31 protein-coding genes are annotated in these 44,925 nt (G+C 59.1%); 12 read left to right on the top strand and 19 right to left on the bottom strand.

Annotated elements, in window-relative coordinates; translation table 11 throughout:
• Nucleotides 1–557 precede the first annotated feature (557 nt).
• From BV034_RS26200 to BV034_RS26215, 4 genes are all read right to left on the bottom strand, one after another.
• On the bottom strand, nt 558–1,013 hold the full coding sequence (locus BV034_RS26200; protein ID WP_050029915.1) for an SMI1/KNR4 family protein: 456 nt from the start codon (nt 1,011–1,013) through the stop codon (nt 558–560).
• Between the two features lies 1 nt (nt 1,014).
• A complete protein-coding gene (locus tag BV034_RS26205; RefSeq protein ID WP_265593491.1) occupies nt 1,015–8,046 on the bottom strand; it encodes an RHS repeat-associated core domain-containing protein in 7,032 nt (2,343 codons plus the stop codon).
• 113 nt (nt 8,047–8,159) lie between these two features.
• Nucleotides 8,160–10,373 carry a hypothetical protein gene (locus tag BV034_RS26210; RefSeq protein WP_265593492.1) on the bottom strand — a complete coding sequence of 738 codons (2,214 nt, stop codon included), beginning with the start codon at nt 10,371–10,373 and terminating at the stop codon, nt 8,160–8,162.
• Nucleotides 10,374–10,899: 526 nt separating this feature from the next.
• The gene (locus BV034_RS26215) at nt 10,900–11,427 is read right to left on the bottom strand and encodes a hypothetical protein (RefSeq protein ID WP_265593493.1); all 528 of its coding nucleotides are present in this window, start codon (nt 11,425–11,427) and stop codon (nt 10,900–10,902) included.
• Between the two features lie 232 nt (nt 11,428–11,659).
• Here BV034_RS26215 and BV034_RS26220 point away from each other — a divergent pair, with 232 nt between their 5' ends.
• Nucleotides 11,660–12,532, top strand: a complete 873-nt coding sequence (locus tag BV034_RS26220; RefSeq protein ID WP_050029919.1) for a PEP-CTERM sorting domain-containing protein — start codon at nt 11,660–11,662, stop codon at nt 12,530–12,532.
• Between the two features lie 387 nt (nt 12,533–12,919).
• Here the strand turns inward: BV034_RS26220 and BV034_RS26225 are convergent, their stop codons facing one another.
• The 4 genes from BV034_RS26225 to BV034_RS26240 form a co-directional block, all read right to left on the bottom strand.
• Nucleotides 12,920–13,744 carry a helix-turn-helix domain-containing protein gene (locus BV034_RS26225; RefSeq protein WP_050029920.1) on the bottom strand — a complete coding sequence of 275 codons (825 nt, stop codon included), beginning with the start codon at nt 13,742–13,744 and terminating at the stop codon, nt 12,920–12,922.
• 33 nt (nt 13,745–13,777) lie between these two features.
• Complete coding sequence (locus BV034_RS26230) at nt 13,778–15,169, bottom strand: Gfo/Idh/MocA family oxidoreductase (RefSeq protein WP_050029921.1); 1,392 nt, start codon at nt 15,167–15,169, stop codon at nt 13,778–13,780.
• A 176-nt stretch (nt 15,170–15,345) separates the two neighbouring features.
• Nucleotides 15,346–16,623 (bottom strand): MFS transporter, encoded by a 1,278-nt coding sequence (locus BV034_RS26235; RefSeq protein ID WP_050029922.1) that lies wholly within the window; start codon nt 16,621–16,623, stop codon nt 15,346–15,348.
• Between the two features lie 88 nt (nt 16,624–16,711).
• Nucleotides 16,712–17,215 carry a hypothetical protein gene (locus BV034_RS26240; protein WP_050029923.1) on the bottom strand — a complete coding sequence of 168 codons (504 nt, stop codon included), beginning with the start codon at nt 17,213–17,215 and terminating at the stop codon, nt 16,712–16,714.
• 505 nt (nt 17,216–17,720) lie between these two features.
• Here BV034_RS26240 and BV034_RS26245 point away from each other — a divergent pair.
• Entirely contained in the window at nt 17,721–18,644 is a 924-nt protein-coding gene (locus tag BV034_RS26245) for a LuxR C-terminal-related transcriptional regulator (RefSeq protein ID WP_050029924.1), read from the top strand.
• Here BV034_RS26245 and BV034_RS26250 read toward each other — a convergent pair.
• Complete coding sequence (locus BV034_RS26250; protein ID WP_265593494.1) at nt 18,634–19,350, bottom strand: hypothetical protein; 717 nt, start codon at nt 19,348–19,350, stop codon at nt 18,634–18,636. The genes BV034_RS26245 and BV034_RS26250 overlap by 11 nt on opposite strands.
• On the opposite strand from BV034_RS26250, the gene BV034_RS26255 reads away from it, so the two are divergent.
• Nucleotides 19,349–19,501, top strand: a complete 153-nt coding sequence (locus BV034_RS26255) for a hypothetical protein (protein WP_265593495.1) — start codon at nt 19,349–19,351, stop codon at nt 19,499–19,501. The two genes, BV034_RS26250 and BV034_RS26255, sit on opposite strands and share 2 nt — an antisense overlap.
• On the top strand, nt 19,491–20,111 hold the full coding sequence (locus BV034_RS26260) for a methyltransferase domain-containing protein (protein ID WP_050029927.1): 621 nt from the start codon (nt 19,491–19,493) through the stop codon (nt 20,109–20,111). Before BV034_RS26255 ends, BV034_RS26260 begins: the two co-directional genes overlap by 11 nt.
• Before the next feature lie 371 nt (nt 20,112–20,482).
• On the opposite strand, the gene dgt is transcribed toward BV034_RS26260, so the two are convergent.
• Both dgt and BV034_RS26270 read right to left on the bottom strand, forming a co-directional pair.
• Nucleotides 20,483–21,760, bottom strand: coding sequence for a dGTP triphosphohydrolase (gene dgt / locus BV034_RS26265; RefSeq protein WP_265593496.1), 1,278 nt, complete (start codon nt 21,758–21,760; stop codon nt 20,483–20,485).
• 35 nt (nt 21,761–21,795) lie between these two features.
• Nucleotides 21,796–23,994: a hypothetical protein gene (locus tag BV034_RS26270; RefSeq protein ID WP_050029929.1), complete on the bottom strand. Its 2,199-nt coding sequence runs from the start codon at nt 23,992–23,994 to the stop codon at nt 21,796–21,798.
• Between the two features lie 206 nt (nt 23,995–24,200).
• Here BV034_RS26270 and BV034_RS26275 point away from each other — a divergent pair, with 206 nt between their 5' ends.
• On the top strand, nt 24,201–24,848 hold the full coding sequence (locus BV034_RS26275) for a cyclic nucleotide-binding domain-containing protein (protein WP_050029930.1): 648 nt from the start codon (nt 24,201–24,203) through the stop codon (nt 24,846–24,848).
• Nucleotides 24,849–24,858: 10 nt separating this feature from the next.
• Here the strand turns inward: BV034_RS26275 and BV034_RS26280 are convergent, their stop codons facing one another.
• Nucleotides 24,859–26,964 carry a LamG-like jellyroll fold domain-containing protein gene (locus BV034_RS26280; protein ID WP_081888125.1) on the bottom strand — a complete coding sequence of 702 codons (2,106 nt, stop codon included), beginning with the start codon at nt 26,962–26,964 and terminating at the stop codon, nt 24,859–24,861.
• Between the two features lie 158 nt (nt 26,965–27,122).
• Between BV034_RS26280 and BV034_RS26285 the strand changes: the two genes are divergently transcribed.
• Nucleotides 27,123–27,938 (top strand): SDR family oxidoreductase, encoded by an 816-nt coding sequence (locus tag BV034_RS26285; protein ID WP_050029932.1) that lies wholly within the window; start codon nt 27,123–27,125, stop codon nt 27,936–27,938.
• A gap of 45 nt (nt 27,939–27,983) precedes the next feature.
• Here the strand turns inward: BV034_RS26285 and BV034_RS26290 are convergent, their stop codons facing one another.
• Nucleotides 27,984–30,122, bottom strand: a complete 2,139-nt coding sequence (locus BV034_RS26290; RefSeq protein WP_050029933.1) for a hypothetical protein — start codon at nt 30,120–30,122, stop codon at nt 27,984–27,986.
• Nucleotides 30,123–30,327: 205 nt separating this feature from the next.
• Between BV034_RS26290 and BV034_RS26295 the strand changes: the two genes are divergently transcribed.
• Nucleotides 30,328–32,667 (top strand): FAD-dependent oxidoreductase, encoded by a 2,340-nt coding sequence (locus BV034_RS26295; protein WP_050029934.1) that lies wholly within the window; start codon nt 30,328–30,330, stop codon nt 32,665–32,667.
• A gap of 374 nt (nt 32,668–33,041) precedes the next feature.
• Here BV034_RS26295 and BV034_RS26300 read toward each other — a convergent pair whose 3' ends face one another.
• Nucleotides 33,042–33,248, bottom strand: a complete 207-nt coding sequence (locus BV034_RS26300; protein ID WP_050029935.1) for a hypothetical protein — start codon at nt 33,246–33,248, stop codon at nt 33,042–33,044.
• 19 nt (nt 33,249–33,267) lie between these two features.
• Entirely contained in the window at nt 33,268–35,136 is a 1,869-nt protein-coding gene (locus BV034_RS26305; RefSeq protein ID WP_081888126.1) for a D-Ala-D-Ala carboxypeptidase family metallohydrolase, read from the bottom strand.
• 198 nt (nt 35,137–35,334) lie between these two features.
• Between BV034_RS26305 and BV034_RS26310 the strand changes: the two genes are divergently transcribed.
• The 5 genes from BV034_RS26310 (at nt 35,335) to BV034_RS26330 (ending at nt 42,266) form a co-directional block, all read left to right on the top strand.
• Nucleotides 35,335–36,573: an MgtC/SapB family protein gene (locus BV034_RS26310; protein ID WP_050029937.1), complete on the top strand. Its 1,239-nt coding sequence runs from the start codon at nt 35,335–35,337 to the stop codon at nt 36,571–36,573.
• Between the two features lie 222 nt (nt 36,574–36,795).
• Nucleotides 36,796–38,406 (top strand): potassium transporter TrkG, encoded by a 1,611-nt coding sequence (locus BV034_RS26315; RefSeq protein WP_050029938.1) that lies wholly within the window; start codon nt 36,796–36,798, stop codon nt 38,404–38,406.
• 20 nt (nt 38,407–38,426) lie between these two features.
• Nucleotides 38,427–39,110, top strand: a complete 684-nt coding sequence (locus BV034_RS26320; protein WP_050029939.1) for a TrkA family potassium uptake protein — start codon at nt 38,427–38,429, stop codon at nt 39,108–39,110.
• Nucleotides 39,111–39,311: 201 nt separating this feature from the next.
• Nucleotides 39,312–40,814, top strand: a complete 1,503-nt coding sequence (locus BV034_RS26325) for a sulfatase (protein ID WP_050029940.1) — start codon at nt 39,312–39,314, stop codon at nt 40,812–40,814.
• 408 nt (nt 40,815–41,222) lie between these two features.
• Nucleotides 41,223–42,266 (top strand): 3-deoxy-7-phosphoheptulonate synthase, encoded by a 1,044-nt coding sequence (locus BV034_RS26330; RefSeq protein ID WP_050029941.1) that lies wholly within the window; start codon nt 41,223–41,225, stop codon nt 42,264–42,266.
• Nucleotides 42,267–42,316: 50 nt separating this feature from the next.
• On the opposite strand, the gene BV034_RS26335 is transcribed toward BV034_RS26330, so the two are convergent.
• The 4 genes from BV034_RS26335 to BV034_RS26350 all read right to left on the bottom strand — a co-directional run bounded on the left by BV034_RS26335 (nt 42,317) and on the right by BV034_RS26350 (nt 44,820).
• Nucleotides 42,317–42,844 (bottom strand): peptidoglycan-binding domain-containing protein, encoded by a 528-nt coding sequence (locus tag BV034_RS26335; RefSeq protein ID WP_050029942.1) that lies wholly within the window; start codon nt 42,842–42,844, stop codon nt 42,317–42,319.
• 218 nt (nt 42,845–43,062) lie between these two features.
• Nucleotides 43,063–43,671: a peptidoglycan-binding protein gene (locus tag BV034_RS26340; protein ID WP_265593497.1), complete on the bottom strand. Its 609-nt coding sequence runs from the start codon at nt 43,669–43,671 to the stop codon at nt 43,063–43,065.
• Nucleotides 43,672–44,014: 343 nt separating this feature from the next.
• A complete protein-coding gene (gene smpB, locus BV034_RS26345) occupies nt 44,015–44,494 on the bottom strand; it encodes an SsrA-binding protein SmpB (RefSeq protein WP_050029944.1) in 480 nt (159 codons plus the stop codon).
• A 116-nt stretch (nt 44,495–44,610) separates the two neighbouring features.
• Entirely contained in the window at nt 44,611–44,820 is a 210-nt protein-coding gene (locus tag BV034_RS26350) for a DNA-directed RNA polymerase subunit omega (RefSeq protein WP_009959829.1), read from the bottom strand.
• Nucleotides 44,821–44,925: the final 105 nt, after the last annotated feature.

Raw genomic sequence — 44,925 nt, forward strand, 5'->3', positions numbered from 1 at the left:
GTAAGCCTCTTGAACCCCCAGAATTGAAAGTGCGAAACTTGACGGACACTACCCGAGCGCCCAAAGCCCCGCGCCGAACTTCCAGGGAGATTGACGCCGTAGCCGTCATTCCTGGCCTGCTCGTCCTGGCTTCAGGTCAGGATGGCCCCGTTCCAAAAGCTGCCAGCCACGTGCTTCTCCTCGGAGAGCTGCAACCGCTGATATTTGAAGTCACGACGGTCGTCAGCACCTTGGACGCCCTTCAATCGCCCACTCGGCTCGACGCATTGTCAGGCGCAGGCAGGTTGACAAAATATCGCATCCTGCCTAGGTGGCGACACATAGCCAGACAAGTCGCGCATCCAACCCGGTTCGTGTGCAAGAGGCAGGTTGAAAAACACCGCTCACCCTCCCCAACGGTTGCCGGGAACGAACACTGGATGGTGGCGGGACCGTGTGTTGATGCGTTCGGACGGTAAGAGAGCACGCCCAAAAAGCCCCTGCTCACGAGACACTTGTTTTGGAGCCCCAATTGTCGAAAGCAGCCTGTTGGCACGGCCTGCTATGGGTTGTCACGTTTATTTATTGCGAATTTTACGCTCCAAGAATTCTGCAAAATTAGCCGCGTACAGCTCGCGGTTTTTACCGAATAATCGATAAACGGGATACTCTCCACTTTCGTCCCTCACTGAGGCATCAAGTATGAAAACCTCGCCAAAATCGGTTTCGCACACGGGAATCTCGCTTGCCGCTATCGTGCCATCTTTTATGTGGGCTAGATACTTGAACACGATGTCACCACCAAAAACTTCTTCAAATTCCATCTGATATATCGAGAACACCTCATCACCAGTGATCTCCCCACCTCCATAGTTCCTCAAAAACCAAAGATAACTTGGAGGGAATGGCATCCCCAATCGCTGCTCTGCTTTGCGGATCCACTGATCACTCGGCGCCCCCTCGGGCTCGCCGAACTCGACCCCATTGCCGCGATGTTGCTCAATCAGAGCTGCTGTCGAATGGAATTCTCTCATACTAAAAGTCAGCTGCGCGTTGAATCCAATACTCCGAACGCCATGTGTCGAATACTGCACGGTCAATTCCGGAAGGCAACTGCCCGGTGTTGATGTGAAGAGTATTATAGTGCATTTGATGGAATCCGCCAGCAACCTCTGCAAGTGGTCCATCGGCAGTTTGGATTGTATGGTGAAGATTAACGGCTTTCCCGTCATATCCCACAGGAGCACGACCCGTTCTCATCCGCTCAAGATTCGTTCCTTGAACGAACTTTCCACGCTCTTTCCACGTCGTCAACTGTGAAGGATTAAACAGGTCATTTCGTTGATATACCCTATGACCGTTGATAGCCTTCGGCGTCCACTTGGTGCTTAGCCACCAAGCCCCCCCATCTTTTGCAACTATCACCTCCGCTTCAAGCCCCCAACTTGGCCAAAGCGCGTTCCTTGCCGGCAGCAACGGGGCAGTTTCCATGCTCACCGAAAGCACGTAGGGCGCAGCCTTCCTGGCACCAAAACGGAGCATGCGAGATGCAACGGCAATGCCTTTTTCGGCCGCAGCGGGGCCAACAATCTGGATCGCGTTGCTGGCAAATGCAGCATCCTCACGTTCATCCTTTGTATAGTTGAGGTAAAGGTAGTTGTTCCAATAGTCTTCACTCAGAGATCCAGCCGATCCAAAAAGCTGGAAAATTTCTGCGGTGCTCACAAGGAGATGCGCACCGATGCCCCTACTCTGATGCAGCATCCCGCCCCCTGTGGGCACCTTTGGACTTAGCCTCATCGCTATTTCATAGGATGTAGGGGCACGCTGCTCTTCAATGCTTGATCTAAGATGCTTCCCGGCAAACTCAAACTGAGTAATATCATGCCCATAGTCCATGGGGCTATCTTCAGCCAAAGGGAGGTCAAACTTTTCGAAGAGTTTTTCTGCGCCTATCCAAGGCCAAGCCATCCCCAGATAATCCCACCGGTTCACCGGATCATTCCCGCAATACCCGTACAGGTTAAACCCGCCACTCTCCCCAAGCGGATCACGGCTGATCCAGCGCCCCAGCTTCGCGCTGTAATACCTGAACCCAAAGTAGCTCAGCCCCGTCTCCGCATCGTGGTACTTGCTCTGATAACGGAACGGGCAGGCGTTGACATCACCCGACTGACCAACCATTTCGCCATAGGGGCCGTAAGAGTATTCTGCGACGGTGCTGCCCGACGCTTTGTCCACCACCTTGGTGATATTGCCGAGACCGTCGTGGATCGGCAGCAAAATACGACCCCCTTGTTCTTCGATGGCGATCAGTCCTCCAATGCCGCCTGCACCATCCAGCGTACCGGTGATATCCAACCCCCAAACGAACCTCCTGCGCGGGAGAACGACCCCGTCCACGACTCGATCCTCAAGCATGGGGAGCCAGCCGTCCCACAACATGGCGCTAGCCTCCACCTTGGCCGGGAGGTTTACGTACGTGCGGGTTCGAATTCTCTGCACCCGTCGCCCATCACCATCATATTGAAAAATCAATGCCTCGCTGATGAGGTCCGCCTCCTTGCTGGTGCCGGGCTTGCGAGCCATGGAGGTAAGATGCCCCATCCCGTTCCACGAATACACCCACTCACTGTCCTGAACCAACCGCCCTGACCCATCATAGACGAAGCTCTCAACCAAGCCTGGCACCACCACCCATACTTGCTTGTCAGCCACCGCATTCGTGCCGCCCGTTCCCGCTCCGGCCAAGGTCCCCCGGACCAGCATCTCCACTCGCGTCACCCCCCCGCCATTCCATTCGGGCGCCACCGGCCAGAATGCAGAATAGGCCCCTGTGTTTTGGTTCACCGTGATTTCCTCACCCTCTACTGGTCCGAGGGGGTGAAACACTCTGACTTTCGCCCCAGCGGCAACTGACCCGCTGACCCCATACCCTCTTTGGCCGAGTTCTCGACCGGTAACTTGATCCAGTCCATTGACAAAGAATGTCACCGGGCCGCCGCCGCTCAATCGATTTCCCCGCGCATCATAGTTGTAGTTCAACGAGGTCCCGTTCCCAAGATTCGCCCCCCGCAGGCATCCATTTCCGTCATAGGTCATGCCCGACCACGACACTCCCGAATTCGAAGTTCGCGACACTCGAAGCCCTCGCGGATTATAGCCGTGACTGGAGCTCACGACTAGAAGGCCGCCACTTGTCCTGGTCCCTACAGAAGTGAGCCAGCCCCGGTTGTTGTAGCCCCATGTGGTGGTGAGATTTCCCCGAGTGCAAGTCTGCACCCGTCCAAACGCGTCGTATGTATAGGTGGCAGAAAGTGTCGATGATCCTGCGGAGGAAATTCGGCCGAAGTTGTCGTAGCCATACGTGCAACTGGACACGATTGCGTCACCCTGGCTGACACTGGCACCGTTGATCCTGCCTTTGTTGTCAGCCCCCCGCTTTACATCCCACCCAGACCAGACGCCACCCGTGTGATGCTCTTCGGAGAGTTGACCATGAAGATAGGAAAACTGTCGGCCGTCGGTCAGGCTTTGGACCTGGCGGCGCGCTCCCAAGCTGGAAAAAGTTTGCGTTACGGTGCCAACCCCAGGAAACGTTTCCGCAATCTGGTAGTTGTCTGAATGAATGGATGTTGCAATATCCAAGCCGACGCCGGAACTCGCCAACGTGCCGTCTGGTCGATAATCAAAATTCTCCACCAATGAACCGGAGGCATAGTTCTTCTTGAGCACGGCTCCGTTTGCTGCGTGGTCCACGACCAATGACCCATTGACAGAAGTGCGTGTTGTGCCGCCAGCCAGATCAACCGTCGAGGCAAGAATTGGCTCGGCGACATCCCCGCTCAACTCAGTAAAATCGCCGACTGAGTTCCTTTTCACAACTTGTGTTGTTCCGGTTACGGAATCACTCGTCGTCACCTGGTAACCCGGCGCACCACCATACTGGAAGCTACGGTCATACCCAAGTCCAAAGCTGCGAACCATCCTGCCACTGCCGTCCCACTCCATACCGTGTGCAACTCCCCCGATGGATCCTCGAACACTACGAAGCTCTCCGTTCGGATAGGCCCATTGATTCAGATCGAACGCCACTCCTCCGCTACTGCCCGAAATCCGCTTAATTCTGCCATTTTCCAGCTCGACTTGGGGTTTATCGTCTGTTGGCCCGAGCGTCTGTGTCACGAAGGTTGACGCACCAGGTGCATCAGCTTTCATCTTGGTCTGGGCAGCAGCGAGCCCCCACGGAGTGAAGGTGGATTCTCCTGTGGTGGGGTCGTAAACCGTCCTGGACACTTCGATCCAGTCTTTCCCGGCATGAGGGTTTGCTGCGTCAAATCGCAACGCGCTGTTGTCAAATATCTCCTGTATCGTGATTACTTTGTTGTCATCCACCTGATTGACTGTGCGACTACGATCGACGCCGCCTTCGCTCACAGTGACCGTAGTCCCATTTGGCTCGTGACTTAGACGCCTGGAAATCGGTTTGAAGGACGGACCTGATCCACCCAGGTAAGTCACGGTGTTTGCAGCATCGTTGTAAGTCCAGGTTTCCGCCAGAACGTCATCCCCGCCAGACGGGGCTGGAATCTGGCGCAGCAGGGGTCTGCCATGCCCATCAAACCAAGTTTTAGTTTCAAAATGGGAGCCATCATTCCCATCTCGAGAGACCGTGGTGGCGCACAATCTCCCCAGCCCGCCCCCATTCTCCATGATTTCCACACTCCAGCTCGTGGCGCTCCCACGTCTGCCTAAACCGCCTTTCGAACCTGTGATCCCCCATCGTCCGTCTCCATCCAAGTCGACAGTTCGACCACCTACCGTAACGCTTCCTCCATTTGCATTCAAGCTCATGCTGAGGCCAGAGCCTCGGGTGTCACTATGCTCTGTCAGATCGCCGAATGCGGAAAGCGTGCTCGACACCTGCTTGTTGCCAGGCGCGGTCATGCTGGGCTGCAGGGGGGAACTGTAGTCAAAGTGGTATGTCCCTGACCAATTGATAACTTTCTCTGGCCTGAGGAGCCAATCTGGGCTCTCCAGCACAAACGTGTTTCCAGAGGCATCCGTCCCACCACGGGGACTCCCATAGATTCTCCGCTCGCCTGAGCTTGATACGCCTTCATTGTAATAGAGGCTGGTTTTCTCCCCCCTCTTGAGGGTATAGCCTTTAGGCGCACCCCACGCAGTAAATTCAGTCGCTTCTGCGTTGCTCAACTCCAGATCACCTGCGGCGGAAATCCGTTTGCTCACCATTCCCCCAAACCTGTTTAAGACAGCCTTGGATTTCACCCCTCCCTGATAAAATTCCCCCCAGCCAGTCAGCTGCTCGAAGGTGCTTTCATCTTGAAGCAGTGTTCGAACAGTTTTTTCCTGATATCCGTTTGAGTACACTATGCGAGCCACTCTCGATGAGGATGCAGGATCAAATTCGACAACGTGACTTGGATGGTCATCTACAGATACACTGTACTTTTGGAGACCTGGTTCATAGGTACCAACCTCAACCCGATATGGAATACCTCCGAGGCTGCTGACTGTCGTGTGCGACAAGCCCGTCCAAGTATGAGCCAACATATGCTGCTTCCCGTCTACTTGCGACACCTCAAAAGCAGGGAACCCGTCAGCGTCATAGGTCAGCACCGTTCCATCCCTCTCCCAGTTTGAGCCTGAATACTTGATTTCACTCGGAGTCCACCCGGTAGAATTCCACCCATTCACGGTCCACTCAGCCTCCATAGTACGCGTTTTCCCGCCAGCAGTAACAACCACCTTTTTGATAATTGGATCCGTACTGGTAAATGGATTGATCCCGCTGAAGCATGTGATGGCGGTTTGACTTGCAACCCCATCGTAGAGACTTGTCATCAGCCACTGATTATCCCCCTCGTACTCAAAGTAGAGCGGCCTCTCGACGTCATTCTTTGAACGACAATCAGAAGGTTCCTCGATACTTGTGACTGGCACCTCGTGGTCGTAGGCACGCACCTTCCAGGTGAGTTTTGGATCTTCAGTCTCCTCGGGATCGTCCTTTACCCGCTCCAGCCAATGACTGATCCCGTTGTCCAACACCACCAGATGATTGATGTCAGTTGCCAGACGAGGCGTCTCTTCGGGATCCGGTCCGGAGGGGTTGCATAGGGTCACTGTCTTGAACGACAAGCTTTCCGTGGGATTGTAGAATCCCCGGGCGTCCTTCTCTCCAGCGTCTTTTGCCCAGTAGAACTTCAACTCCTTGCGATAGCTCGTCTTATACACTATCTCGACAAGCAGATCCCCCCCTTTCACCTGGCAAAGCCTCGGCTGATGCCAAGCCGCCAGATACGCCGCGCGGCTTTCGAAGCCGCTTTGGTTCTTCTGCTGCTCCGTAAACTCCTCACTTGGCGGGAAGTCAAACGAGCCTGGTTCAACGTTGGCTACGGAAAGCGGTTTGTCATGATCCACAATCACCACATTCGGGTCCGTCTCGTAGATGACCTCAAAAGCCTCGTTCGAACCCCTCAATTTTAGCGAGCCGAATCCCGACCAATCGCATTCCAGCCACGCTGTCTGATTACGGTCGGAAACACCTCGTCCGACGTGAACCCTCACGGGAAACTCCTCCGAGAAGACCGGCTCCACCGTGCCAATTGCATAAGGCACCACTCCGTCGTTGGCACTGGAATTTGGATAGTGATCAGTAAAATTCGGGAAACCGACGGTCTCCGTCATCAATTGGAATCCAGCACCCTGGATTGGATAGTGCTGATGTCGAGCTCCGTCAGCATCCGATGAGCCAGTCGATGACCGATAGTAGTTAACCTTTGGCAAAAGAGGCATTTCGTATCCAAACACTTCATCAATCGTAAGGCCTTCCTCCCAGTAAAATGACATTGCCATCTCCAGTCTGCCTACAAGATCGGCATCGTCGATATAGCTCGTCCAACCGCTATTGCCCACATTGATTTCCGGCAGGTCCATCCAGGTCATGGCGGCTTGATATGCAACTGGCCCAGTACCCGTCCCTCCGTTCTCTGCCCCCCACCTTCTCGATTTGTTCTCTACGACAGAGCCGCCATTTACTTTAATCCAATGGCTACCAGGAAGCTTGGTGGGATACAAGCGACGCAGTTTTTCTCCAATGTCGCCAAACTTTCCACGACTGTAGTAGGGCACCTCGTATCTTCTTTTGTAGAGCTCCGTCTGCACTTCCAAATGAGGCGCTTCGACTTCTGGCCATACTGATGGTTCCACCAAAGTCTCCATTCCTTCTTGAATGGTTGCGGATGTTTGAAGGTGGCCAATCTTTGTGACGCTGTCATCTGGAGCAGTCACCTGAAATGCGCCGGATTCAACTATCCAGGAAAATCCTTCTGGATCCCTGCTGAACTCAATATTGGGATCGCAGCTCACGGCGTAGCCCCGATGATCACGCTTTGTTCCAGCATTGGATTGAATGGAAAATGGAGTGGAAAGTGACCCTCCCGTTATCGCATCATACTCAAAGTATGAGCTACCAGTGTTGTCGGGGTGCACCACAGTAACCCACCTCGCATTTTCCCACCGACTGCCGACAAAGCCTCGTTTCTGAATGACGGGCCAATTTTCAATCGCACGCAACTGGTCGACAGCCGACGCAAACCTGGGCAACTGATCGTGGAGATTTTCAGCCGTCGTTCGCCCCAATGGCGTCCACTGTACTTGCCGCGGAATACCAGTTGATTCTGTTTCAACAGTCGAGACGCTAGCTTTGGCAGCGATGTATCCAGTACGCGTCAGCCAATCCAATTCTGACCGTGCCTGCTCCAGGGCCCTCACACCCAATTTGATGGAATCGATAGCACCATCTTCTGGAAACGGATCAAGATCTTCGGGCCAGTCAATCAGTTGTGACTCAGTGATTGGGGTTAGAGTTGGTTCTGGCTCGTTGAAGGTCGCTTCCGGATACTCGTCCGGGGCCACGAACGTGTCCCGACGCCACTCCCAGGCCTTGTGGAGACTGTCTTCCTCAATGCGTTTGCGAATCAACAGCATCCAATGCCGTTCCTGCACTGCTCTGAGCACGGATTCGATTGTCTGAGCTGAAAGCATGGAGCTACACGCGCAAAAGATCAGGCAGAGAAGGAACCTTACATAACGTGGCGATTGACGGGCGAAGCTGAATGAGATTGCGTTGAACATGTTAGGCGATGGTGCGGTTGCCCTTAGGGAGTTGAAAATCCGGCGGCTGAGAGCCATACTGCGGGATGATCCTTCCACGCAGGATTTCTCCCTTGCGCCATTTCTGCCGAGTTCACCAATCCGTCCCGATCGGGATCGTTGGGCGGGGCTGAGTTCTTGTCTCCCACTCCGTCTCCATCAGAATCAGCAAGCGCAGGATTCAGGCCGAGCAGCACCTCGTCACTGTTTGAGAGCGTATCCCCATCTTGGTCCTCATTGGCGTCCGTGACGCCGTCGGCATCTGTGTCCGCCATCAACGGGTGAGTCCCCAAGTTGTGCTCGACAAGATTCACCAGACCATCCTGATCTGGATCCATCTGAGAATCATTGACTCGCAAGTCCAGCCCCTTGGCGGGATACCTCCATTTGCCATAGCGATGCTCCCACAAATCTGACATGCCATCGCCATCAAGGTCACCCGGCGAAACCCTGGTGAAGACTGGGTTGCTGGATGTCAGCGCAGATTCGGCCCAGTCAGGAACTCCATCGCCATCGGAATCTACTGAGGGGGCATCATTCGCTGGATAAAGTCTCTTCTCCATCAACCAGCGGATGTCGGGTGCCCATCCAGGGTGGAGTGCAGACAACGAGTTCGCATTGAATGGGGACAACAACAGCCGCGCTTCCTCATAATTCAGTACACCGTCCCCATCGGGATCTCCAATGGCGTCATCAGCATTATTTGGATCTAGCCCATATGAATTCTCAAAGACATCGGTCATCCCGTCGAGGTCCGAATCATATGCTACGAGATCCACATCAAGCGCTATCCCAGCTTGGTACTGCGCCAAGTTGGTGAGGCCATTTGAATCTAGGTCACCTTGGGCATCAGCGAGATTTAAAGGGTCCAGGCCAAAATGAACTTCGATTCGATCAGGAATTTCGTCACTGTCCTGGTCCGCGGTGTCAACCAGGAAATAGTCTGTGTACAGTGCCCCCCAACCCAAGCGGTTGCTCAAGTCATAAGCAGAGCTTGGGTCCGTGTAGTACACCATTAGCTCCTCGTAGTCACTGAGCCCATCATCATCACAATCGACATCCAGGTCATTGAGCCCGTGCTGCATCTCAAACACGTACCCAAGCCCGTCACCATCGGCATCCGGCCCATAGGGAAGTGTATCCAAATGATTTGGGAGACCGTCAAGATCAGCATCGCCCAACACTTCACCGTACCATTTGATGCCGTTGTACCAGCTTAAATTATCTGAATCGTACGCAAACGGATCCATTTGATCTCCAATGCCATCCCCGTCAGTATCAATTGGCGTATCAGGATAGGGATCCCAGAAGTTCGCCAAACCGTCCCAATCATTGTCGTAGTAGACCCAAGAATCCCAGGACAAACCGTTTATGCTGCTGGTGTTATACAAGTCAAGCGGGGCGGGGTCATAGGAATCGGGAAAGCCGTCGGAATCGGAATCTAAGGGTAACTCTTCTGGCATGTAATCCCACCAATTCGCCACCCCGTCTCCGTCGGCATCTTCGTAGAGGCGATCATACCATTCTCTATTGTTCACGGTGCTGTAGTTGGCCACGTCCTGTGGCGCAGGATCGTCAACGTTTGTCACGCCATCATTGTCATCGTCAAAGATGGTGTACGGGTAATAATCGTTGAAATTGACAATGCCGTCACCATCGTCGTCTCCGAGCGCGTTTCCGTTCCAGTAATATGTCGCCCCATTTGCTCCATACGACGTGTTTGAAGGATCATAAGGAGCTGGGTCGTCTGGATTCTTGTATCCGTCGCCGTCATAGTCGTAGTAAGTGGCACCCGCGTATGACGGGAGAATACCCCCTGGGTACTGGACGTCATAGAACTGATAGTATTCGTCCCAGTCGCTGCAGGAATCTCCATCGCTATCCCAGGTGGTTAGTGAGACGGGCATGACCAACCGCACAATATGCAGTTCGTCTCCATCACCGAAGCCGTCCATGTCCGTATCAAAAACAAACGGGTTGGAGCCTTCTTGAGCCTCCTCCAGGTTGGTCGCACCATCTCCGTCAACATCCAGATTCTGCAGATCCATTGCTGTCAAGGTGGTGGCAATTTGGGAGACCGGGTTGGTCCATGTATCACTCACACCGTCCGCATTGGTGTCGGACCAGCTTGCACCCAGCGGCAGCAGGTGGATATGCCAGAAGAGGACGGCTACAGAGAAAGCGGTCAACGCCCCCCTCCTTCCAGAAAAAGCAATCAAGGAACCTTTCCTATGTTTGCGCGATGCATCTGGGCGGCCGAAACGGACTCGCCATACCTTCCAATGTGACAACAACCCGCAGAGAGTCACAAAGTTGCGTCTTAAAATTGCATCATGCAGCGCAACCAACCTCGCTTGGAAACAATCCTTTGATCTAAGAATGAGACAGGGGCCGGTTTCACCTTGTAAACGCTCCATAAGTGGTTGGGACCACGCACAGCATACAATTGGCCAAACCTAACGGCTTTGTGGTGAGCCGAGCTTCAAAATCGACCTGCAGCCACTCCCGTACTATTTGCCATCATATTTATATTAGCATGACCCCATTGAAATTGAAGCCCAGCCTCATTGACAAGATTACGCAGAGCCAGAGCATTCAGACGTATACCGACACATGAATCACAGCCCCCGATGGCCGCAGCGCCAAATGAAGGGGCCCCTGCATAACAAGTCGAGAAAGACTGTTCCCGAATGCCGCTCCAATCGCCCCTCTTGCTCCCGGCATCAGTAACGAGTGGATTTCGCATCAATCACGGGTCTTTACATCAACCTCTGCCCAGGCCTTTTCTTTGTCGGGCGAGCACCAGTAGCCGTGTTGATGTTTGGACGAGGTGGTGATTTCATCGGTGAGGGTGTCCCCCGTTACCCCCGGGTGACTTTCCCATACGCCGTTGACACGCACCGTTTTCTTTTTGGCGAGATTCTTGCCCTTCCGCACAAACTGAATTTCAGCGAGGCCAGGCCGTTCGTTGATGCTTTCGACCACCTCCACCCGGACGGTGTCAGTCGGCACCGAGGGGACGACCACTGAGACGAAAGTATCGGTGCCGCGTTCCCAAGGAATCACCACCCCATCTTTTCGGAACACTTCTTTGCCCTTGGTGATGAGTACAACATTCAGGACCTTGGATCCGCGGTCGTTGAATCCTCCATTGTGCTGATTCCAGATCGTCACAGTTGTTCGACGCTCATTCAGAGGTATTTTTTCCGTTTCTTGAGCGCAAAGTCCGACTAAACCAAGGAGCAGGACCAAAAATGCGGGGATAAACTTCATGGAGCTTTTTGTTGATGGAGTGTTTTTGACCTAAGCGTGTTGTTACCATGAAGTCACCAAGCTTGCAAGAGCGTGGGCGACCTGAGCTATCGGTCTCAGGCCTCCCCTCAAGCTTGCCGGCATCCGCAAGAAATGTTCTATTCCGATCATCGCGCTACCCGGATACGGCCATTCCCTCCTGCCGACAGTCTCCAGCCTTGGCAGACCCTCTCGAGTCCCTCAGGAATGGGCCATGCGCTTCTCATTCATCTCTCACCTTCCCGCTCTTTTCCCCAAGGCAGGGTGGACGGTCCTCACCGGATTGATGTTGCACGTCATGGCGTCGTCGGCCTCGGCCATCCTGGTAGCCCATGACTCCTTTGACTACACGGTCGGCTCCAGTCTGGCTACGCTGAATGGCGGAGCGGGGTTCTCCTCGCCCTGGAGCATTCAGCAGACGACCAGTGGCGGCAATGGCACGGTGCTGGTGTCCACCAGTGGTATCACCTCCACGCCCAGCCATGCGACTAACAGCACAGCGGGCAATGGCATCTATGGGGCGCGTTCGTTTGACCGGATCAACACCGGCACCGTGTACTTCAGTTTCCTGGTGGACAACGAGAGCGATGGATCCCGGTTCATCGCATTCTCGCTGATGGACGGGAGCTCAGAGAAGGCCTATCTCGGACAGTCCGGAGGGGGCTCCGTGTGGGGTGCGTTTGGCGCGCTGAATCTCAACTCCAGCACCGCATCCCGCCCAGCGGTATCCGGGATGACACAACTGGTGCTGAAGGTGGAGTTTGACCAGAGCGGCATTAATGACCGCGCCACATTGTTCGTGAATCCAGATTTGTCGGGTGCAGAGCCCACCTCGGGTTATTTCACATCAACCGGGGATTACTTCGCCAACGGCCTCAACGGCATCCGCCTGGGTTCAGGGTTCGCCACGGGCAGTCAGACGACCGCCGTGGCCGGCTTTGATGAAGTGCGGATCGCGACAGACTGGGTCAGTCTGGCCCAGACGCCGGAGCCGGGGCGGGCGTTGTTGCTGGTCTGCGGGCTCGCGGGGATGGCGATGAGACGACGACGTAGCACGTATCAGACCGCCACAACTCATTCGGAGTAAAACTCCATCACCTTCCCACCCAACGTAGACTCGCTGGAAGCTCGTCAACGTTGGACTTGTTGCCGAATCCCCTTCGAGGAAGAGCTTCGGTTGGAGTAGTGGAGAGCGTTTTTCTTGAAGGCTCACGAAGCGAGGATGTTGGCCAGCGTTGCCGTGCTGTGAACGTCCCTCGCACAGAGATCGACCTCATCCGTAGTCTTGGCGGAGAGATGCGAAAGAGACAGGAACTTCCTGAGTGGTCAGGAGATTAAGCGTATTGGCCGATCAGTCCTCCGCTCACCAACCGACGGGGACCGTCGGACTACACCGCTGTTGTCGCCTTCGGAACAACTTGGCCATATTCGGCGGCTGAGATAGCGTAGGGTGATATGAGCTAATCATCCCCTCTCACTCATCCCGGTAGCGCTTGGGCGTCATTCCATACTTCTCCCGGAAATCCCGCGCGAAATGGGATCCGTTCTTGTAACCTGTCTTCAGGGCAATCACCGCCACGGCATCGGCGCTGGTTTTCAAGAGTTGGGCGGCCCGCTCCATGCGAACCTGTCTGAGGAATGCGTAGGGGGACACACCGAGCTTCTGTCGAAAGCACCGGGTAAGATGACTGGCACTCACAAAGCTGACGTTCTGCGCGAGCCAGCCGACCTCCACCGTACTCGCATAGTGGGTGCAAAGGAAGGAAGTTGCACGCTCCACTGGATCCATCACGGGTGACGCTTCAGCACGTGCCGCGGCGACACGGAACCAACCCGCCTCCAGGTGTTGATGCGTGGCGGCTTCTGCAACCCAGGGCTCATCCGATGACCAGGCCTGGATGAGAAACTCGTGCTCGCGATAGAGCGTCATCAGGCTGGGCCAGTACACCTCCTGCACATGCTGGATCCAGGCCTCCAGCTTCACGTTCACATGCTCCCAGCAGTGCATGAGCGCGTCTGAGTCGCAGGAGGAGACCAGGCTGCGATGGAGTTCCCCATCCTCCTGCCGGAACTCCAGCAAGCGGCCCTGCCGGGCCCAGGCATGCATCGACTCCAGGCGTCTGGAAAAGTCCTCCAACACCTCCTGGCGCCGGGGATGCTGACAGAGACGCACCGCAGCAAAGCCTTCCAGCGTCGAGCGAAGCCGGCAGAGCTCATGCAGGCCCCCCAGGTCGTCGAACGACGAGTCGGCAGCAGCCATCGCAGGCCTGCCGGGCATCGCCGCCGACTCCATGGGCATAGGGATGAATGATTTCCCAGAACCGTCCGCCTATCAGGCGGGAGCGGCATACTCGCGATCCCGGTTCACACCAGGAAGCGGCACAGGATAACGACCATTTGCGTCCTCGCGGATCGGGGCGGGTGAATCCAGCGTGAGCTTGTCCACATCCGGCGCAAACTCATGCGGGCAGTTCAGCATTTGATCATAGGTGATGATCTGCCCGGTATGCGCCGCCATGCGGCCCATGGAGGTCACCAGACTGGCCTGCACGCCGCGCTCCATCTCATTGTAGGACTCGTTGTTGCGGATGGCATGGAGGAAGTCGTCCCACTCGAGTTGATACGGATTGGGCTCCGGCGATTCGCCCTTCCACACGGTCTCTTCCGCACTGCGGCGCTGGCCTTTGAAGATGGCGCTGCGGGCCGGAAGGTGCCCGGCGCTGGAGACGATGGCACTGCCCTTGGTCCCGTGAATGGTGGTGGAGAACTCATTGCGGCAGCCGGTGATGTTGCGCCCTTCAAAGAAGAACTTGGAGCCGTCCTTCCACGTGTACTCCACCGAGTAGTGGTCGAAGTTCTGGTCCACGTACTCTCCTCGATCCGTGCGGCCACCGCTGGCCTGCGCCTCGACCGGCCAGTCGTTCTTCATCCAGCACGCTTCATCGATGTTGTGGATGAAGAAGTCGCTGTAAGCCCCACCGCTGGCCCAGAGGAAGGAATGGAACCGCTGGATCTGCCAGATGAGTTCTGGCGTCTCCTCCGGACGGCGCTTGGAGAAGCAGGAGGCAACTGGGGCCTGCATGCGGTAGGCACGTGCCAGGACGAGATCACCAATCGCACCGTCCTGCACGCGGTTGTAGAGCTCCTTGCGGATCTTGCAGTGGCGGCACATGAGGCCTACGGCCACCTTCAGTCCCTTTTTCTTTGCCTCTTCATTCAGCTCCAGCATGCGCTTGGCCGTGGGACCATCCACTGCCAGGGGCTTTTCCATGAAGATGTTCACGCCCTTTTCAATCGCGTACTTGAAGTGCACCCAGCGAAACGCGGGGGGCGTGGCGAAGATGGCCACATCTCCAGGCTTGAGCATGTCCACCGCCTGCTTGTAAGCGTCGAATCCGATGAACTTCGCGTCTTCCGACACGGACATCTTGTCTGGGTGCTTTTGCGCCAAAGCGTCGTGAGCAGCATTCAAGCGGTCCTTCTGCACATCGGCCATCGCGACCAGGCGGATGGAGGCATTCCCCACCGACATGGAGTTGCTAGCCGCGCCGGCACCACGACCGCCGCACCCGATCAGGGCGGCCCGGACCGTGTCATCCCCCTGGGCATGCACATACGGGATCGTGATGCCAGAGAGCACGGAAAGTCCGGCCGTGGCCCGGGTGGCGTTCTTGAGGAAGTCGCGCCGCGTATTCGTCTGCTGGAGGGAGGTGAGGGAGTTCATGGAGGGAGCGTGAAGATGGACTCAACGCTCCATCTCGTCCGATTCCATCAGCGGACGGGATGGAGCGAAGAAATGATGAATTGGGAATGAGCTACCCACCCAAGCGCGACAACCCCCCAGGGTTCGCGGGCTGTACCCGGGCCACCATTCCTAAATCCTAATTCCTAATTTTTAGCTCAGTCCGCCGGCAGGTTCACCTGGTCATCCTGGTCCTTCTCATGCGGCAGCAGGAAGGCGACGATCGCCGCGGGAATGAAGAGATAGCCAGCATTCAACAGGGCGATGCGGTAGTCATCCACCTTGCCCGTAGCGGCCAGCCCAAAATAGACCGTGCCCGCAGCGGCCACGATGCGACCGAAGTTGTAGCAGAAACCGGCCCCTGTAGTGCGCAAGAGCGTGGGGAAGAGTGGAGGCAGGCACATGGTGAAAAGACCAAACACCCCCTGGCACAAGCCGATCAAGGCAAACAACCACAGCGTGGCCTGATAGCTCCACGTCGTGTGGAAGCACAACCACATGGAGCCGGCGTACGCCGCCAGCATGAGCACGATCGCGTTGCGATACCCCAGAAGCTTGGCCAGACCACCGGCCACGAAGTTCCCGATCACAGAGCCCACCATCACCCAGAAGAGCGACGTCACGGCCACGCTGTTCTTTTCCGCCGCCGTCACATTGGCGAACTCCGGCAAGGCCCGGACGTGCGCCTGCTGCCAGAACATGAAGGCCCAGTGGGCCGTGAGCGACACGGCGCAAATCAGCAGCACCCGCCAGGTGACTCCTCGCACTTGCGGGCTGAAAAGCTCCATCACCCCCGGGGGCTTCACCTTGTGTTGGGCAGCCTCCCATTCCTCCGTCTCCGGCACCGCCTTGCGGATCCAGAGCGTGATCAGCGCTGGCAGGATGCCCACCAGGAAGATCAGGCGGTTGCTCTCGTCCTCTTTGAGGAGAAATCCTGCCAGACATGCCAGCATGATACCGCAGTTCACCGCACTCTGGAGAACCGCCGCAATCCACGGACGCCACTTCTTCGGCCAGGTCTCCACCAGCAGCGAAGCCCCTACGGCCCACTCCCCGCCGATGCCGAGAGCGGCCAGGAAGCGGCAGATCCCCAGTTGCCACCACGTCTGGGCAAGGGCGGACAAGCCGGTAAAACACGCATAGGTAAGGATCGTCAACACCAGCGCCTTCCGACGCCCCAGGAGATCCCCCACCCGGCCAAAGAATGCCCCACCGAGCGCCCACCCCACTAGGAAGAGTCCCTGGATGATGGAGGACTTCACTTTCACCTGCGGATCTCCGGTATCCGTCATGAGCAGGGCTGCCACGAAAGGCATCGCCACCAGCGTGTAGAGATGCATGTCCAGCCCGTCGAACAACCACCCCAGCCACGCGGCCAGACCGGAACGTTTTTGCTGCTTGGTCAGATCTCTAAGTCGGGTCACGGTCTGGGACATGGCGCGCGAGTGTGAAGGCCACTACGGGATGTGGCAAGCTCGAATTACCGGACAAAACGGTGGGTAACTTCGCAGCCCCACACGGCGGTCATTCAAAGTTCCAGTCCCACTGAAGCATCAGGGAAAACCGATGGGAGCGGGGATACTGCCAAAATCCCCGGTCACCGATTGTCAGGATGAATGGAGGCCGCGCCCACTCCTGCTGCAGGACCGAAGGCACGCGCACCTCTCTTCTCTGCCACCCCTGCTGAGTGAGAACAGCCTCAAAGTGTCGAAGGCCTTCTTCAAAGGTCCCCGGGGCATTGTACTCAGTGTGCCAGGTGATGTGAGTTTTCACCCCATGCAATGGCCCACGGCGGTAAGTGGACAATTCTTCCTTCAAGGGGCTGTAGAGGGTGCTTCCGGAGGGGAGCGGGACGGTTCTGAGAAATTCCCTTCCGTTGTCCATCGCAACGGCCCGTGCCGCGTCCACTTTGGGAGCAGTATGGCTGCCGTACCACCAGGATCCGCCGAGCATGCCTATGCCCAAAAAGGCAAGGATGACAAAGAAGATGCCGGTCTTTTTTGCACTCCATCTTTGGCGGTGTGGCATGGCACACCCGAGCATGGGCGGGGACAAACTCAAGGAGGAGTTGGTGAGCCGCTAAGCTGGACAGGATGGCAAAACTGACCCGTCGTTTCTCCAAACCGTCTGCAAAGACGGAAAAATCGCGAAACTCTCTAAGATCCCCCCCAATGTCTTCGTTTCCTCATCCGTAGAGCGGATATTTTGAGGTTTGGCCTGTAAAACAGCAGAGCCCCGCCTCAAGATTCAGGCGGGGCTCTGTGTGGGGTCTTGATGCAGAGTCCAGTGTGAGCAAGGCATCCTGCAGGCGATGCCTTCTGGAATCCGTCAAGGGAACTGTGGAAACGGGGCAGCCAAGGTTCCGGACCTGAAAGCATCTTTCCTACGGATGTATTTCAGGCAGAACTTTACTCGGAACTAACATGCCAAGATACTTCGTTGGGGACAACTGACCCATCGGATAGTATTTTGACATGCTGTTGCAGACGTGGACTCCACTCTGACGACAGGAATTCCCCCTTTTTCTAAAAGCATGACGAACGCTCCTGTACCCCCAGCCGCCAGCGATTCCGCCTCAGACCCCCGCCAATCCCTGCTCAACAGCCGGCTCGTGGACTTGTACGGCAACGAACCGGAGCTCGCCCAGTTTCCCCGTCTGACGGCGGAGCTGCTCCGTGAGCTGACCATCTCTGATTTTGCCGTGTATGGAGAGGTGGACCACTCCACATGGCAAAACCGCGGCATGTGCACGGATGACTCACCCGAAGTGCGTGAAGCCCTGAACCGCTACGCTACCACACCGAGGGGCCATCCCTTCTTTGAGGCCCTGCCCCAGTATTATCAAGGCCGGGTGCTCTTCGCGGCGGAGTGCATGTCGCCTTCAGAACTCGCTGCCAACCCCATCATTCAGCAGGTGTACGGCCCCATCGGCGTGAAGCACGTCCTGGGTTTCAACTTCCCCTGTGATACCAAAGTGATCGCCTTTGGCGCCATGCGCCGGAGCAGCGCGCCCTTCAAGGAGGAAGACCGGGCCATCGCGACCCTGCTGCGCCAGCATTTTGAGACTCTGTACATGCATGCTTCGCAGCGGGCGGCCCGCAACATGGGCCTCCGTCAGCGGCTCATGCTGGTGTACCCGGAACTGACGTCGCGACAGCTGGACGTGGCCGTGTGGCTGGCCATTGGGAAGTCCAACCCCGTGATTGCCCAACTGCTGAACGTGACCCAGGCAGGTGTGAAATTCCATCTGCGCAGCATTTTCAACCACATCGGTGCGGAGGATCGCACCACCGCCGCGCTCATCCTCTCCCAGGCTGCCCCCGGTTTTGTTCCCAGTGAGGGGGCCAACCCCAAGACGCCCGGCTTCCTGGCGGCGCCAGCACCGGATGCCTCTGGATTCTCCCCAGTGGAGAACGTGCCCGCTCCGGCACCGGCGCGTTCCTCTATCAGGGGGTGACGACGTGCCACAATCCCGTGCGCTCGGCCTTGGCCTGTGCCATCGCCTTGCCCAGACTGGTAATGTAGCGCTCCACCGGGGGCAGACTCTCCGGCATGGGCCGGGTCTGCTGTCCCGCTGGTGAGGCGTAGCCCCGACGCACGAGCATCTCACCCAGATCCTCAAATTTTCCCGGCTCCACCTCCACCTTGATAAATGCGTAGTAGCGCTCAGTCTCCGGCACCCTCCCCCACTTCGTGTACACCGTGAAGGGGCGCTTGGAGAGTAGATCCGTCACCCAGCCTAGCGCCTTGGTCCCCGCCTCGATCACCTGATCATCGGGAGTCTTGCGGAAGAACTCCGCCTGATCCCGCAACCGACGGGGCCGCATCCAGGTGGTTTCTGCGGCATCCACAAAGTAGAGGGTGAACACATCCTCCTTCGGACCACTGCGGATGCGGAGGGTGTCTGGCTCACTGGCGCGGCTCACCACCAGCTCAGGATGCGGCAGCACCCACCAGTCCCCCTCTTTGTACGCCCGAGTTTCATAGACCGTCTCCTCGACCGGGATGGCGACAGGAATGGCCTTGGGGACCGCGTCCTCGGTCTCCCCCTTCGATTCTGAGGGCAGCCGATAGCGGGCCTTCAGCAGCATGCCCAGCATCAGCATGAAGAACAGGATCACCACGGTCATGATGAAATTGCTGATGGCGGCGCGGGGCGGCATGAACTTCGGTCTCGTGGGTTGGGGTGGCGACGTATTTGGAAGGGTGAATCCCACGCTGCTGAAGGCGGCGGGAGCTGATTCCCCAAAAGGAATCCGGGACGGCCATACTGATCAACACATCTTAATTTCCAATCCTGATTTTGAAACCTGAAATCGCATCCCCCGACTGGAACCAGCTCTATGAAACCGGCGAAACCCCATGGGACAAAGGCCTGCCCACGCCCGTGCTGGCGGAGGTGCAGCAACGCCATCCCCAGCTCTTCCAGGGCGAGGTGATGGTGCCGGGCTGCGGCACAGGCTCTGACGCCCGCTGGCTGGCCGCTCAGGGCTGCCGCGCCACGGGGGTGGACATTGCCCCGCTGGCCGTGGATCGAGCCCGCTCACTGGACGCAGGACAAGGCGTCCAGTACGTGTTGGCAAGTCTGTTCGACCTGCCTGAGGAGCTCCGGGGCAAGTTCGACCTCGTCTGGGAGCACACCTGCCTGTGCGCATTGCCTCCGGAATTGCGGAAGTCTTATATCCAGGGCGTGTATGCCGCGCTCAAAGGTGGAGGCCTGGTAGCGGGCGTGTTCTTCATCGATCCCGAGATGGACCCCGGCGAAACCGGTCCCCCCTTTGGGATCTCGCCGGAGGAACTGACCGGGCTCTGGGCGGAAGCGGGGTTCAGAGTGCAGGAGTCTTGGGTGCCCACGACCGGCTATCCGGGCAGGGTGGGACGGGAGCGGGTGCTGATCGCGGCGAAGGCGGCGAAGGCGGCGTGAAAAGTTGAGAGTGAAAAGTGGTAAGTGGGGCTGCGGCGGGCTCGCGTGGCGGAGGCGTTTTACCGAGCAATTCCGAGCTGCCTACAGAAAGCCACTCAGTCGTGGCTGGGTTCGTGAGAACCTGGTCAGGCCGCTTGTCACCCATGACGAATCAGATCACCCCACAGGGCCGCGCCACCCTCCGCACTCTCACGAGTGCAGCTACGAGCTACCGACGGGAAGCCACTCAGTCGTAGCTGGGTTCGTGAGAACCTGGTCAGGCCGCTTATCACCCATGACGACCGGATCACCCCACAAGGCCCCGCCACCCTCCGCACTCTCACGAGTGCAACTACGAGCTATAACGGAGCGCGGGTGCCGTGCGTCGCCCTCTACAACAAATCCTCCAGTGCCCCGGCGCTGGTATCAAACAGACGCTGGTGCACACGGAAGGCGCTGCGGTCGGTGAGATTCGCAATCCAGTCGCACACCAGACGGGCGCGCTGATCCTTCTCCGGCTCGGCCTTGATGGCCTTTGCCACAGGCTCTGGCAGCAGGTGCAGGGAGCGGCGTCCCGGTGCAGGTTCGATGTAATGATCCTTCAATGCATTGAAGAGCCGCTCAATGACGCTGGCGGCCTTGAAATCCAGCTGCTGAAGCTGCGGGGTGTCGAAGACGAGCTCCTTCGCGATGCGTTTGTTCACCTTGGCACGCGCGGCAATGTCAGGCTCCACCACCAAGCCGAAGTGATAGCGACGCGTGCTGGCACTGAGGAAATTACCCCGCTCCTCCAGGTGGCAGGCGCGGATGTGCTCGCCGATGCTCCGCCCCAGACGGGCCTCCACCTTGCCATCACGCATGGCCTTGAGCAGGAAGTTCACGTGGGCGGCCTCAGCCTCTGAGAGGGTCCGCCGGCCGGCCCAGGCCTCAAGTTTGACCGGTGTGATAAACCCCGCCTGGATCGCATCGGCGAGGTCGTTGATGGAATACGCCGTGTCATCCGCCCAGTCCATGATCTGGCACTCCAGAGAGCGGAATCCGTTGCGTTCCTTGCCCGGGGTCAGTTCAGTGGGAAAGGCTTGAGATCCCAGGACGAAATCCAGGTAGGTCTCCTGGTCGTTGTAGAGATAGTGATTGGCGGCCTCCGGTGTCTCCACCTGCAGGGTCTTGTACTTGAGCACCCCATCGAGCAGCGCCCGGGTGGCGTTGATGCCATCGCGGCTCTCAGCAAAGAGCGTCACCGTGAGCTGGCGCAGCGTTTGGGCATTTCCCTCGAACCCTCCATACGGGGCCATGAGGTCGTGCAGCGCCCTCTCTCCCGTGTGGCCAAAGGGCGGATGCCCCAGGTCATGGGCCAGACAGGCGGCTTCCACGAGGTCCGCATCCACACTCTCCCCGTCTCTCAGCAGTTCGCTCGATTTGCTGAGCCAGCCACAGATGGAGCGCCCGATCTGGGCCACCTCCAGACTGTGGGTAAGGCGGGTGCGGTAGAAGTCATACTCCCCACCCAGGAAGGAGTAAAACACCTGGGTCTTCCCCTGAAGGCGCCGCAATGCGGAACTGTGCAGAATCCGGTCCCGGTCGATTTGAAACGGCGTCCGGTGGTCCTGGCCTGAAGTAAGCCGGGGCTTGGGATGCTCGGTATCGAAGGCCGAGTAGAGTCGGTTCACGGACATTGCGGCGCTTGGGAGAGGGAGAAACAGGATCAGTCGAAGGAAACCACGTCGGAGATCGCCCAATGCAGGGAGTTCCGGGTCACGCCATTCTCTTCAAAGATCCGGCCGTCCAGAGCCCCAAAGGGCTTCACCCACTTGAGGTTTTCCTTGAGTTCCTTGGCCTTCTCAGGCGTCTGGGTGGGAGAGAGCGTGGAGGCCACAGCCAGATAGTCGGCCAGGGCACCCACATCCAGCTTCCACACGCAACCGTCCACCGTCTTCGTCGCCGGCTGGTTCAGGTCGCCCGCAAAAGACTCCGCCGCCTCTTTCGAGGTGCTCAGGAGCAACACCTTGTCATTGATGCTGGCCACGGGCAGGAGATCCCCGCTCAGGAAAGGCAGCCCGTAGAAGTAGGTGGTGACACCGTTCTTCTCCGACGTGATGGGATCCCCCAGCTTGAAGAGCGAAGGAGCCCCGGGTTCCGACGGGATCAGACCGTTGATGGATTCGCTGATCGTCGCCCAGCCCTTGCCCAGTTCTTCCCGGTCCTTCACCGCACCCACCGTGGTGATGCGGGGGAACTTCGAGCCCTTGGACTCCGGAGGCAGGCCGGGCAGTTCAGGCATTTTGCCATTCACGTCCAGGATCACGGCCAGTTCACTGCCCATGCCCTTGTCGTCCATGTTCTTGTCCGCCTCATAGGCCTTCAGCAGCACTGGGAGGAAGGTCGATTCAAACTGGGCAAACTGCTGGCCGCCATCGGGCCCGGCAATGCCCGCTTTCACGAGTTCCTGGGCACCGGTGTAGAGCATGCCTGCCAGCTTTTCCATCCAGGCGCGGAAGTCCTTGCCGTAGCCTTCGTTCCGGTGGTAGGCAATGCCGAAGACCACCCCCGCCTTGTCGATAAGCTTCGCGTAGTCCAGCGGCTTGCCGTGATCCAGGAACTTGGGCTTGATGCCGCCGTAGGATTCGAAGTGCACACCCTTGTCCCACCAGGCTGCAGCCGTCAGCGTGCTGCTCTCTGCGCCATAAACCGCCTTTTCCAGCGGAGCCAGTTCCCCGAGCTGTTTGTCCAGCACGGCGCCCATTTCCTTGAACATCTCGTTCTCCTTCATGGCATCCACCAGACCGCGCAACATTGGCACGAAGGGCTGGTCATCATTGAGAGCCCCCATCGTTGCAGAGCTGGCGTAGGTCAGACCCACGAGGTTTTTGCCCGTGTAGGGCAGCAGGCGGGCCATTTCCGGCTTGGAGAGTACTGAGGCTGCAGGATCTGCCACCAGGCTCAGGTGGTCCAGGTTCATGCCGCAAGCCAGCACCAAGTGGCTGTCCACCACGCCCCAGGCCAGCTTGAACTTCTTCGCCTGCACCGCGTCGTACGCTTTTTCAATGGTCTTGACCGTCTGTTCTGGCAGCCCTTCGGGGATCATGGCCAGCATCTGGGCTTGGTTCTCCTCTGGGAGCAGCAGTGCGAGATCCACTGTGGCCACGCGGAAGTCATGACCTCCGGGAGTCTTCAGATCGCTCATCTGGAAGATCTTCTTCTCTTCCAACTGCTTGGTGTTGTTCAGGAACGCCAGAGCATCCTCCGGCTTGGCAGTCTTCACCCCCACGACCAGCGGCATGAGCTCAAATTTGCCAATGAAGTCCGCCAGTCGCTCAATCGATGCGGGGTCGCTGAGGAACGACTGCAGGTAGATCATGGGATTGGATCCCACCTCCTCGCCTTTCAGGCTCGCCGCGCCACCCGCGAGCAGGGCCTTGAAGTACACCTCATTGTAGAGGCGGTTGAAATCCCGCAACAGGGCCGCAGTCTGCGCAAATCCAGCTCCACCGGCGATGAAAATATCATCCCCCCACATTTCCTGGAGGGTGTTGAGGGACTTGTCTCCCGCCGTGGGCGCAGGCGTTTTGTCCTGCACCAGCGCGTTCATGTCCTTCCAGTAGGCGGACTTCTTCAGCTCTTCCAGATGCTGCTTGAGCTGTGTGGTGCCGAAGTAGAACTCCGTTCCTACCGGCAGCTTGGCCACAAAGCCGAGCTTCGCCGCATGATCCGCCAGGGACGGCGCCTTGGGCGGAGGGACCACGGCAGCCGGGGACGGCGAAGCGGGGGCTACGCTGGATGGGGCACCTGAGCCTGCTTCTGCACCTGGGCCTGGAGTGTCTTTTTTCTCACATTGGGTCAGCGCCAGGGTGACACCGGCTGACAGGAACAGCGCGTGATAACGCAGTCGGGGGGATATTTTCATGGAACGGAAAACTTAATCATGCGTCTCCGTCTGCGCAACCACGTGATTTGCCCCGCAGATTCGCAAAAACATGAATGAGTTTGTCATTGAAAATGAACAGCCGCGGAGGAAGCCTTGTCACTTGCGACACGGCGGGCTTGGTTTTTGCTGCTCCTGCTGACTGCACCCTTTCCTTCTTCCTCACTTTTTGACACAATCTCACCCACATGAAAGAATTCGCGTTTATTCACGAGCATGGCCAAGTGCCTGATTCGCTCCGGTCCGTGCCCTTTTTGGGCTCGTTCAGCGAGGAGCAGCTGGATGACGTGCTGAATTCAAGCAGCTACATTCAGTGCGAAGTCGGCGACGCGATCATTCAGGAAGGCGCGGTCGATTCTCGCATCTACATCCTGCTGAGCGGGGCCATGGAGGTCCGCAAGGACGGCAAGAGCCTCGTGACGATCACCCGCCCCGGCGAAATCTTTGGCGAACTGGCACTCGTCAACGAAGACACACGCTCCGCCACGGTCGTGGCCGCCAAGCCTTCCGTCTGCCTGGCGGTGGACCAGAAGTTCCTGCAGGACATCAAGCCCCGTGAGGAGTACCCCGCCTTCTACGCAGCGCTCTTTGAGTTCATTGCCCGCATCACCGCCTCCCGCCTCCAGAACACTTCCCGCCGGCTTTCTGAGCTGGAGCTGGAAGTGAAGCTCCTGCGTGGGCAGCTGGAAGAGCAGGCTGGCAAAGCTGAGGGCAACCACGTAGCCGCCCCGAAAGCGACCCGCACGAAGGCCGCCCCAACGCGTCGGCCCGTCAGCGCCAAGCGCAAGCCCCTCGCCAAGACGAAGCCGGCTGCTCGCGGCAAGACCCGCCGGTAATCGGTCCCTCTCAACGGACTTCATAAAACACGGGCAGCTCGGCGTCCAGGACGTCAGTTGCCCGTAGTTCGCCCTGAAGCTGGGCATGAGCCTCCAGCGGCTCGACGGTCAATTGCTTCAGCGTCCCCGGCTTGGCAGGGGTCTCCACTGGCTGGCTGCCCAGGATGCACCAGTGCAGCACGACGAGCCGCTTCTCCTTGAGCGTCCCGTCCAGCACCTTGCGTACCTTCCAGACGCTCTCCACGAGCGCGCGGGTGTAGGGCGCGATCTTCGCAGGATCCGGCAGTGTGCTGCGTTCCACCAGTTCTGCCTCCACCACCAGGCGGGCCGGGGCCGTGCGCTGGGCCCAGTTTCCCGCTTCATGCGTGTAGAGCTCTGCCGCCTCCCGCGGAGCCAGAGGACGCTGGAAAATCTCGATGCCATCGAGCGCCCCCTGCCAGGGTTCTGTGCCATCGGATCGGGAACCAAAGCGGAGACCGGAGGTGCTCCAGCTCATAAATTCCGGCCGCACATTGCTGCTCCGCTCCATCAAACCATTGCGATAGCACTCCAGCAGGCCATCCGCATATACCAGCAGCCATTGCGTGGGTTCGAGGTCCGACACCGCCCCCATGCCCAGATGCTTCACCTTGCCATCATCGGTCTGCACGGTGACAAACAACGCAGGCCCCACCTGGTCCACGCTGAGCGCTGGCACCTTGCCCTGCCGGCTGATGGACACCAGCGTGCCTTTGGCATTGCTACCCGTCCTGGCCGCCTGCGCGCTGAACGCGAGACTGAACGACTGCTGCCCGGAGCAAGCCTGGAGAGCGGCGGCTGTGCTTTCCTCATCCGCCACCAGGGCACCGTTCTTCAACTCCGCGCCGGACCACGCGTTGGGCACCGCATCCCCTTCCAACACCGCCCTGCAGAAGCGGTTATTTCCACCATCCGGATCAAAGATGGCGTTCGTGGCCTTCTCATTCTCCCAGCGGAAGACCAGCCCCGGGCTCACCGTCTTGGGCTTCGTGGATTCCCGTTTCCTGGCGAACAATGACTCCGTCTTCACGGGCTGGATGCCCGTGGCAAACCACGCATCGCCAAAGCACTCCGCCTGCTGGTTGTAGGTGATGCGCACCCATTTCTCGATCTTCGTGAAGTTCACGTCGAAGATCCCGGCATACAGTTCCGTGTCGGGCTTTCCCTCCGGTGCCGTCACCGTGAGGATGCGGGGATGATTGCTCCAGCGGGGATGGAACGCGGTGGGAGAACTCAGCCCCGGCATGGTCGTCATCGAGATGGTCCGGGTGGTCTTGGCAAAGGGGTCGGAGAGCACAATCGCATTGTGCGTGCCGGTGAAGTAAAAGCAGCGGTCACTGTCATCCGGAGCAATGCCCGGCCAGCACCCTTTGCCCAAGGCGGAGTAGCCGCCCTCACTGATGTTCGCCAGCCCCACCTGCGGCCAGGGGAACGTATCCACGGCCGCACTGCCGTCCCGGCTGAGCTGGAAATAGGAAATAAAGGGCTGCCCCGTCGGCGCAGCCTGCCAGACCTTCTCCGTCACCTTCGGATCGTCCAGCCGACAGCGGATGACGGCACCGCGGGTATTCCGATACCCCTGGCGCACATACACCCAGGTGTGGCTGGTTACCGGGTCCCACCAGACATCGGAGGCGTACCCCTCCATCAACTTGCGCAAACCGGTGCCGTCGAAGTTCACTGCAAAGACAGCCTTCTGGTCCAGATTGGTAAAAACAATCTGCCGTCCGTCAGGAGAGAGCATGGGCTTCGCGTAGCTGGTCACCTCCTCCAGCAGGCAGCGCTGGCCTTTACCATCCTCCGTATCCAGCACATAGAGCTGGCCCGTCTTCCCCTGCACGAACAGGTCCTCTACATCCCGCCCCAACACCCATACCAAGCGGGCTGGACCGCTTCCCAATGCCTGGAGCCCCTCAACGACCGAGGGCACCTGGGCCACCGGAATGGCAGCGGGAGGCTTGGGCTTCGCCGCCTTGCTAGACGCGGGCGAAGCCGCCTCCACGTGCAGCCCAGCAAGGCCGAAGCCCAGCGTCAACCACAGGCCCAGAGATCGAGCCCGGCCTGCAAAGTACGTTGGGCGGCGGAATGTTGCTAGCATGCAAATATTTTATATAGCCAAAATAATGCGATTCCAAGCTTGGGATGCGGGAAAGTGCCACGCGGGTACAAGGGCCGACTACAAATCGAAGGACATCTCCTTGCCACCGGGCCGCTCCCTGCGTTTGATAACCCTCCTTTTTCTCACTCACCCATACCATGAGCAGTCCCGCTTCGCCCCCCTCTCCGTCCACACCTTCCCTCGCCGGACAGGTCGCATTTGTCTCCGGCACCTCCCGTGGTCTGGGGGACCGCTTCGCCATGACCCTGGCCCAGGCTGGTGCGGATCTGGTGCTCACCAGCCGCACCCTGAAGTCCCTGGACGACATCGTGAAGCGGGTGGAAGACCTCGGTCGACGGGCGCTCCCGCTGGAGCTGGACGTGCGGTCTTATGAAAGCATCGTGGCCTCCGTTCAGGAAGCCAAGGCCCACTACAGCAAGCTGGACATCCTTGTCTGCAACGCGGGCTGCAACGTGCGCAAACCCTCTGTGGACGTCACCTGGGATGACTGGAACCTTATTCTCGACACCAACCTGCGGGGCTCGTTTTTCCTCGCCCAACAGGCCGCGAAGGAACTCATGATCCCCGCCCAATACGGGCGCATCATTCTCATCGGCTCCGTCACCTGCGTGGCAGGCTACGCCGGTCTCGCCCCCTATGGCGCAAGCCGCGGCGGGGTGAAACAACTCGCCATGAGCCTGGCCGATGACTGGGGCAAGGACGGCATCACCGTCAACGTCCTGGCCCCCGGCTGGTTCAAGACCGCACAGAATGCGGTCATGTACCAGGACGCAGACTGGGTGGACTACCTGACCGACCGCATCCCCGTCAAACGCCCCGGCAGCATGGACGACCTCGAGTCACCCCTGCTCTTCCTTGCCTCTGAAGGCAGCCGTTATGTCACCGGCCAGACGTTGCTGGTGGACGGCGGCATCAGCGGCGGGGCAACGCGCGCGCTGCCCCGGAAGAAATAGAAGCTGATTTCACAACGGCTGCCGTTCCAAAGACAGCCTCAGAGTTCAATTGCCGGATACTTTCAGCAACTCGATGTCCGTCTTGAGGAAGGCAGCCTGCATCACATCAGCCTTATCATACTCTGGAGCGCCTTCTGGCTTCCAGAGACCAATCAGACGGGTCATCCCGCTGAGCACGGTGATGGACGTCGTTGTCGTCGCCTTGTGGAAGCCGGTGGCAGGAGCATCGATCTTCAACACCTTGAGATCTTCGCTCTTCAGGGGCGCGCGCCAAGTGGGGGGCAGATAGTCCCGCTTGAGCTGGTAGTTTACATCGACGGTCTGGCCGTCTGGACCAATCACGGGATCCAGTTCCAGAGTCAATCCCACTCTGCTCATCTCGGTGACGCCCGCGATGAAGGATGGATCGCCAGCGTCGCTCTGAGCAGCGCCCTCAGGTGCAGGTGCCGCCGGTGCCTTGTTGTCGGCAGCCGGCGTTGGGGTGGGTGTTGGTCTAGCCTTGCTTTCGGAAACGGGACTGCCGCCCCCGGCTTCAGGCACCTTCGTGTACTCGCGCCCCACTTGTGTGGCTATCCGCTGACCAGAACGTCCTCCCAGCCAGAGAGTCTGCACAAACTTGGCTTTGCCCTGAGCCACAGCCTCCTCCAGAGCCTTCCACATCGCGGTGTGGTCAGCTTCACTGGCATATTGTTCCTCCAGCTTACGAAGGAATGCGCCGTCTGCCTGCACCACCTGCACGTTGAAGGCCAAATTGGCGGGAAGGGACCTATTGAGCCCTTCAATAAAGGCCTCCACCTCGGAAACATTCTCCGGAGTATTCCTGACGATCAGCTCGCTGGTGCCTGCGGAATAGTTGGCAGATGACCCTGGAGGGAACACCAGCCCCTGCGACCTCAAGATGTCCAGCGCGGTCATCTTGACGGACATGCGCGGCTCGGTGGCAGGTGCGGCAGCTGCAGAAAACGGATCCGCCGCGCCCACTCCTGCACCGCTGGGATTGGAAAGATCTCCGGAAAAGAAGCTGGGCGGCACGCGAAATCTCCGCAGCTTCATCCCCTTCGGCAATCCTTGATTCAACAATTCAGCGGGAGCCGTGGCTGGAGTGGGGCGAACCTTCTCTCCTTGGGCGGCAAAGAGGGTCTCCAGTTGCGGCTGCAAAGCTGGCATGATCCGCACGAGATCCGCTTTCAGAATGGCCACCAGCAGGACGTTCTCCCTGGCCGGTTCAGGTGCCCCTTCGGGCTTCCACACACCAATGAGCCGCGCCGTCCCTTGCCGCAGCGATTGAGCCGTACTCGCCTCGACGGTGTACAGGTCGGTGACCCGAACATCCGCTTGCTGACCGCTGCCAGACAACGCCACTGGCTCCCAACGATCTTGTGGGGCACGGTAGTGATGATTCAAGGCAAGGTTAAGATCAATGATCTCATCATCAGGCCCAAGCACCGGGTCCACTTCCATCTTGGAACCCACCGGTCTCATTTCGTGGCTTACTGACGTCCACCCCTTGAACGAGCCCTCGAACTCTGACACAAGGAGACGCTCCTCCCCTCTCTCCACTGAGGCCCGCTGTCCGCTCCGAGTTTCCACCCGCAACAAATCGACCTGCCGTGCCTTGCCCTCCCCGACAAGCGCCCGCAGTTTGGCCAATTGAGGGCTGTGATCGCCATTGCCAGCAGTCTCGTTCACGATTTGGCGCACAGTCGCGGCCTCGGCCTCAATCAGATACGTGCTCAGGTGAATGGTCTTGGCCACGCGTTTCAACAACTCGTACGAGTAAACCTGGAGTTCTTCATGGGCCCTGCCAGAGGTGCGGGCCACCAACGTTTGATTCACCGGATCGAAACTCATGAGCGATCCTTCGGGCACTTGTATCCCCATGGTCTTGAGGTACTGCGTGACCACCATGTCAGAGCGTTTGAGGAAAATCTCCCCGTCCTCCACAGGAGCATTCGCTTTCGGGATTTGCGGCGCTCTGAGTTGTCCTACCGTGGGTGAGACGAACCCCTGTGCCATTTCAGAGGCAGGAAAGCGATACGTCTTGGTGGACCAGACGTCCGGGGTTGGAGCGACTTCCAATGGCGGACTGGCTGCAGGCGCGACCGGTGCCGCAGGGATCTGACCAAAAGCACCGGCCACCAAAAAAGCGGCCCACAACGCGGGGATTACGTAAGAGGGTTTCATAGCAGGAATGTGCGTGAGCGCGCATTCTGCCGGGAAAATTCCACGACAGGCAAGATGAAACTCCTCCTTCCGGCGTCACATTCGGCTTCCAGCGAAAGAAACACCCTGCCAACTTTGTTGTCCAAAACTCCTCTTACAGGACTCACGCTATTGCCCCCACCGCGCCTCTGTGCGGCGGAGGCGCCTTCCTCTTTTTACTGAACCCATGATGAGATCCCATCTGCCCACCCTGCTGGCAGCCGCGATGACACTGGCTGTGTCTCCGGCTGTGACCCATGCTGCGAACTCCGCTTTCATTGAGGCCGAGTCGTTCGACACCTACGGCGGCTGGGTGCTGGACACCCAGTTCATCGAGATCATGGGCTCCCCCTACCTCATGGCCCACGGCCTGGGGACGCCTGTGAAAGACGCCACCACCACGGTGCAGAAGTCCGTGCCCGCCGGGAAATACCGCGTCTGGGTGCGCACGAAGAACTGGGTGGGCCACTGGGACGCCAAGGGCGCTCCTGGCAAATTCCAACTCAGCCTGAACGGCAAGACACTGGACAAGGACTTCGGCACCACCGGCAAGGACTGGCAGTGGGATGATGGCGGCACCGTGGACCTCGCGGCTGGCCCGCTCAAAATCGGCCTGCAGGACAAGACCGGCTTCAACGGCCGCGTGGATGCGATTTACCTCACCACAGACCTCGACGCCAAGCCCCCGGTGGAGGCCAAGGCTCTCGCCAGCTTCCGTCACAAAGAACTCGGTCTGCCCGACACGCCCCCCGAAACGAAAGAGTATGACCTCGTCGTCGTGGGCGGCGGTTACGCTGGCACGGCTGCTGCCTTGAGCGGTGCCCGCCAGGGGCTCAAAGTGGCTCTGATCCAGAACCGCCCCGTGCTGGGTGGCAACGGCAGCAGCGAGGTCCAGGTGTGGGCCCAGGGCGGCACCCGCCGCGGCCTCTACCCGCATCTGGGCGAGATCGTGGAAGAGTTCACTGACCGCGCCAGCAACAGCCCAGGCCTGCCGGAGGAATATGGTGACGAACTCAAAGAAGGCGTCGCTCGCAAGGAGAAGAACCTCGACCTCTTTCTCAACAACCACGTCTGGAAGGTGGAGATGGACAAGAGCCGCGTGCCGAAGATCCGCGGTGCCGTGGCCCTCAACACCAAGACCGGTGAAGAGAAGAAGTTCGTGGGCAAGTACTTCGTGGACTGCACAGGCCACGGCTACCTCGGCGCCCTGGCCAAGGCCAGCTTCACCATGCTGGAAAAAGGCCACCTGGGCATGAGCAACATGTGGGTGGTGGGAAAGAAGGACAGTGCACAAAGCTGGCCGGAAACACCCTGGGCCCTGGAGTTGACTCCTGAAGAAGACTTTCCCACCCCGCGCCCCCTCAAGGAAAAGAACTTCCCGAAGAACACCACCTTCAAGCCCAGCGACCTGCTCCATGGCGAGTGGTTCTGGGAATCGGGCTTCGACAAGCACCCGATTGAAGACCTCGAACTCGTGCGTGACTGGAACTTCCGCGCCGTCTTCGGTGCCTTCAGCGCCATGCGCAAGTCCAACCCGGAGAAGTACGCCAACTACGGCTTCCAGTGGCTGGCCTTCATTGGCGGCACTCGTGAGTCACGTCTCCTTCAGGGCGACGTCGTGCTCACCCAGGAGGACATCGTCTCCAAGAAGGAATTCCCGGACGGTTGCGTGCCCACCACCTGGGATTTGGACCTTCACTATCCCAAGGAGCAGTACATGAAGAAGTACGGGGACAATCCCTTCATCTCCCGCGCCGCCTTCGGCAAGGGGGTGGACCGCCGCAATGGCTACCCGGTGCCCTACCGCTGCTTCTACTCCAAGGATGTGGAAAACCTCTTCATGGCGGGTCGCAATATTTCCGTGGACCACAATGCTCTGGGCACCATTCGCGTGATGCGCACCTGCGGCATGATGGGTGAAGTGGTGGGCAAGGCAGCGTACCTCTGTGTGCGTCACCAGACTTCTCCCCGCGGCGTGTATGATCAATATCTGGACAACCTCAAGGACCTCATGCGCCAGCCCGGTGCCATGCGCCGCGATGCCATCGAATCCCCCCTCTATCTGCCCAAGGACGCTGCCAAGCTTCCCGAGATCGAGGTCGACCATATCGCCATCAACACCCTTGAAGGCATCGTGATTGATGACAACGACGCGGAACTGACCGGCAAGTGGACCGTGGGTGAAGGTCTGAAACCCTTCGTCAATGAAGGCTATCGCTACGGTCAGGACGCTGGTGCCACCGCTCGCTTCGCTTTCAGCGTGAAGGAAACCGGCAAGTACGAAGTGCGCATGTCCTGGCAGCCCCATCAAAATCGCTCCAAGGAAGCGCCCGTGTCCGTGCTGAGCGCCGACGGCGAGAAGACCTTCAAGGTGGACCAGAGCAAGGCCGCAGAACTGCCGAAAGGCTTCCACTCGCTCGGCACCTTCAAGTTCAACGCTGGCGAAGAAGCCGCCGTGGTGATCCGCACCGCCGGAGCCAAGGGCAACGTGCACCTCGACAGCGTGCAGGTGCTGCCAGCGAAGTGAGGGGTGGTGGCCTGAACTGCATTTAAACAAAGAGATTCAAAAGGCGTGGAGGCAACTCCACGCCTTTTTTAGTGACAAGTTGAGAGGGAAAAGTGAAAAGCAGAATTGCTGCGGCAGACTCAGGTCGCGTGCTGATCTCCGAGTCCAGCGCGCTCACTGTAGGGCAAGCGCTCCGCTTGCCACGAACGTCTCCTGATGCGGCAACCGAGGCGGTCGCCCTGCAACCTTAGGTGTTTGGTCGTGGGAAGAGGCAGACAATCTCACGGGTGGTTTGGGATCGCACCGGGACAGGAATATTCCTCACGCCTGCTACTGAGCTCGCACCCGGCACATCCAATCGTGCGCCTGCTCATGTCTGGCGTCTTATATCTCCACTACGTCGTGTGCTGTCCCTCCTCAATGATATCATCATCCACGAGGTTCTCGTCCATCGGGGCATCACTGAGTTCAGATCCGAGTTTCTTACCGACCTCTTGTCCCTCCTTCATTTTTGCCAGGTTCTGATCATAGGGCATCATCTTCTGTTCGTCGGCTTCGTCCTGCGTAATGATGTGGTCGTCGGGCGTTGGGTCAGGGTTCATGAAGTTGTTCTCCTTCTATCTACTGAGACATCGCAGGCGCTCCGCTTGCTGGATGAAATGTCGAACCCGAATCCACAGGTCTTGCCCATGGCGCACGCCAGTCACTCCCAGCCAGATTTGCCATGAGAACGCTCACGTCGTGTTCATGGCCGCAGCCATCGTCACAGGGTTGAGTCATACGACCCGTACCCGGGCGAAAGCGATTGTTTGCCTGAGGGAAGCCCCAGCGGGTCGGTTCACCCCGCGTGTCCGTGTGAATGAAAGCGGTCGCCGGGGACTTGAACGGATAGAGCCCCAGCCCGCCTTCGAAGGCCGCGGGGAAGCTGGAGCTGACCTCTGCCACCAGCTTGGTCAGCCACACCGTGTCCTTGGCATCTATCTTGCCGTCTTTGTTCAGGTCATCCAGACGCGCGTTTCGATCCTGGTCCACCAGAATGTCTGCGGCATCGCCGTAAAGGTGGCGGCTGTAGATGGTCGTGTTACCAAGGGCCTTATTGTAGGCCGGCGTGCGATAGCCGCTGGCCACGAAAATGCTTCCCTCCTTGATCCCGCGCTTTTCCAGCCCCTCCACCAGGGCCTCGAGTTTCAGGAGCAACCTCGATTCCAACAACACAAACTTGGGATAAGTGGAGATCTGTTTGCACATGAACTGCCTCAACTGGAAGTGGGGAGTGACCCAAGTGTCCTCCATGTCCTTCGTCACACGGAACAACCCCAAAGGCATGGCGTAGCGGAGATTGTTGTTGAGCGGTGTCTTCTGATATTGTCCGATCTGGTAGCCTTGCAGTTGTTCCTCACCCCGGTAGGGTACACAGACCAGTCCGTGCAGACACATCATTCCACCCGTGTCACGGTTGGTAATCTGGAGACAATAAATGCCTGGGGTTTCAGGAACCACCCAGTTCCACACCAGCAGTTCGTTGCGCTTGGGCGTGGCGGCGCCCCCCTCCGCTTTCACTGCAAAGTTCCCCTTCCCACGGGGGGCCACCACTTTGATCTCGACCGTCTCGCCAGGCATGCAGAGGGTGGACATCAATGGATAGGGGTTGACCAGTCCGCGAAAAGCGATGCTGAAACCCGCTGGATGCAGCCCGGCTTTTTTCCGGATGGCCACGAGCTCCTCAGGCTTCCCAGACCACATATGATTGCAGTCTTCCACCTCCTCAACCGGGGCCAGGGGCTCATCCGCCATCTGGGTTCGAGGACTGCGCAGAGGCTCATGCTCCTCCCTGGGCATCATCGCCACCAGATCCTGTGAAACCGGCCCCCCAGGCAGGGTGCCGGACTTGCCGCCCTCCACGAGCAGTGGGGCGGGTGGAGGATCCGACCGCGTCACCACGGCAGGCGCAGGCTCAGGCAGGCCGGCCGCTCCAGGGTTCATGGCAACTACCACTTCATTTTCCGCCACCGGATCCGCCATGGGCTGGGGCATGGTCTCAGGGGATACCACCGGAGGCTTGACCTCGGCCGGTCCCGGAGCGGGCTGGACCTCGGCTGCCTCGGCAATCTCTGCCGCAGTCAGGGCGGGGAAGAGGATGGGCTCTATCACAGATGCCGGGTGCGCCGCGGGATCATTCTCCGGCGTGGAGATCTTCACCGACTGCGGTTCGGGTGCGTTGGTCAAGGGATCCTTCAAAGACGCCGTCTGAGGCTTGGGCGGCAACACCTCGAGGACGGGCGTGCTCACCTTTGGAGGAGGGTTGTCCAGCTCCGCCATCATGCGGGAGAACTCGTCGTCCGCAGACTTGGCAGACCTCCTGTCGTCATGCCGGGGGTTGTGGGGAGCGATGATGCCGGCCAATGCCAAAAGCAAAGCCAGGGTCGCCACCGCCGCCACTCCCATGCCGGCAAGCCTCCACCCCTGGTCCGCTGACCATTCCGTTTTCATAACGCTCTCCTAAAACTCACGATTCGTGCCAGCTGGTCCCGCAATACTTTCCCCCTTGCTCTGAACCACTTGCGACACTGCCGCACCAACTCCCAAGGCTTAGACAGGCGATGTGCAACCTTCGTTGTTGCAAGTTGCACGAACTATTTCCACGCACAGGTTTATCATTTCCTGATTCTCAATTAGAATCGCGTTTTTATGGACTGGACCATTGCCCAACAACTCATGGTTTCCCTCGGTTTGGGCATGCTCATCGGCCTCCAGCGGGAGCGCAGTGACAGCGCCATTGGCGGAATTCGGACTTTCCCTCTCATCACGCTGCTGGGAACCATCTGCGGACTGCTGGCTCGTGACTACGGCGGTTGGATTGTGGTAGCGGGTTTCCTCTCGCTCAGCCTTCTACTCTTCATCCCCAACATCCCACGGGTGAAAAATGGCACCGCCAGCGGAATGACCACGGAGGTGGCGGTGCTGCTCCTCTACGCCCTGGGGGCCTATCTGGTAGTCGGCCCCATCCTGCTGGTTGTGGCCGTCGGTGGCGTCGTGGCCCTGCTCCTGCACTGGAAACAGGCGCTGCACCAGTTTGCCCGGACAATGGGCGACCAAGACATGCATGCCATCATGCGGTTTGTCCTCATCTCGATGGTGATCCTGCCCATTCTGCCCAACCAGTCCTTCGGGCCGTATGCCGTCCTCAACCCCTTTGAGATCTGGCTCATGGTGGTGCTCATCGTCGGCCTGGGTCTGGGAGGCTATGTCGCTTACAAGATCCTGGGGGCACGAGGCGGAGTGCTTCTTTCCGGTATTCTCGGCGGGCTGATCTCCAGCACCGCCACCTCGGTCAGTTCCGCCCGCAGCGTGCGTGACGGCGCGCAATCCCCGGCTCTGGCCAGCCTCGTCATCATGATCGCTTCCACCATCGCCATGGTACGGGTGCTGGTGGAGGTGGGAGCCGTCGCCACCACCAAGTTCCCCTCCCTGGCGGGCCCCTTGGGAGCCATGCTCGGTGCGATGATCGTCATCACCTTCGTGGCATGGCTTCTGACGCGGAAGGAGCAGGAGGCCAGGCTCCCAGAGCAGCACAACCCCGCGGAGTTGCGTCCTGCCTTTGTGTTCGCCCTCATCTATGCCTTTATCAAGCTGGCGGTGGCCGCTGCCAACGATCACCTGGGGCACAGCGGTCTCTACATCGTCGGCGTGGTCTCCGGTCTTGCGGACATGGACGCCATCACGCTTTCCACAGCCAGAATGGTGGACTCCCAGAAGCTCGACCCGGCGACCGGCTGGCGGGTGATCCTCATCGCCTCCATGTCGAACCTGGCCTTCAAGGGCAGCATCGTGGCCTCCCTTGGTGGCATCAAGGTGTTCACCCATGTCGCTCTGTGGTTCGGGGCCAGCCTGCTTGCGGGAGGCGTCATCCTGCTGCTGTGGCCCTAGCAACCGCCAGAGGTTTGTTGACATTTCGATCCCTCTCACACTTTCCCACTTTCGCTTGTCCGCCCCAACTTCTCATAAGGACTCCTCGATCCCGAAGGCCCTGCCCCCGGCACGGCCCCTGCCACGGCTGTTTGCACTCGCTCTGGGTCTGGGGGCTCTGGCCCTTCTGGTGCTTCAGGTGGGTTTCGTCGGGGAAGTCACCCCCTTCTGCACGGAGCCACCGTGCTGCTCTCCTTTCTGTTTGCCCTGGAGCAGACCCTCACCTGGCTATCCCGCCGCCACCTGCAGGCCTGGGCACCACGCGAAACCCTGCTGCTAGCGGTGGCTCTCACCGTGTTTGGGAGCACCGTCGTCCTGGCGCTGGCTGCCTGGATGGGCGGGAAGGACGCCCGGCTCTCCCTGCTCGCACATACAGCCGTGCAGTCCGTCATCCTCGCGGTGCTCTCGCTCCGTGGTCTCCGCCATCAGGCCAGGCTCACAGCGATCACGCTGCGCCCCGGGTGGCTGTTGATCGGTAGTTTCCTCTTTCTCATCGTCGCCGGCACCGTCCTGCTCAAGCTGCCCCGGGCCGTGGTCCCTGGGGAGCACCTCACCTGGCTCAACGCCCTCTTCATGAGCACCAGTGCCGTGTGCGTGACCGGCCTTACCGTGGAGAACCCAGCCACCTTCTTCACCCCCACCGGACAGGTCATCCTGCTGGGACTCATGCAGATTGGCGGCCTGGGCATCATGACGCTCACCTTCTTCATGGCGGCCATCGTGTTTCAAGGCATCTCCCTGCACGATCACCTGCTGCTGGGAGAGATGATTGCAGAGAAGCGCCTCGCTCATGTGGGTGAAACGCTGAAATTCATCGTCCTCTTTACCGTGGTCTGCGAAGCCGCCGGTGCTCTGGCCCTCTTCCTGGTTCTGCCATCAGAGGCGGCTGTGGGAGCCAGGATCTACCATGCGGTGTACCACTCGGTCTCCGCCTTCTGCAACGCGGGCATGTCCACCCTGCCCAACAATCTGGCTGAAGGCGTCCTTCGTCACGACATCCTCCTGCAACTCGTTATCTGCGCCCTGGTTGCCTTGGGCGGTATCGGCTCGCTCACGGCCTTCGACACGCTCCGCTTCGTGCGATCAAGAGTGGCCTGTGCTCTCAATCCCACCCTGCCACGCCCCCGGTTGCGTGTACACACACGCATCGTGCTGCTCACCACTGCCATTCTCATTGTGGGCGGTGCGTTGGCCGTCTATGTCAGCGAGTTCCTCCTTCACTCCGGCCAGAGCAATGGCGGCGCAGGCATCACCTCCTTCTTCCATTCCATCACTGCCCGTAGCGGTGGCTTCAACACTGTGGACATGGCAAAGATCGGTCCGGTCACCATTCACGTGCTCGTCTTTCTCATGTTCGTCGGCGGATCTCCCGGCAGCACGGCAGGCGGCGTACGCACCACCGTGTTCGCCGTGGCCGCGCTCCATCTCTGGAACCAGATTCGCGGCATCTCCCAGATAGTGGTCTTCCGCCGGCGTCTGCCAGACGGCATCGGTGCCCGGGCTCTCGGTGTGATTGTATTTTCATCGATCTGGCTCTTCGTCAACTTTGCGGTGTTGCGCCAGTTGCAGCCGGATGTGACCGACACCGCGCTGGTGTTTGAACTCGTCAGCGCCTTTGCCACCGTGGGGCTGAGCTTGAACCTCACCCCAGAACTCACAGAGGCCGCCAAGGGGCTCATCATCCTGAACATGTTTGTCGGCCGTATCGGACTCCTCACGCTCATCACCACCTTCATGCCGCGGGCGCGCAAGCCTCTCCATTCTCACCCCCAGGAGGACATCCTCCTCGCCTGACCTTTCAACCCTTCCCCACCATGCGTTTCTGCATCATCGGCCTTGGCAGCTTTGGCACCCACCTCGCCCGTCAGCTCGTGCGCGACGGGCATGAGGTCATCGGCGTGGACATCAATCCGGAACACACCGACGACATGAAAGACGAGATTGAGTTCCTCGTCACCGCGGACTGCTCGGACATCGAGGTCTTCGAGGAAATACCCGTGGCGGAGTGCGACGCCGTCATCGTCGCCATTGGCGAGGACTTCGAGGCCGCTCTGTCTGTGGCGGCGAATGTCCAGCAGCTGGGAGCCAAGCGCATCATCAGCCGCATCATCAATCCCCTCCACGCCCGGTTGCTCAAGCTCCTGAAGATCGAGGAACTCCTCATCCCCGAGTCCATGGCCGCCGCATGGCTGGCGAGATCCCTCCGCATGCCCGATGTGCTGAACACCTTCCCCATTGGCCAGGGGTATGAGATCGCCGAAATCAATGTGCCCAAGGCTCTGGTGGGCAAGAGCCTGGCTGACGCCGATCTCCGCGGTCGCTTTGAGCTGAACGTGGTGACCATATTGAAACGCAAGATCGCCAGTTCCTGCACCTCCATCACCCCTCAAATCGATACCGTGTACGGCATCCCGGAGCCGGACCGCGTGTTTGAAGCCTCCGACATCCTGGTAGTCTTTGGCCGGGAGCAGAATGTGAAGAAGCTGCTGGATTCGTAGTGTTTCTCACCCGGCCCGGACTCAGGGCATGTGGATTTCAGATAGCCACATGTGGGGCAGACTGAGCATTGTCACGAAAGTTCCCCGGACGGCCTGAGTTTCAAGGGCATGCATTTTCTTGCTTGGGCAGAACAGTCCCCGATACCGCCCTGGCCGTGGAAGCCCGCGTACGGAAAAGCAGCCCATTGATCCCCTTTTGTCATGATCCGCCCCTTCACCACCGCCACCCTGGCACTCGCCTGCGCGGCTTCGGTTGTTTCAGCCAACCCCGCCGCCGCCCGTCCCAACGTCCTCCTGCTGTGCGTGGACGACCTCAAGCCCGTGCTCGGTTGCTATGGGGACGCGCTGGCCAGAACGCCAAACCTCGACCGGCTCGCCAGCCGGGGCCTGCGGTTTGACCTGGCCTACTGCAACCAGGCGGTCTGCTCGCCGTCGCGGAACAATCTCATGCTGGGCTCCCGCTCCACCTCCCTTGGCATCTACGGCTTGAAGGAGAACTTCCGCGAAGCCGTGCCCGATGCCGTCACGCTGACGCAATATTTCATGAACCACGGCTGGCGGGCCGAGGGGGTGGGCAAGATCCTTCACAAGGGTCACGGCAATCATGATGATCCGGCCTCGTGGAGCGTGCCATTCCAGCCAGACAGCGTGGTGGAGTACCGCGACACGAGCAGCCCCACCGCCGGGCAGCTCACCCGTGAGGAGGCTTACTTCGGCAACCAGCAGCTGGGCAAGATCGGCAGCCTCCCCCGCGGCCAGGCATGGGAGGCCCTGGACGTGCCCGACAACGCCTATGCCGACGGTCGTATTGCGGAGGAGGGAGTGAAACGGCTCCAGGATTCACGGCAGCGGCCAGAGACTCCGTTTTTCCTCGCACTCGGTTTTGTGAAACCTCACCTGCCCTTCACCGCGCCGAAGAAGTACTGGGACTTCTACGACCGTTCCAAGTTTGTCCTGCCCACCCTGCGCAACGCCCCCGAAGGAGCCCCGGGCTACGCGGGCAAAACTTTGGGGGAACTCAACAACTACGATCCCATCCCACAGCGTCCGCCGCTCAGCGAGGAGATTCGCCGACAGATCCTGCATGGCTACTATGCCAGCATGAGCTACATGGACGCGCAGATCGGCAAAGTTCTGAATGAGCTGGACCGGCTCAAGCTGGCAGACAACACGATCATCGTCCTCTGGGGAGACCACGGCTGGCACCTGGGTGACCATGGCATGTGGACCAAGCACACCAGCTACGAACAGGCCAATCATATCCCGTTGCTGATGGTCGCGCCAGGCGTGACGAAACCCGGCACTCACACCCGACAACTTGCGGAAACGGTGGATATCTACCCCACGCTGGTGGAGTTGGCTGAGCTGCCTATGCCTGTAGTCCCCCAACCCATGGATGGGGTGAGTCTGGTGCCCGTGCTGAAGGATCCAGAGAAACGTGTGCGGGATCACGCCTACCATGCTTTTCCTCGGCAGCGCGATGGGAAGCAGGTAATTGGCCGCGCCATCCGGACAGAGCGCTACCGGCTCGTAGAGTGGAAAGTCCCCGGTGAGGCGGCCGATACGGCGGATCTTGAGTTGTATGACTATCAGGCCGATCCCGCCGAGTCACGGAATTTGGCGAAGGAGAAGGTCGAGGTTGTGGCGGAGCTACGGAAGATCTTGGGTCGCCATCCAGAAGCGAAGCCCAAGCCAGGGGCGTGAGGGATTAGAGATGCGATAGTTCCCAGATCCGCTCGCTCCCCAATTGTCTCTTGATCCCCTTTCCGCTTCGCATTGCCACCCAGTCAATCAGTCGTAGCTGCGTTTGTAAAAACGTGGTCAGGCCTCTGCTCCCCCAGGGCTTTCTTTCCACCCACAGACCGCGCCACTCTCCGCACTCTCACGAGTGCAGCTACGCACTCATCCCCTCGCGCACAGCCACCCCGGTCAATCGTGGCTGCGTTTGTAAAAACGTGGTCAGACCTCTGCTCCCCCAGGGCTTTCTTTCCACCCACAGACCGCCACCCTCCGCACTCTCACGAGTGCAGCTACGCATTCATTATCTGACGCCCCCACCCCCAACTGAAAACTTGAAACTCACCCCTCCTCCCCTACGCTGGCGGAGTCGCCATGATCCAGGTCTCCAACGTTCACGTCCGCACCAATACCGCCCTCCCTTCCCCGCAGGAGCTCTGCACTGAGATTCCCCGCAGCGATGTGCATGCGGACTTTGTCGCAAAATCCCGCCAGCAGATCAGCCGCATTCTCTCCGGGGCAGACAAGCGTTTCCTGGTGATCGTGGGTCCGTGCAGCATCCATGACCTGAAGGCGGGACAGGCGTACGCTCAGAAGCTGGCCGCGCTGGCCGATCGCATCAAAGACCGCATCATGGTGGTGATGCGGGTGTACTTTGAGAAGCCGCGCACCACCATCGGATGGAAGGGGCTCATCATGGACCCCCATCTGGACGGCACCCACGACATCCCCCAGGGGATGCGCCTCGCCCGCACTTTCCTGCGCGAGGTCATCGCCCTGGGTCTGCCCACGGCCACGGAGATGCTGGACCCTATCACCCCCCAGTACATCGCGGACCTCACCTGCTGGAGCGCCATTGGAGCCCGCACCACGGAATCACAGACCCATCGCCAGATGGCCAGCGGACTCTCCATGCCGGTTGGCTTTAAGAACACCACCAGCGGCGGCGTGCTGCCTGCGATCAACGCCATCAAGGCAGCCCGCCAGCCTCAGACTTTTCTGGGTATCGACGAGAGCGGCCGCGCCAGTGTGGTGGCCACGGAAGGCAATCCCGACTGCCATGTCATCCTCCGTGGCGGCGAAGCAGGCCCCAACTACGATGCGGCGTCCGTGAGTGAAACTCTGGCCCTCCTCAGCAAAAACCACCTCCCGCCGGTGGTCATGATCGACGCCAGCCATGCGAACTGCTCGAAGGATTTCCGCCGCATGTCAGCCGTCTTCCACGACATCGTCCAGCAACGCCGCGCTGGCACGCAAGGAGTGATTGGTGCCATGCTAGAGAGCAACCTCGTCGAAGGCGCGCAGGCCCTCCAGGAGTCACTCGACCAGCTCAGCTACGGTCAGTCCATCACCGACCCCTGCCTTGGCTGGGAGGAAACGGAGCGGATCCTGCTGGAAGCCGCCGAAGCCGAAATGTAGCGCCTCCGCCGCTCCAGGTTGAGCTGGAGCGACGAAATGATCCCGCAGCATCAAAGCCCCAGCGATCTCAAAAGACTGGAAGTAATGCTGCCGGTGGGGCGCATGCCATGGTCCGCCTGATAGCGGGCGATGGCATTCCTCGAACCCGGACCGATGTCTCCGTCAATGGGACCACGGTAGTAGCCGCGCCGGGCCAGAGCCCGCTGCACCTCCGCCTCTGTGCGGCTGTAGGAAGAGCCACCACCACCCCAGTAGTGTCCGGGAACGGCTTCACGGGTGGGATAGTAGGCCACGCCGCTCCGCTCATAGTAGTAGGAGGCATTGGGAGGGCCATAGTAGTAGCCGCGCCCTGCATACCCGGTGCCGAACGTGATCACAAAGGAGTTCCGGGGGCGCGACAGGTACACATACCGGTCGTCATGGTGGTACTTGTTGTGTTTGTGGGAGTACTTTGAGTGGTAGTACTTCTCCGCTTTCTTGCGCTCCTTGTCTTTGTCCTTGGCCTGGACAGATACGGGCAAGGCCGCTGCAAAGGCAATGGCCAAAAAGGTGAGGGAACCAGGGATGAACGTTTTCATAGGGAGTCAGGAAGTCTGTTGCCCATGAATCGAGTGCAGCCACGGCAGCGGTCCTGTCATGCTTGCGCAAGTTGACCATTGCGTGCCGCAATGGCGATGCCTTTTTTAAACAGAAAGCCCTGCTCCGGGGACACTTGTCCGCCCGGAACAGGGCACCACCACTCCTTCCAACTGATCACTTGAAAAACAGGACGGCTCAGCTGGCGACTCCGAACGCATTACAGCCCCAGCGATCTCAACAAACTGTCGTTGATGGCTCCTGTGGGCTTCATGCCCTTGTCGGCCTGATACCTCGCCACTGCGGCTCTGGAACCAGGTCCCATATCACCGTCAATGGGGCCACGATAGTAACCGCGCTGTGATAGCGCCCGCTGCACGGATGCCTCGGTCCGGCTGTAGTTTTCACTTACCGAAGTCTCGCGCCACTCACTGCGCCAGTACTGACGGGGCACAGCATCCCGATCGCGGTAGAACCTCACACCGGAGCGCTCATAGTAATAGCCAGCGTTCGGCGGGCCATAATAGTACCCGCGGCCGGCATAACCGTTCCCGAGCGTCAGCACGAAGGTGCTGGCCGGGCGCGAGTTGTAATTGTCGCGGTCCCGGTCATGATCACGATCCCTGGGACGATCCCGATCATAATCACGGTCTTTGTCGCGAGAGCGATCACGATCACGCTCCCGATCCTTTTCTGAAGTCGCATCCAGGAACTTCTCCGCAAGTCGTCGTCCCTTGTCGAGGGTCTTGTCTTCGGCGCGGGCCGACTGGGGCACTGCCGCAAACGAGAACGCCGCCAGCGCAATGCATGTGGGAATCAAAGTCTTCATGTCGTTCATAGGGTTGTTTCATTGAAGCTGACAACACCCGTCATTTACGAACGACTCCTGTTGGAACGCCTTCCGCGGGGGACAGCTTGCTATGACTGAATCGGGTACCTCGCGGCTGCGGTTCCTTTTTCCCATCGTGGGCAACAGCATCCACCCCGGTCCGTTGCGGAGCTTGCAGACGGAATCAATCCCCCTTCAGCTCAGCGTCAGGAGGTTGGAGAAGGCACGGCGCCCCCTGGGCAGGACAAAACCCGCACAGAAATTTATTCTGCAGGCCCAAGGAAATTACTTCCGCTGGCAACCATGTCGGCAGCCAACCTGCGCCATGAACGAGTCGAAGGGGTCAAGAGGCTTTGCCCTTGGCCTTGCCACCACGATCATTGAAGCGGGCCATCTCACGCTGGGCCTCGCGGTTCTCCACCTTTTCCTTCAGGTCGTGGCGTTGGTCGCGCTGGTCTTTGCCGCGGCCGACCGCGATCTCGATCTTCACCTTTTTGTTTTTCCAGTAGGCACGCAGGGCCACGATGGTGAGCCCCTTCTGCTGGCTGGCGCCGTAGAGCTTGAAGATCTCGTTCTTGTGCAGAAGCAGGCGGCGGCTGCGCTTGGCCTCATGCTGCTCGTGGCTGGCCTTGTCATACGGTTTGATGTCGCAACCGTAGAGGAACACCTCCCCACGTTCCACCCGGGCAAAGGCATCACTCAGCGTGATATGCCCCTGACGGAGGGATTTGATCTCTGTGCCCTTGAGTTGAACTCCCGCCTCATACCGTTCCAAGATGTGATAGTCCCGGGGAGCCTTGCGGTTGATGGTGATGTCACTCATGGCACAATCTAAACAAAAAAACGCGGCGGGGCACGAGGCCCGCCACTGGATTCACTTCTCTTCCCTTTGGCAACCCTGTCTTGAGCAGGGGCCGAAAGAACCGCCCCGCGGCGGAATCAGACCGGAATTTCTTCGATGTCTTCGCGCTTGATCTTGCCTTCAATGATCTCTTGAAGAGCGATGTCGGCCTCCCGCATACCAGGACGGCGTTCCACCAATGCAGGGCGACCCTGATTCAACTGGCGCACCCGCTTGGACACCATGTTGATGAGCACCGGGGGATCGTTGATGATTTGAGCGGCTTTGTCGACAAGGTCAGATCTCATGATAGCGTTCCGGTTCCGTTAAAAACTAAGGGGGTAAGAGGGTAGCGAACTTAGCAAGGCAGACTGAGAACGCAAGCAGAACCTCTCGCCCAGGGCTCTAGCTCC

The organism is Verrucomicrobium sp. BvORR034 (genome assembly GCF_000739635.1).
Lineage (GTDB): Bacteria > Verrucomicrobiota > Verrucomicrobiia > Verrucomicrobiales > Verrucomicrobiaceae > Verrucomicrobium.

Bases quoted from the DNA above. Each gene is read 5' to 3' on its own strand.
- BV034_RS26200 (WP_050029915.1), bottom strand. From the start codon at position 1,013: ATGAGAGAATTCCATTCGACAGCAGCTCTGATTGAGCAACATCGCGGC.
- BV034_RS26205 (WP_265593491.1), bottom strand. From the start codon at position 8,046: ATGCTTTCAGCTCAGACAATCGAATCCGTGCTCAGAGCAGTGCAGGAA.
- BV034_RS26215 (WP_265593493.1), bottom strand. From the start codon at position 11,427: ATGAAGTTTATCCCCGCATTTTTGGTCCTGCTCCTTGGTTTAGTCGGA.
- BV034_RS26220 (WP_050029919.1), top strand. From the start codon at position 11,660: ATGCGCTTCTCATTCATCTCTCACCTTCCCGCTCTTTTCCCCAAGGCA.
- BV034_RS26225 (WP_050029920.1), bottom strand. From the start codon at position 13,744: ATGCCCATGGAGTCGGCGGCGATGCCCGGCAGGCCTGCGATGGCTGCT.
- BV034_RS26230 (WP_050029921.1), bottom strand. From the start codon at position 15,169: ATGAACTCCCTCACCTCCCTCCAGCAGACGAATACGCGGCGCGACTTC.
- BV034_RS26235 (WP_050029922.1), bottom strand. From the start codon at position 16,623: ATGTCCCAGACCGTGACCCGACTTAGAGATCTGACCAAGCAGCAAAAA.
- BV034_RS26240 (WP_050029923.1), bottom strand. From the start codon at position 17,215: ATGCCACACCGCCAAAGATGGAGTGCAAAAAAGACCGGCATCTTCTTT.
- BV034_RS26245 (WP_050029924.1), top strand. From the start codon at position 17,721: ATGACGAACGCTCCTGTACCCCCAGCCGCCAGCGATTCCGCCTCAGAC.
- BV034_RS26255 (WP_265593495.1), top strand. From the start codon at position 19,349: ATGAACTTCGGTCTCGTGGGTTGGGGTGGCGACGTATTTGGAAGGGTG.
- BV034_RS26250 (WP_265593494.1), bottom strand. From the start codon at position 19,350: ATGCCGCCCCGCGCCGCCATCAGCAATTTCATCATGACCGTGGTGATC.
- BV034_RS26270 (WP_050029929.1), bottom strand. From the start codon at position 23,994: ATGAAAATATCCCCCCGACTGCGTTATCACGCGCTGTTCCTGTCAGCC.
- BV034_RS26275 (WP_050029930.1), top strand. From the start codon at position 24,201: ATGAAAGAATTCGCGTTTATTCACGAGCATGGCCAAGTGCCTGATTCG.
- BV034_RS26280 (WP_081888125.1), bottom strand. From the start codon at position 26,964: ATGCTAGCAACATTCCGCCGCCCAACGTACTTTGCAGGCCGGGCTCGA.
- BV034_RS26285 (WP_050029932.1), top strand. From the start codon at position 27,123: ATGAGCAGTCCCGCTTCGCCCCCCTCTCCGTCCACACCTTCCCTCGCC.
- BV034_RS26290 (WP_050029933.1), bottom strand. From the start codon at position 30,122: ATGAAACCCTCTTACGTAATCCCCGCGTTGTGGGCCGCTTTTTTGGTG.
- BV034_RS26295 (WP_050029934.1), top strand. From the start codon at position 30,328: ATGATGAGATCCCATCTGCCCACCCTGCTGGCAGCCGCGATGACACTG.
- BV034_RS26300 (WP_050029935.1), bottom strand. From the start codon at position 33,248: ATGAACCCTGACCCAACGCCCGACGACCACATCATTACGCAGGACGAA.
- BV034_RS26305 (WP_081888126.1), bottom strand. From the start codon at position 35,136: ATGAAAACGGAATGGTCAGCGGACCAGGGGTGGAGGCTTGCCGGCATG.
- BV034_RS26310 (WP_050029937.1), top strand. From the start codon at position 35,335: ATGGACTGGACCATTGCCCAACAACTCATGGTTTCCCTCGGTTTGGGC.
- BV034_RS26320 (WP_050029939.1), top strand. From the start codon at position 38,427: ATGCGTTTCTGCATCATCGGCCTTGGCAGCTTTGGCACCCACCTCGCC.
- BV034_RS26325 (WP_050029940.1), top strand. From the start codon at position 39,312: ATGATCCGCCCCTTCACCACCGCCACCCTGGCACTCGCCTGCGCGGCT.
- BV034_RS26330 (WP_050029941.1), top strand. From the start codon at position 41,223: ATGATCCAGGTCTCCAACGTTCACGTCCGCACCAATACCGCCCTCCCT.
- BV034_RS26335 (WP_050029942.1), bottom strand. From the start codon at position 42,844: ATGAAAACGTTCATCCCTGGTTCCCTCACCTTTTTGGCCATTGCCTTT.
- BV034_RS26340 (WP_265593497.1), bottom strand. From the start codon at position 43,671: ATGAAGACTTTGATTCCCACATGCATTGCGCTGGCGGCGTTCTCGTTT.
- smpB (WP_050029944.1), bottom strand. From the start codon at position 44,494: ATGAGTGACATCACCATCAACCGCAAGGCTCCCCGGGACTATCACATC.
- BV034_RS26350 (WP_009959829.1), bottom strand. From the start codon at position 44,820: ATGAGATCTGACCTTGTCGACAAAGCCGCTCAAATCATCAACGATCCC.